Origin of the sequence: Solwaraspora sp. WMMA2065, assembly GCF_030345075.1 — a bacterium.
Taxonomy (GTDB): Bacteria; Actinomycetota; Actinomycetes; order Mycobacteriales; family Micromonosporaceae; genus Micromonospora_E.
Genome location: NZ_CP128361.1, coordinates 2760882 through 2818552 on the forward strand (window position 1 = coordinate 2760882; position 57671 = coordinate 2818552).

The 57671-nt window shown below is 69.9% G+C and carries 47 protein-coding genes, 2 tRNA genes and 4 pseudogenes (1 of these 53 only partly in view); 19 read left to right on the forward strand and 34 right to left on the reverse strand.

Annotated features, from left to right (window positions below; genetic code table 11):
* Positions 1 to 12: 12 nt before the first annotated feature.
* Positions 13 to 3942, forward strand: coding sequence for a patatin-like protein (locus O7610_RS12440; RefSeq protein ID WP_289213336.1), 3930 nt, complete (start codon positions 13 to 15; stop codon positions 3940 to 3942).
* Here the strand turns inward: O7610_RS12440 and O7610_RS12445 are convergent.
* A complete protein-coding gene (locus tag O7610_RS12445; protein ID WP_289213337.1) occupies positions 3907 to 6006 on the reverse strand; it encodes a prolyl oligopeptidase family serine peptidase in 2100 nt (699 codons plus the stop codon). The two genes, O7610_RS12440 and O7610_RS12445, sit on opposite strands and share 36 nt — an antisense overlap.
* A gap of 274 nt (positions 6007 to 6280) precedes the next feature.
* Here O7610_RS12445 and O7610_RS12450 point away from each other — a divergent pair, with 274 nt between their 5' ends.
* Positions 6281 to 7873, forward strand: a complete 1593-nt coding sequence (locus O7610_RS12450; RefSeq protein WP_289213338.1) for a restriction endonuclease — start codon at positions 6281 to 6283, stop codon at positions 7871 to 7873.
* A 32-nt stretch (positions 7874 to 7905) separates the two neighbouring features.
* On the opposite strand, the gene O7610_RS12455 is transcribed toward O7610_RS12450, so the two are convergent.
* On the reverse strand, positions 7906 to 9162 hold the full coding sequence (locus tag O7610_RS12455) for an FAD-binding protein (RefSeq protein WP_281550915.1): 1257 nt from the start codon (positions 9160 to 9162) through the stop codon (positions 7906 to 7908).
* Between the two features lie 79 nt (positions 9163 to 9241).
* Here O7610_RS12455 and O7610_RS12460 point away from each other — a divergent pair, with 79 nt between their 5' ends.
* Positions 9242 to 10246, forward strand: coding sequence for a 2-hydroxyacid dehydrogenase (locus O7610_RS12460; protein ID WP_289213339.1), 1005 nt, complete (start codon positions 9242 to 9244; stop codon positions 10244 to 10246).
* A 254-nt stretch (positions 10247 to 10500) separates the two neighbouring features.
* Positions 10501 to 11322: an alpha/beta fold hydrolase gene (locus tag O7610_RS12465; RefSeq protein WP_281550917.1), complete on the forward strand. Its 822-nt coding sequence runs from the start codon at positions 10501 to 10503 to the stop codon at positions 11320 to 11322.
* Between the two features lie 244 nt (positions 11323 to 11566).
* Here the strand turns inward: O7610_RS12465 and O7610_RS12470 are convergent.
* Positions 11567 to 12456, reverse strand: a pseudogene (locus tag O7610_RS12470) (IS3 family transposase).
* Positions 12457 to 12690: 234 nt separating this feature from the next.
* Here O7610_RS12470 and O7610_RS12475 point away from each other — a divergent pair.
* The 3 genes from O7610_RS12475 to O7610_RS12485 all read left to right on the forward strand — a co-directional run bounded on the left by O7610_RS12475 (position 12691) and on the right by O7610_RS12485 (position 15215).
* Positions 12691 to 14043 carry an ISL3 family transposase gene (locus O7610_RS12475; protein ID WP_281550707.1) on the forward strand — a complete coding sequence of 451 codons (1353 nt, stop codon included), beginning with the start codon at positions 12691 to 12693 and terminating at the stop codon, positions 14041 to 14043.
* Positions 14044 to 14167: 124 nt separating this feature from the next.
* A complete protein-coding gene (locus tag O7610_RS12480; protein WP_289213340.1) occupies positions 14168 to 15148 on the forward strand; it encodes a zinc ribbon domain-containing protein in 981 nt (326 codons plus the stop codon).
* Positions 15139 to 15215, forward strand: a tRNA-Ile gene (locus O7610_RS12485). Before O7610_RS12480 ends, O7610_RS12485 begins: the two co-directional genes overlap by 10 nt.
* Positions 15216 to 15784: 569 nt before the next feature.
* Here O7610_RS12485 and O7610_RS12490 read toward each other — a convergent pair.
* Positions 15785 to 16465: a TetR/AcrR family transcriptional regulator gene (locus O7610_RS12490; protein ID WP_281550919.1), complete on the reverse strand. Its 681-nt coding sequence runs from the start codon at positions 16463 to 16465 to the stop codon at positions 15785 to 15787.
* A 111-nt stretch (positions 16466 to 16576) separates the two neighbouring features.
* Between O7610_RS12490 and O7610_RS12495 the strand changes: the two genes are divergently transcribed.
* On the forward strand, positions 16577 to 17311 hold the full coding sequence (locus tag O7610_RS12495) for an NAD(P)-dependent oxidoreductase (RefSeq protein ID WP_281550920.1): 735 nt from the start codon (positions 16577 to 16579) through the stop codon (positions 17309 to 17311).
* Positions 17312 to 17460: 149 nt separating this feature from the next.
* Here the strand turns inward: O7610_RS12495 and O7610_RS12500 are convergent, their stop codons facing one another.
* A complete protein-coding gene (locus O7610_RS12500) occupies positions 17461 to 17655 on the reverse strand; it encodes a CHAT domain-containing protein (RefSeq protein ID WP_281550921.1) in 195 nt (64 codons plus the stop codon).
* Positions 17656 to 17756: 101 nt separating this feature from the next.
* Here O7610_RS12500 and O7610_RS30855 point away from each other — a divergent pair.
* Positions 17757 to 18169: pseudogene (locus O7610_RS30855) on the forward strand (poly(ethylene terephthalate) hydrolase family protein); the annotation flags it as partial.
* A gap of 63 nt (positions 18170 to 18232) precedes the next feature.
* Positions 18233 to 18496, forward strand: coding sequence for a poly(ethylene terephthalate) hydrolase family protein (locus O7610_RS30860; RefSeq protein ID WP_502959108.1), 264 nt, complete (start codon positions 18233 to 18235; stop codon positions 18494 to 18496).
* Here the strand turns inward: O7610_RS30860 and O7610_RS12510 are convergent.
* Positions 18390 to 18761: a QsdR family transcriptional regulator gene (locus tag O7610_RS12510; protein WP_281567295.1), complete on the reverse strand. Its 372-nt coding sequence runs from the start codon at positions 18759 to 18761 to the stop codon at positions 18390 to 18392. The genes O7610_RS30860 and O7610_RS12510 overlap by 107 nt on opposite strands.
* A 422-nt stretch (positions 18762 to 19183) precedes the next feature.
* Here O7610_RS12510 and O7610_RS12515 point away from each other — a divergent pair, with 422 nt between their 5' ends.
* A complete protein-coding gene (locus O7610_RS12515; protein WP_281555658.1) occupies positions 19184 to 20089 on the forward strand; it encodes a bile acid:sodium symporter family protein in 906 nt (301 codons plus the stop codon).
* A gap of 498 nt (positions 20090 to 20587) precedes the next feature.
* On the opposite strand, the gene O7610_RS12520 is transcribed toward O7610_RS12515, so the two are convergent.
* Positions 20588 to 20660 (reverse strand) — tRNA-Asn (locus tag O7610_RS12520).
* Between the two features lie 324 nt (positions 20661 to 20984).
* Between O7610_RS12520 and O7610_RS12525 the strand changes: the two genes are divergently transcribed.
* Complete coding sequence (locus O7610_RS12525; protein ID WP_289213341.1) at positions 20985 to 21347, forward strand: hypothetical protein; 363 nt, start codon at positions 20985 to 20987, stop codon at positions 21345 to 21347.
* Positions 21348 to 21464: 117 nt separating this feature from the next.
* Here the strand turns inward: O7610_RS12525 and O7610_RS12530 are convergent, their stop codons facing one another.
* From O7610_RS12530 to O7610_RS12545, 4 genes are all read right to left on the reverse strand, one after another.
* The gene (locus tag O7610_RS12530; protein WP_281550923.1) at positions 21465 to 22475 is read right to left on the reverse strand and encodes a sugar phosphate isomerase/epimerase family protein; all 1011 of its coding nucleotides are present in this window, start codon (positions 22473 to 22475) and stop codon (positions 21465 to 21467) included.
* A gap of 354 nt (positions 22476 to 22829) precedes the next feature.
* The gene (locus O7610_RS12535; protein WP_281550924.1) at positions 22830 to 23735 is read right to left on the reverse strand and encodes a sulfotransferase family protein; all 906 of its coding nucleotides are present in this window, start codon (positions 23733 to 23735) and stop codon (positions 22830 to 22832) included.
* 4 nt (positions 23736 to 23739) lie between these two features.
* Positions 23740 to 24861: a sulfotransferase family protein gene (locus O7610_RS12540; RefSeq protein ID WP_281550925.1), complete on the reverse strand. Its 1122-nt coding sequence runs from the start codon at positions 24859 to 24861 to the stop codon at positions 23740 to 23742.
* The gene (locus O7610_RS12545; protein ID WP_281550926.1) at positions 24858 to 26093 is read right to left on the reverse strand and encodes a glycosyltransferase; all 1236 of its coding nucleotides are present in this window, start codon (positions 26091 to 26093) and stop codon (positions 24858 to 24860) included. Before O7610_RS12545 ends, O7610_RS12540 begins: the two co-directional genes overlap by 4 nt.
* Positions 26094 to 26368: 275 nt before the next feature.
* On the opposite strand from O7610_RS12545, the gene O7610_RS12550 reads away from it, so the two are divergent.
* Genes O7610_RS12550 through O7610_RS12560 form a run of 3 tightly spaced genes read left to right on the forward strand, consistent with a single transcriptional unit; the run spans position 26369 to position 29650 of the window.
* Positions 26369 to 27358, forward strand: a complete 990-nt coding sequence (locus O7610_RS12550; protein ID WP_281550927.1) for a sulfotransferase family protein — start codon at positions 26369 to 26371, stop codon at positions 27356 to 27358.
* A complete protein-coding gene (locus tag O7610_RS12555; RefSeq protein WP_281550928.1) occupies positions 27351 to 28157 on the forward strand; it encodes a sulfotransferase family protein in 807 nt (268 codons plus the stop codon). The genes O7610_RS12550 and O7610_RS12555 overlap by 8 nt, the downstream gene beginning before the upstream one ends.
* Positions 28154 to 29650, forward strand: a complete 1497-nt coding sequence (locus O7610_RS12560; protein ID WP_289213342.1) for a hypothetical protein — start codon at positions 28154 to 28156, stop codon at positions 29648 to 29650. Before O7610_RS12555 ends, O7610_RS12560 begins: the two co-directional genes overlap by 4 nt.
* 81 nt (positions 29651 to 29731) lie before the next feature.
* Here the strand turns inward: O7610_RS12560 and O7610_RS12565 are convergent.
* The 3 genes and pseudogenes from O7610_RS12565 to O7610_RS12575 form a co-directional block, all read right to left on the reverse strand.
* Positions 29732 to 29926 (reverse strand): annotated as a pseudogene (locus O7610_RS12565) (putative endonuclease domain-containing protein); the annotation flags it as partial.
* Positions 29832 to 30482, reverse strand: a complete 651-nt coding sequence (locus tag O7610_RS12570; RefSeq protein ID WP_289213343.1) for a hypothetical protein — start codon at positions 30480 to 30482, stop codon at positions 29832 to 29834. The gene O7610_RS12570 and the pseudogene O7610_RS12565, both read right to left, overlap by 95 nt.
* Before the next feature lie 214 nt (positions 30483 to 30696).
* On the reverse strand, positions 30697 to 31506 hold the full coding sequence (locus tag O7610_RS12575; protein ID WP_281550931.1) for a helix-turn-helix domain-containing protein: 810 nt from the start codon (positions 31504 to 31506) through the stop codon (positions 30697 to 30699).
* 154 nt (positions 31507 to 31660) lie between these two features.
* On the opposite strand from O7610_RS12575, the gene O7610_RS12580 reads away from it, so the two are divergent.
* Positions 31661 to 31852, forward strand: coding sequence for a hypothetical protein (locus O7610_RS12580; RefSeq protein ID WP_281550932.1), 192 nt, complete (start codon positions 31661 to 31663; stop codon positions 31850 to 31852).
* Between the two features lie 38 nt (positions 31853 to 31890).
* Here the strand turns inward: O7610_RS12580 and O7610_RS12585 are convergent, their stop codons facing one another.
* The gene (locus O7610_RS12585) at positions 31891 to 32334 is read right to left on the reverse strand and encodes a nitroreductase family deazaflavin-dependent oxidoreductase (protein ID WP_281550933.1); all 444 of its coding nucleotides are present in this window, start codon (positions 32332 to 32334) and stop codon (positions 31891 to 31893) included.
* Positions 32331 to 33155, reverse strand: coding sequence for an SDR family NAD(P)-dependent oxidoreductase (locus tag O7610_RS12590; protein WP_289213344.1), 825 nt, complete (start codon positions 33153 to 33155; stop codon positions 32331 to 32333). The genes O7610_RS12585 and O7610_RS12590 overlap by 4 nt, the downstream gene beginning before the upstream one ends.
* A 55-nt stretch (positions 33156 to 33210) precedes the next feature.
* Here O7610_RS12590 and O7610_RS12595 point away from each other — a divergent pair, with 55 nt between their 5' ends.
* Entirely contained in the window at positions 33211 to 33804 is a 594-nt protein-coding gene (locus O7610_RS12595; RefSeq protein WP_281550935.1) for a TetR/AcrR family transcriptional regulator, read from the forward strand.
* A gap of 98 nt (positions 33805 to 33902) precedes the next feature.
* Here O7610_RS12595 and O7610_RS12600 read toward each other — a convergent pair.
* A pseudogene (locus O7610_RS12600) lies at positions 33903 to 34250 on the reverse strand (XRE family transcriptional regulator); the annotation flags it as partial.
* 155 nt (positions 34251 to 34405) lie between these two features.
* Here O7610_RS12600 and O7610_RS12605 point away from each other — a divergent pair.
* Together O7610_RS12605 and O7610_RS12610 are read left to right on the forward strand one after the other, a co-directional pair.
* Positions 34406 to 35164 (forward strand): GntR family transcriptional regulator, encoded by a 759-nt coding sequence (locus O7610_RS12605; RefSeq protein ID WP_281550936.1) that lies wholly within the window; start codon positions 34406 to 34408, stop codon positions 35162 to 35164.
* A gap of 126 nt (positions 35165 to 35290) precedes the next feature.
* The gene (locus tag O7610_RS12610; RefSeq protein WP_281550937.1) at positions 35291 to 35482 is read left to right on the forward strand and encodes a hypothetical protein; all 192 of its coding nucleotides are present in this window, start codon (positions 35291 to 35293) and stop codon (positions 35480 to 35482) included.
* Between the two features lie 25 nt (positions 35483 to 35507).
* Here O7610_RS12610 and O7610_RS12615 read toward each other — a convergent pair whose 3' ends face one another.
* From O7610_RS12615 to O7610_RS12695, 17 genes are all read right to left on the reverse strand, one after another.
* Positions 35508 to 36359, reverse strand: coding sequence for a sulfotransferase (locus O7610_RS12615; RefSeq protein WP_281550938.1), 852 nt, complete (start codon positions 36357 to 36359; stop codon positions 35508 to 35510).
* Positions 36356 to 37873, reverse strand: coding sequence for an oligosaccharide flippase family protein (locus tag O7610_RS12620; RefSeq protein WP_281550939.1), 1518 nt, complete (start codon positions 37871 to 37873; stop codon positions 36356 to 36358). The genes O7610_RS12615 and O7610_RS12620 overlap by 4 nt, the downstream gene beginning before the upstream one ends.
* A gap of 139 nt (positions 37874 to 38012) precedes the next feature.
* Positions 38013 to 39134: a Wzz/FepE/Etk N-terminal domain-containing protein gene (locus O7610_RS12625; protein ID WP_281550940.1), complete on the reverse strand. Its 1122-nt coding sequence runs from the start codon at positions 39132 to 39134 to the stop codon at positions 38013 to 38015.
* An 11-nt stretch (positions 39135 to 39145) separates the two neighbouring features.
* Positions 39146 to 40663, reverse strand: a complete 1518-nt coding sequence (locus O7610_RS12630; RefSeq protein WP_281550941.1) for an O-antigen ligase family protein — start codon at positions 40661 to 40663, stop codon at positions 39146 to 39148.
* A gap of 231 nt (positions 40664 to 40894) precedes the next feature.
* Positions 40895 to 42148, reverse strand: a complete 1254-nt coding sequence (locus O7610_RS12635; RefSeq protein ID WP_281550942.1) for a glycosyltransferase family 4 protein — start codon at positions 42146 to 42148, stop codon at positions 40895 to 40897.
* A 24-nt stretch (positions 42149 to 42172) separates the two neighbouring features.
* Positions 42173 to 43216 carry a polyprenyl synthetase family protein gene (locus O7610_RS12640; protein WP_475052381.1) on the reverse strand — a complete coding sequence of 348 codons (1044 nt, stop codon included), beginning with the start codon at positions 43214 to 43216 and terminating at the stop codon, positions 42173 to 42175.
* 92 nt (positions 43217 to 43308) lie between these two features.
* Positions 43309 to 44730, reverse strand: coding sequence for an alkaline phosphatase family protein (locus tag O7610_RS12645; protein WP_281550944.1), 1422 nt, complete (start codon positions 44728 to 44730; stop codon positions 43309 to 43311).
* A complete protein-coding gene (eboE, locus tag O7610_RS12650) occupies positions 44727 to 45893 on the reverse strand; it encodes a metabolite traffic protein EboE (RefSeq protein ID WP_281550945.1) in 1167 nt (388 codons plus the stop codon). The genes O7610_RS12645 and eboE overlap by 4 nt, the downstream gene beginning before the upstream one ends.
* Complete coding sequence (locus tag O7610_RS12655) at positions 45893 to 46744, reverse strand: TatD family hydrolase (protein WP_281550946.1); 852 nt, start codon at positions 46742 to 46744, stop codon at positions 45893 to 45895. Before O7610_RS12655 ends, eboE begins: the two co-directional genes overlap by 1 nt.
* Positions 46745 to 47416, reverse strand: coding sequence for an EboA domain-containing protein (locus tag O7610_RS12660; protein ID WP_289213345.1), 672 nt, complete (start codon positions 47414 to 47416; stop codon positions 46745 to 46747).
* Positions 47413 to 48384, reverse strand: coding sequence for a sugar phosphate isomerase/epimerase family protein (locus O7610_RS12665; protein WP_289213346.1), 972 nt, complete (start codon positions 48382 to 48384; stop codon positions 47413 to 47415). Before O7610_RS12665 ends, O7610_RS12660 begins: the two co-directional genes overlap by 4 nt.
* Positions 48381 to 49349 carry an SCO3242 family prenyltransferase gene (locus tag O7610_RS12670; protein WP_281550949.1) on the reverse strand — a complete coding sequence of 323 codons (969 nt, stop codon included), beginning with the start codon at positions 49347 to 49349 and terminating at the stop codon, positions 48381 to 48383. The genes O7610_RS12665 and O7610_RS12670 overlap by 4 nt, the downstream gene beginning before the upstream one ends.
* Entirely contained in the window at positions 49346 to 50518 is a 1173-nt protein-coding gene (locus O7610_RS12675) for an inositol-3-phosphate synthase (RefSeq protein ID WP_289213347.1), read from the reverse strand. The genes O7610_RS12670 and O7610_RS12675 overlap by 4 nt, the downstream gene beginning before the upstream one ends.
* A 358-nt stretch (positions 50519 to 50876) precedes the next feature.
* Positions 50877 to 54131, reverse strand: a complete 3255-nt coding sequence (locus O7610_RS12680; protein ID WP_281550951.1) for a ThuA domain-containing protein — start codon at positions 54129 to 54131, stop codon at positions 50877 to 50879.
* Between the two features lie 294 nt (positions 54132 to 54425).
* Positions 54426 to 55613, reverse strand: coding sequence for a Gfo/Idh/MocA family protein (locus tag O7610_RS12685; RefSeq protein WP_475054651.1), 1188 nt, complete (start codon positions 55611 to 55613; stop codon positions 54426 to 54428).
* 54 nt (positions 55614 to 55667) lie between these two features.
* A complete protein-coding gene (locus O7610_RS12690) occupies positions 55668 to 56759 on the reverse strand; it encodes a substrate-binding domain-containing protein (protein ID WP_281550953.1) in 1092 nt (363 codons plus the stop codon).
* A 107-nt stretch (positions 56760 to 56866) separates the two neighbouring features.
* Positions 56867 to 57671 carry the 3' portion of an ABC transporter permease gene (locus O7610_RS12695; RefSeq protein WP_123602930.1) on the reverse strand. Its footprint extends 275 nt past the window's final position, so only the last 805 of its 1080 coding nucleotides appear in the window; its start codon lies off the right edge, out of view — the gene reads right to left on this strand; its stop codon occupies positions 56867 to 56869.

Here is a 57671-nt window from a genome sequence, read left to right on the forward strand (position 1 = left end):
GCGGAGGTGACCATGCCGGAGGATCGACGTCCCACACCGGAGGAGAACGCCCTACCCAACCGCCGTGAGCTGCGGATCGCCCTCGCCATGCGCGGCGGCGTCAGCCTGGCGGTCTGGATCGGTGGGGCCGTCGCGGAGCTGGACGTGCTGCGTCGGACCACACCCGACCCGCGGGGCACCGCGACCCTGCAGCGGGGGAAGTCCCCGGAACGTCCCGCCCAGCAGCAGCGGGCCGAGATCTATGCCAGCATGCTCCGGCTCGCCCGCTACGACGAGGTCAAGATCGACGTACTCGCCGGCGCCAGTGCCGGCGGTCTCAACGCCGTCGTGTACGGCGTGGCTCAGTGCGTCGGCTCGACCGTCGACGCGGTCCGCAACCTCTGGCTCGACGACGCCGATCTGTGGCGGATGATGCGGCAGCCTCGCCCGGTCGGTCGGGTGCCGTCGCTGCTGGCCGGCGACAGGTATCTCTACCACCGCATCTGCCGGGCGCTCTACCGGCTGCGCGACCAGGGCCACTGCGGGCTCGCCACCGACGACATGACCGTCGACCTGTCCGCCACCCTGCTGGCCCAGGATCAGAACCAGGAACGCAGCCTGGCCGAGGGGCAGGCCCAGTTCCACTTCACCCGCCGCGACGCTCCGCTCGACACCGGGATCACCGACTTTCCCGGACCCGCCGACCGACCGGACGCCACCGATCATCCGTGCGACGATCCGCCGCACCCGGTCAAGTACCGGCTGGACCGGCTCGCCCTTGCCGCCCGCGCCACCTCGTCGTTTCCCGGGGCGTTCGAACCCGCGTCGATCCATGCCGTCGCCGGTCACCACAACAAGCTGGAGTACGGCAGCGGCACGGACCGGACCTCGGTGCCGGAGATGTCGATGGTCTTCTCCGGACTACGGCCGCGGGGAACCAGCCTGCACATCGGGTCCGAACCGTACTACGTGGTCGATGGGGGAATCTTCGACAACATCCCGATCCGACGGGCGCTGCTGGCGATCTGCCGGACCGCAGCCGTCTCCCCCACCGATCGACGGTTGATATACCTGGATCCGGATCCGTCGCCGTCGGCTCGTAGCTCCCCGACTCAGCCGGACAGCAAGGGCGCCCTGCACTGGCTCCGGGTGCTGCTGCGGGCGATCGCGTTGAAGCAACGCACCGAGACCGAGGAGGGCGAACTCGGGCACGTCCGAAGCACCAACGACATCGGCCTCGCCGCCCAGATCCGGCAGCACCTCATCACCCAGCAGATCACGCTCACCAGAGCGCGTCGCCGGCCGCTGGGCAGCTGGCGACCGCCGGCCTGTGAGTGCCGGACCTGCCGCCGGACCATGATCAGCGACCGCGTCGTCAAACGTGACGGCGATCCACCGCCACCGCTGCCGGATCATTACCGCGACTATCGACACTCCGTCGACGCTCAAAAGATCGCCGAGATTCTCACGAAGCCGGCGGAGTACTCCATCGGCCGACCCGCACTGTCCGGACCGTATCAGGTTCTCGGCGAGTACGAGGCGCTGAACATCCAGGCACAACTCGACGACATCTACCACCAGGGGACAGTAGACGAGGAGGAATTTCAGGACATTGAGGCGGCCTACAGCGCGACTACCATGCTGATCTCCTGGATCCGTGCACTCGAGGAGAAGAATCGCAATTCCGATTACCGCGACGACCGGGCAGCGGGCGACGAGGCCGTCAAATGCCTACGCGAGGTCAAGCACAAAGTCTACCGGCTGCTGGAGCTGGCCGACCACATCCGTGACCTGGCCGGCGCGGAACTGCTCCGGGACTTCCAGGGACCGGGCGGCGCGCTGGAGAACCCGGATCTGCTGGCCGCCACCCGGCGGGCGCGCGCCCTGCAAAAAAGCCTGCCGGGTCTCCCCGACAAACTCCGCCGGGCGATAGTTGACGGGCAATGCGACAGCCAACAGTTCAACCGCATGCTGTTCGAACAGTACCCGGCGAAGTACATGGCCCGGGAAGTCGACATGTCAAGCCCCGGGACGACCGCGCTGGAAGAAATCTGGACGCTGGCCGAGGACCTGAAAGGAGAGTTGCTGGAGATCGGCCAACCGATCGCCAGGCGGAAACTGCGCAGCGACGACGAACTGTGCCCGAAGGACCGGCGGGCCTGGTGCGACTCGGCATTCAAGGACGTCCACGATTCATCGCTACGCAAATTGAGCATCAAGAAGCTGCACACCATCTTCGCGGTTGCCGGCGGCGTGCCGGGAGTGCAACCCGTCGTCCATTACCACAAGATCACCGGTAACCAGGAGAGCCCACTGCAGCAGAAGTTCCGCAACATCGACTGCAGCGAACGCCGCAAGCGCCTGACCGAGCGGCTGCGCACCGGCCGACTCGACCCAGCCGATCCGGTGATCAACTCCCGTGCCAAGCTGGCCGGTACCACACTGCACAACTTCGGAGCCTTCCTCCGCCGGTCGTGGCGGGCCAACGACTGGGCCTGGGGCCGGCTGGACGCCGCCGCCGGCATCACCGACATGATCATCGACAAGCTCTGCGGCTGCTGCGACGACAACGAGCTCAACCGCGTCTGGCAGCGATGGGTCCAGGAGCCCGTCCCCGGCGTGTCGGGGCGGGAGTGGCGGCGGATTCTCACCGGCAGCAACGGTGACCTGCCGCCCGTGCCCACCAGGATGAGCCGCCTGCAGCCCGACCAGCGGGAGTGTCTCAAGCGTGCGCTGAAGAGCTGGCTGCAGTACCAGATCCTGTTGGAGGAGGACCAGGAGGCCAGGGAGACGGGCCGGTCCGACGACCCCGACCAACCCCGGCAGCCAGCGGCGATGGACCACTGGGAGCAACTCACCAACCGGGTGTCCCGCGGCAACGAAGGCGTCCGCGACCTTCCGGTCGCCTACCGCTACGGTCTGTCCAGCCGGGCGGTCCACCTCACCTACCGGGCCCTCTGGCCGGCCGGTAAGGGCTGGCCGACGAGGGTCGGGCGCGCCCTGCTGCTGCTGATCCGGCCGCTGATCGTGTTGCTACCACTGGCTGCTGACCCGGCCCGCGCCGCCGCCACCACCCTGCTGGTCCTGCTCGGCTACGCGTCGATCGCCGACGCGTCCCGCGCCGACGAGAACCGGCCCGGCTGGGCCGCTGGCGTCGCCGCGCTGCTCGCGGCTGCCGCTATCGTCGTCGGCTGGATCCGAAGCACCCGAGACTGGGCGCGGCTCGACCGCGAGACCGAATCGTGGAGCGAGGAGTGGCACCGGATCGGCCATCAGATGTGGTGCACCGCCCGACGTTGGCGGGCCCTGGGCCTGGTACTGGCGGCCGTCTTCACCGCCGGCGGGGTCGGGTTGCTCTGGTTGCTGCCGAGCGGCAGCCTGCTCGGCAACCGCCCGGAAACGCTGACGATCGTCGGCACCGTCACCGCCGCCACCCTGTGGTGGCTCGCCCATCGGCACGACCCGGCCCGGATCCCGCTACCCCGCCTGCGACGGCACAAGCAGCCGTACGACGCGGCGTGGAGCGCGGCGAACCACCGTCGTCACGTCCCCGTCCAGCGGGCCGTCTTCGTCTGCGCCACGCTGCTCCTGCTCCTGCCGCTGGTCGTCTGGAAACAACCCCGCCGGCTGCTGGAAGGACTCACGCTCGAGCCGCTGCGGCTGGTGCCACCCCGCGCCGAGGTCACCGTGCAGGGCGTTCCCGAAGCGCACTTCCCCGCGATCGGGATCGGACTGCTCGCCGTAGCGCTGAGCGCGGTCCTGCTCTGGGGCTGGACGAGACCGTGGCCGGCTCTCACCGCGATCATCGGCACCGGCATGGTGGTCGAAACCACCGCGCACCTGCTGTATCCCGGCCGGATAGCCAGCGGTCAGCTGACCGTGCTGCTCGTCGTCTGGGCGTCCTGCATGGCGGTGGTCACCGTCTTCCTACCTGTTACCGAGCAGTCCCCCGACCGGGTCTGACGCCGCGCGACGCTCACCGGTCAGGGTCCGCCGGACGAACTCCAGCAGCAGTGCCCACTTGAACGCCTGCTGTGCGTTGTCCGCTGCTGCGGAATGCCCACCCTCGACGTTCTCGTGATAGGTGACGTCGTGGCCGTACTCGCGCAGCCGGGCGACCATCTTGCGGGCATGACCGGGATGCACCCGGTCGTCGCGGGTCGAGGTAAGAAAGAGCGACGGCGGGTACGCCGTACCCCGTCGGATGTTCTGGTACGGCGAGTACTCCCGCAGAAACGCCCAGTCCGCCGGATCGTCGGGGTCGCCATACTCGGCCATCCAGGAGGCTCCGGCGAGCAGCTTGTGGTAGCGGCGCATGTCCAGCAGCGGCACCTGCCCGACGACCGCGCCGAACAGTTCCGGGCAGCGGGTCAGCATCACGCCCATCAGCAGCCCGCCGTTGCTGCCGCCGTAGACGCCGAGCCGGTCCGGTCTGGTCAGGCCACGGGCGACCAGGTCGGTGGCGACGGCGGCGAAGTCCTCGTACGCGCGGAGCCGGTTCTCCCGTAGTGCGGCAGTGTGCCAGCGCGGTCCGTACTCGCCGCCGCCCCGGATGTTGGCGACCACGAAGCTGCCGCCCCGGGCCAGCCAGCCGGCGCCGACGACGCCGTTGTAGGTCGGGGTCCAGGCGACCTCGAAACCGCCGTACCCGGTCATCAGGGTGAGCCCGGCCGCCGGTCCGGGCGGGCTGGCATCACCCGGTGTGACCAGGAAGTACGGCACCTCGGTGCCGTCGGCGGAGCCGGCGAAGAACTGCCGGACGGTCATCTGGTCGGCGTCGAAGAAGGCCGGACCGGTCTTGACCGGTCGCGTCGGGCCGTCGACGGTGCCGTGCAGCAGCGTCGGTGGCCGGATGAACCCGGCGGTGTGCAGCAGAAACTCGTCGCCCCGGTCCGGCTCGGTGTCGGCCACGTCGGTGTGGTCGAATCCGCCGGCGTCGGGCAGCGTGCGCCGCCGCCAGCCGTCGTCGCCGGGAGTCAGGATAGTGATCTCGCTACGGACGTCGGTGAGGGTGACCAGCAGCAGATGGTTGCGGGTCCATGCGTGGTAGCTGTAGGCGGAGCGCTCGGTCGGCTCGAAGACCGTGGTCAGCTCCCGTTTGCCGGCCAGGAACTCGTCGACCGGGGTGACCAGCACCGCGCCGGCAGGGTAGGTGATGTCACCGGTCTGCCAGTCGCTGCGCAGCTCGATCAGCAGCCACTGCCGGTGCAGGTCGATCTCGGCGTCCGAGGGCACGTCGACCAGGCCCCAACCGCCGTCGGGCCGCAGCAGGTAGGTCCGGTTGCGGAAGAACTCGGTGCGCCGTACCGCCAGGTCGCGCTCATAGCCGGCGGTCGGGTCGTGCACCACGGAGACGGTGACGTCGTCGACCTCGCCGGCGAACGCCAGCGGGGCGTCGGCCAGCGCGGTGCCGCGCTGCCAGCGCCGGATGGTCCGCGGGTAGCCGGAGTTGGTGACGGTGCCGGGCCCGAAGTCGGTGCCCACGTAGATGTGGTCGCGGTCGATCCAGCAGACGGTGCTCTTCGCCTCCTCGACGATGAAACCATCGGTCACGAAGTCTCGGGTGGTCAGGTCGAACTCGCGGACCACCGCGGCGTCCGATCCGCCCCGGGACAGCACGACCAGGCACCGGTCGTACCCGGGCCGCAGCACGTGGGCACCCTTCCAGACCCAGTTCTCCCCTTCGACCCGGGCGAGTGCGTCGAGGTCGAGCAGGATCTCCCAGCTCGGCTGCGGCCGACGGAACTCGTCGAGGGTGGCCCGCCGCCACACCCCGCGGGGATGTCCGGCGTCCTGCCAGAAGTTGTAGAGGTGATCCCCGCGCCAGGTCGGGTCGGGAATCTTGTCGGCGGAATCGAGCACCTGCTTGATCCGGTCCCGCAGCTGGGTGAACCCCGGCTCGGCGGTCCAGCCGGCGGTGGTCTCCGCGTTGCGGTCGCGGACCCAGTCGAGGGCGGCGGCACCGAGCACCTCCTCCAACCAGAGGTACGGATCGCCGCCGTGCGACACCCGGCCGTCCTTCGCCATCCGTCAATCCCTCCCCGCCCCCCGCCCCCCGGCCCGCTCCGCGAGGGTACGCACCAGGATAGGCAGGCTCGTCGTACCGCACCGCCCAGCAGAGGGTGCCGCCCCAAGGCCGGCTGCGAACGTCGCCGCCGGAAGCTGGACACTGGACGCTACCGTGACGGTCGGACAAGATTGACGCACGTCCAACGTGCAGACGTGCGACCAATGATCCGTCCGGGCCGGGTGGCGCGGACGGTCGGGGCGGGAGTGGACCGGCGACGATCGGGGCTGACAGATGAGCAGCATGCAGGAGGCGCAGCGGGCACACGCCCAGCAGGTGCACGCCCAGCACCGGGCCCAAGCCTTCGCGCACCGTCAGCATCAGCAGATGGTCTGGGAGGCGGAGAACGCCCGGCAGGCCGCCGAGCAGGCGGCCGCCGAGGACGAACGCCAACGCAAGCGTCTCTACATCGAGGCCCGGGCGGCGAAGATCGCGGCCGCCAACGCGAACCTGCGCTCGCGGGTGGCCGAGCTGGAGGAGCTGCTCGCCGACACCCTGGCCGTCGACGACCACATCGACCTCGATCGGCTCAAGCGCAGCAGCACCCCGCCGCCGTTCGATCCGGGTAACCTCGCCGTACCGCTGGCCGCACCGCAGTGGTCCGACTTCGCCCCACCGGAGCCGGCCGGCCTGGGCCGGATGTTCGGCGGTGAGGTCCGCCATCAGCAGCAGGTCGCCGAGGCGCGAGAGATGTTCGAGCAGGCCACCGCGAAACACGAGGCGGCGGAGGCTCAGCGGCACCGCCGGCTGGCCGCAGCCGAGGAGAAGTACCGTCAGCAGTGCGAGAAGCTGGCCGCCAAGGTCGCCGCGCACAACGCCGCGATCGACCGGTTCTCCGCCGTCTTCGCCGCCGCCGATCCGAAAGCCGTCGTCGAGTACTTCGGGCTGGTGCTCGGAAACTCCGTCTACCCGGACGACTTTCCGCAGCGCTACCGGCTCGCCTACCTGCCCGAGTCCCGTCAGCTGGTGGTCGAGTACCACCTGCCGGCGGTGGAGGTCGTCCCCCGGATCCGGGAGTACCGGTACCAGCCGGCCAACGACGAGGTGACGGCGGTCGGCCGGCCAGCGACCGAGATCGCCGAACGGTACGCCGACCTCATCACTCAGATCACCCTGCGTACGGTGCACGAGCTGTACGAGGCTGACCGCACCCGACTGCTGGAGACCGTCTGCCTCAACGGCATCGTCGAACGGATCGACCCGGCCACCGGTCGACCGGCCCGGCCCTGCCTGGTCAGTCTGCGTACCAACCGGGACGAGTTCGTCGCGATCAACCTGGCCAACGTCGACCCGGCCGCCTGCCTGCGCCGACTCGAAGCGCGGATCTCCGCCCATCCGGTGGATCTGGCACCGGTGCCCGCCGTGGTCGATTTCGACAAGGTCGACAAGCGGTTCGCCGACGAGATCGACGTCCTCGCCGACCTGGACCAGCGACCGGACCTGCTGACCATGCCGGCCGACCAGTTCGAGCAGTTGATCGCCGACCTGTTCACCAAGCTCGGGCTGCAGATGCGCCAGGTGCGCACGACAGCCGACGGTACGGTGGAGTGCATGGCGCACGATCCCCGCCCGTTGTTCGGCGGCACGGTCGTCGTGCTGGCCCGGCGCGGCGGCGGCACCGTGGACGTGTCGGCGGTCCGTGATCTGTTCGGCGTCGTCCAGGCGGAGAACGCCTCGAACGGCATCCTGGTGACCACCGCCGGCTACACCTCGGCGGCCTTCGACTTCGCTTCCGGCAAGCCGCTGGAGCTGATCGACGGCTCGGCGCTGCTGCACATGCTCGCCGAGGACGGTGGGGTGAAGGCCCGCATCGACCGCCGGGCCTGAGCCGTCGCGGATCAGCGGGGCACCGTCCGGGGTCAGCGGGGAAAGTAGCGGTCCAGGAAGTCGTTGTGGAACACGCCGGCCGGGTCGTAGTGGACCAGCAGGTCGGCGAAGTCGTTCCACCGCGAGTACCTGCCGACGAGTTCGTCCCGGCCGATGCCGAACAGCTTGCCCCAGTGCGGTCGGGGGGCGTACGGCACCAGTGCCTGCTCGACCGCGGTGATCACCGGCATCACCGCCGTCGCATCCGCGACCCAGGTGAAGTGGATCGCGACGCTGTCCCGCGAATGGTTCATGCTCAGCCACAGTTCGTCGGCGGCGACGGTACGGATCTCGCAAACCTGCAGCACGGGCGCGACCCGGTCGCGGATCTGGGCCACCGCGTCGAGGGCGTCGACCACGTCGCCGGCCGCTATCAGGTATTCCGACTGTAGTTCGGCACCACTGCTCGGGGTAAAGTCGAGCCGGAAGTGCGGCAGCCTGGTGTGCCACGGACCGGCTACCCCCAGCTGGCTGGTGCAGTTCTCCACCGGCATCCCGGGTACCGGATGGCGAGGGCCGTCGGCGGCGGCGAGCCCCAACCTGGCGGCGTCGACCGGCGGATGGTCGTGGTTGGTGCGCCGTTTCACCCACACCTGGTCGATACCGGTCCCGGTCCAGTCGGTGAACATGCTGACGCTGTAGCCGCTGTCCTGGAGCTGCTCCCATCCGGCGGTGAGCGCGTCGCGGGACAGCCCGTGATAGACGTACTGGGCCACGTCGAAGGTCGACTCGATCGCCAGGGTGACGCTGGTGACCACACCCAGCCCGCCGAGCCCGACCACCGCGCCGGTGAAGTCGGGATGGGACTGGTCCAGCCGGACCAGGTCTCCGTTGGCGGTCACCAGCTCCATCGCGCGTACGGCGGTGGCGAGGTTGCCGTTGCCCTGCCCGGAGCCGTGGGTGGCGGTCGCGCAGGCACCGGCGACCGAGATGTGCGGCAGCGAGGCCAGGTTGTGCAGCGCGTACCCGTGGGCGTGCAGGTGTTCGGCCAGCTCGCCGTAGCGGACGCCGCCGCCGGCGGTGACCGTCGACGCCTCGGAGTCGACCGTCACCTCGGCGGGCAGGCCGGCGAGCGAGACGAGGTCTCCGTCGGTGTCGGCAATCCGGTTGAACGAATGCCCGGTGCCGAGCACCCGCAGCCGGGCCGATCTGCCCACGATCTGTCGCAGTTCGTCGACGGTGGTCGGGCGGTGCACGTGACGCGCGGCGAAGGTGACGTTACGCGCCCAGTTGGTGACCGCAGCGGTCATCAGCCCGATCTCCTCTCGCCGACCCGCCTCACCGTACCCTGGACCGGCTCAAGCTACGGCCACGCCGGAGGAGGTCCCCATGCGGGTAGCGGTGTTCAGCACCAAGCCGTACGACAAGCGGTTCCTGGCCGCCGCGAACGCCGAGGCCGGTCACGACCTGGTGTTTCTGGAGCCGAGGTTGTCGGCGGACACCGCGCCGTTGGCCGACGGTTGCGACGCGGTCTGCGCGTTCGTCAACGACGACCTCAGCGCACCGGTGCTGGAGATGCTGGCTAGCGGCGGGGTCCGGCTGGTCGCGCTGCGCTCGGCCGGGTTCAACCATGTCGATCTGGCCACCGCGCGCCGGCTCGGGCTGACCGTCACCCGGGTGCCGGGCTACTCGCCGTACGCGGTCGCGGAGCACTGTGCCGGGCTGATCCTGGCGCTCAACCGCAAGATCCATCGGGCCTACAACCGGGTCCGGGAGCACAACTTCGCCCTCAACGGGCTGCTCGGCTTCGACCTGCACGGTCGGACCGTCGGCGTCGTCGGCACCGGCAAGATCGGTGTCCGGTTCATTCGGATCATGGCCGGGTTCGGCTGCCGGGTGCTCGCCGCCGACCCGTACCCGTCGGACGAGGCCGTCGCCGCTGGCGCGAGTTACGTCGCGCTGCCGACGCTGCTCGCCGAGTCGGACATCGTCACCCTGCACTGTCCGCTCACCCCCGACACCCACCACCTGATCGACGAGGAACGGATCGCGCAGATGCGCGACGGTGTGATGCTGATCAACACCAGCCGGGGCGCGCTGGTCGACACCGCCGCCGTGATCCGTGGTCTGAAGAGCGGCAAGATCGCCCATCTGGGCCTCGACGTGTACGAGGAGGAGGCCAGTCTGTTCTTCGAGGACCTGTCCGACCAGATGCTGCGCGACGACCTGTTCTCCCGGCTGGTCACCTTCCCCAACGTGCTGATCACCGGCCATCAGGCGTTCTTCACCGAGGAGGCGTTGCACAACATCGCCACCACCACCGTCGGCAGCCTGACCGCGTACGAGCGGGAGGGCACGCCGACGGACATCCAGCCCGACGCCCTGGTGCGCTGACCGACGACCCACGTGCACGGCGTCCGACGCGACGGGGCCCGGTACGAGGCCCGTCAGCGCCGGAACACCCAGCCACGCAGGCACCGTCGCGACGCCGGCCGGTTCCCCGTTTTCGCCGGTTCACGCCGGTTATCTTTCCGCGTCTGCGGAGACTCTTCACCTTGACGGATGCTCAACGCCCGGGCCGGCCCGGCAGCGCAGCCCAGCCGACCAACGGCAGAAGCAGGAGCGCACCGAGAGTCAGGAGTGACGCCATGGGGTACCTCACCACGCAGGACGGCACCCAGCTCTACTACAAGGACTGGGGTTCCGGCCCCGCCGTCGTCTTCTCGCACGGCTGGCCGCTCAACGCCGACGCATGGGACGGCCAACTGCTCTTCCTCGCCCAGCAGGGCTTCCGGGTCATCGCGCACGACCGGCGTGGGCACGGTCGGTCCAGCCAGTCGCCCGAGGGCAACGACATGAACGGCTACGCCGATGACCTCGCCGCGGTGATCGAGGCGCTCGACCTGACCCACGCCACGCTGATCGGGCACTCCACTGGTGGCGGTGAGGTCGCCCGGTACATCGGCCGGTACGGCACCGGTCGGGTGGCGAAGGCGGTGCTCATCTCCGCCGTACCGCCGATCATGGTGCAGACGCCGGACAACCCGGACGGGCTGCCGCTGGCCGTGTTCGACGAGATGCGGGCCAGCCTTGCCCACGACCGGGCGCAGTTCTACCAGGACCTGGCGATCAAGTTCTACGGCGTGAACCGGCCAGGTGCAGAGGTGTCCGACGGCATCCTGCACCAGTTCTGGTCGTGGAGCATGCAGGCCGGGCTGTGGAACGCGTACCAGAGCGTGTCGGCGTTCTCGGAGACCGACTTCCGCGACGACCTCGCCGCCTTCGACGTCCCCACACTGGTGATGCAGGGCGACGACGACCAGATCGTGCCGATCAAGAACGCTTCGATGAAGACCGCACAACTGGTGTCCGGCGCACAAGAGGTCTACTATCCGGGCGCCCCGCACGGCATCACCGCGACCCACCAGGACCAGGTCAACCAGGATCTGCTCACGTTCTTGAAGAGCTGAGCCCGGGTACCGGCCACGTTCGTCGGCCTGCGGGTGAGGTCGTTGCATTGACATCCTCGCCGCCCTAAACCTCGATCCGTGGATTGGTCGGTCCGCTGCGACCGGTAACGGCGTGGAGATATGACGAGAGTGCCCTCTGAGCTGGGATGATCGGGTTTGTCGAAGACCTGATCAGACCGGCTTGGAAGGGCACTCTCGGTGTGAGGGGCCTCGCGTTTTCCGGACAGTGGTTCGGCCGGTTCTTTCACGCCGCGATTTGAAGGTTCTCGAACTCTGCGTGGACTTCCCGGGGAGGTTGGTAGCCCACCGCTGAATGCAGACGCTGACGATTGTACCAGAATTCGATGTAGGCAGTAGCGTCCCGGCGTGCCGCCTCACGAGTGGGATACTTCACACGCGACACGCGTTCGTTCTCCAGTGCACCGAAAAACGATTCCGCCATCGCATTGTCGAAACAAATTCCGGTCCGGCCAGCAGATCGCCGCAACCTCAGATCCCGAAGCGTTCTGCCGTAGTCGTCCGACATGTAGTTGCTGCCCCGGTCCGAATGAAAGATGGCGTTCTTCCTGAGTTCGCGATTCCGGGCGGCGTTACGGATGGCGCGGGACATCAACGGCGTCTGATAGTGGTCGTCCATCGCGTATCCGATGACCTCCTTCGTGCAGCAGTCGATGACGGTCGCCAGATACAGCCTCCCCTCGCCGGTCGGGATGTACGTGATGTCGCCGACGAGCTTCTCGCCAGGCGCGTCGGCGGTGAACTCCCGGCCGACGAGGTCAGGCACCGTGCCGGACGACGACTGGGTGAGACCCCACCGCCTCGGGTGGGGCTGGCACGGCACGAGCCCGAGCTCGCGCATCAGCTGGCGGACGAGTTTTTCAGGAAGCTGTTCTCCATCTCGAGTTCCCGGTTGCGACGTTCGAGTTCCTTCAGTCGAGCGCGCTCGTCGACGCCGATCGGTGGGCTGTCCTGGGCGCCGCTGTTTTCCCGCCGGTACTGGCGGACCCAGGAACGCAGCGTCTCCGGGTGAACGTCGATCTCCCGGGCAACCTGCGACACTGGCTTGTTCGACTGTAGAACGAGTTGCACTGCTTCTTCACGGAACTCTGGGGTGTATGAGCTTATGCGTGCCATCGCGCTTCTTCCCTCGACTTTCCTTGCAGGGTAACCGGGTCTACGCATTTGATCGGGGTGAGGTGGTCGCTTGACCGCGTTGCGTGACGGCAACTGGTTGCAGACAGTGAGGCTCGGTCTGGCCGGGTCGGGCGTGTCGTAACGCAGGCGTACCCGCGACATCCAAGATCATGGTTCTTGTCTAGGGAATCATGATGAGTGGAAGGTCGCGGGTACGTGGTTCAGGATACTGCCGTGGACGCCCTGTTCGGGTTGACGGGTGTGCGGGTCGTCGAGGTCGACACCGAACCCGACGACAGCGTGACGGTGTATGTCCAGACGGCGGTGACCGTGGTGTGTCCCGGCTGCGCGACACCGGCGAAGCGGATCAAGGAACGCGTCACCGGCCGGATATGCGATGTGCCCTACGGTGGCCGCCGGGTCCGGGTGGTGTGGTGGAAACAGCGCTGGTCATGCCTGAACGAAGACTGTCCACGAAGAAGTTTCACCGAGTCCGTGACGGATCTGCCGACGCGTTCGCGGGTGACGCCCCGACTGCGGCAGTCCTGCGCACGGTCGATCAGTGACTCCGGGCGCACCGTCGCCGAGGTCGCCGCCAGTCACGGGGTGTCCTGGCACACCGCGCACGACGCGTTCACCGCCACCGTCGATCCGGTACTGGCCGGCGAACCGGAACCGGTCACCGACCTCGGGATCGACGAGGTCCGCCGGGGCCGTCCCCGGCTGGCCGCCGACCCGGACACCGGCCGGACACGGCAGATCGCCGACCGGTGGCACACCGGCTTCACCGACCTGTCCGGACCACAGGGACTACTCGGCCAGGTCGAAGGCCGCCGCACCGCCGACGTCACCGCCTGGCTCGAACAGCGGGACCCGGCCTGGCTGGCCGGAATCCGCACGGTGTCGATCGACATGTGCCCCGCGTTCCGCGCCGCCGTCCGCAAGACACTGCCCCACGCCCTGCTGTGCGTGGACCCGTTCCACCTGGTCCAACTCGCCAACAGGATGCTCACCACCGTCCGGTGGCGCATCGTCAGGAACAAGTACGGCCGTCGGGGCCGTAAGACCGACCCCGAGTACGGCATCAAACGACTCCTGACCCGCAACCGGGAGGACCTGTCCCCGACACAACTCGCGAAGCTGTGGAACACCATGGCCGACGACCCGACGCTGACCGATCTGCACCTGGCCTGGATCACGAAGGAACACCTCCGCGACCTGCTCGCCCTACGGATAACCCGCAGCCACACCACTCCCGCGCCCAGCCTCGTGCGCGACCGCTGGGCCAGCCTGTTGACCTGGTGCGCCGACCACGCCCACGTCGACGAGATCGCCGCGTTCGCCCGTACCCTCGACATGTGGCGCGACGAGATCGTCAACGCCGTCCTCACCGGCGCGTCCAACGCCGGCAGCGAAGGCATCAACCGGATCCAGAAACTCGACGCCCGCGCCGCGTTCGGCTACCGCAACCCCGACAACCAACGCCGCCGCGCCCGAACAGCGACCCGACGACCCCGCAAACGATCACCCAACGCAATCAGCCGCAATCGACTCTGGGTAACCGGACCACAACACCACCCCGGCTAAATGCGAAGACCCGGGTAACCTTATTGGCTCCCTGTCCGGAATCCTCGGGGCACCTCAGATCTACAACCTGCTCAGACCCGTTCCAGCAGTATGAGCCCTTGACAAACATAGGGGCATCCAAGCGGTGTACGTCGAGGACCTGTGCGTTGTTGGTCTCGGCCGGACTCGGCTGGCGAAGTCCGTGCAGGATGCGGGCTGGGCCGCCTTCACCGGCATGCTGGAGACACGGCGGAGCGGGTGCGCCACGAGGCGCGCGTTCGCCCGGGTGGACCGGTGGCTCCCGTCCACCCGGATGTGCTGCGACTGCGGCCGGATCAACGAGAAGATCGCGTTGAACGTCCGGGAGTGGGACTGCCCGTGCGGCCGTCACCACGACCGGGACATCAACGCCGCCATCAACATCAAGGCCGCCGGACAGGCGGACTTCAACGACCGTCGAGCGCACGTAAGACCGGGACTCGTCCCGGCGGCGCGCAGTGAAGCGGTAACCCACCCGGGCGCCGCGTGTTCCACGCGCAGCGTGGAGGGAATATCCGTCCTTCAGCTTCAGGGCGGAGAGGATGTCAACGGTGAACTGGCTGTCCACCCCTGTGCTGCCGACGGTGGTGGGCGACCGCCTGCTGTCGACCAAACCGGTCAGCAGTACCCGGGCGGTCTCGACGAGAGCGAACACGGTTGCCGCCGGCGCGGTGAACCGGGCGACCTGCAACTGCCATGGCAGGTCGGCCCGGTCCGCGAGCTGGTCAGCGTCGAGGACGAAGAGCTGCAACGTGTAGTAGAGAACATCGACCGGCGCGGTCGTGCCGCCGGGCTCGCCCACGAGCAGCTCGGCGCAACCGACGAATCCCAGGATCGCCGACACCCCCGCCAGCAGCACGAAAGCAACGCGGAGCAGGGTGATCCTCGTTCTGTTCCGGTCCTGGTCCAGGGAACCTCCCCACCGTACGGCCTGACGGTCGATGCAACAAGCATCACCCATAGGCGCCAGTTGGCTACCCAGCGCTTGACCATCACATTTCATGGTGAAGTGGGAAAATTCGCCTTGTTGCCACTGGTCCGTCACCGCGCACACCGACCGGATAAGATTCCATCGCCGGGGCGGTAGCTCAGCCGGTCAGAGCAGGGGACTCATAATCCCTCGGTCGCGGGTTCGAGCCCCGCCCGCCCCACCAGGTGCAGCGTTTCGCGAACCAGATCCAATTCTCGGTGTTGCCAGGGACGGGGACGCAGCAGGAGCACCACCGCGTCTGCGCGGGGCCGGACCGCGAGCGACCAGGCACGGTGACAGGAAGGTTGCCAGCGAATCAGCGGCAAGGACATCCAGGTAGCGGCCTTCGATGAAGGCAGGAAAGGCAACATCGGCAAGAACTGAGCCGTACGCGGTGGAACGATCTCCTTGCGCGGACGGCGCACCCGGCGGCGAGGCTTGCCGGCGGCCAGAGCAAGACCCCCACCGAACGTGACGCCTGGGATTTCGCGGCCGCCGAGGAAACACCGGCTTGGAACTGGTCACCCTGTGTCCGGTCGCCGTGCTCGGCCCAGTGATCGGCTAGGAGATCTCCGGCACCAACCACATCGTGCAGCGCAGCCTGGACGGCAGCTTGCCGGGTTAGCCGGAGCTGTACATCCATTCGTTGACGTGCGCAACGTCGCCGCCGCCCACGTGCTAGCCATGACCACGCCCGGTGCCAGCGGCCAGCGGTTCCTGCTCTCCGGCGGCCCGGGCGATCCCGCATACGGGTCACCGCCAGTTTTCCCGGCTCCGCTGCAGACCGTCGAGGATCAGGTCGAGTCCGACGTCGAACTCGGCCGCATAGGAATAGCCGGGAGCCAGCGCCCGGTGGACAATCATCTCGGCGAGATGCGGCAACTCGTCGCGGGGCAGTTGCTCCAGGATCGCGCCCGCCACCTGCGTGACTTCGGCGGACGAGGTGAACGGCAGGCTGAGTTCCTGCAGAGTGAACCCGTAGACGTAGCTGTCCAGCAAGGAGAGCGCGTGCGCCGCGCCAGCGACGGAGAATCCGCTGGCGCGCAGGCAGCCGAGCACTGCGTCGTGGTGACGAAGGGTAGCCGGGCCGGGGTTGGTCCGGGAGTCCATCAGACCGATCGCCCACTGGTGTCGGATCAGCGCCGCCCGCATCGATGCCGCTCGGTCCCGCATCGCGGTGCACCAGTCGTTTCCGTCCGCCGGTAGCTCGATCTCATCGAAGACGAGATCGACCATGCCGTCGAGGATCAGGTCCTTGTTGCGGAAGTGGTGATACAGCGACATCGCCTCGACGCCGAGCCGCTGCGCGAGCCGGCGCATGCTCGGCACGCCCGAACCGGCCTCGTCCGCCAGCGCGACCGCTTCGCGCAGCACCAACTCCTTGCTGAGCGCGGTACGCCGGTTCGCGGGCGGGTCGGCTGGCTCCGTGACCACGTGATCCTCCTGCTGTCACCTCTCGGACTACTTGACAACCTTACACCGCAAGGCTGTACCTTACAGCGTAAGCCGAACGCGATTCGGGGAGCGACAGACGGGAGCAGGACCATGGAACCAGTCGACACCGACGGGGTCGGCCAGCCAGGTGCCGGCCGGCGGATCTGCGTCGTCGGGGCGTCCGGGAAACTCGGGCGATACATGGTGCGGCACGCGTTGGAGCGTGGGTACGAGGTCGTCGCCGTGTGCCGGGAAAAGAGCATGCCCAAGCTGGCCGAGTTCGACGGACGGATCACCGTGGTCCCCGGGCCAACCAACTCCCATACGGTCATCGCCCAGGCGGTGCGCGGCTGCGACGCCGTGCTCACGGTGCTGGTGCCGTGGGGTGTGCAGAACTACGCCTCGGGCACCGCCCAGGCGGTGCTCGACCATGCCGAGCCCGGTGCCCGGCTGATCTTCTCCTGCGGTTGGCACATCAGCAACGACGGTCAGGACGTCTACCCCCGAGGGTTCAAGCTCTACACGGCGGTCTTCGGCTGGCTGGCGAAGCTGCTGCGGGTGGTGGATGTCAACGACCAGGTACGGGCCTGCCGACGGGTCTTCGCCAGCGGTGCCGACTGGACCGTCGTACGCGGCAGCGACCTCGAAGAAGGCGACAGCCAGGGCCTGCCGGTGTGGAGCCGGCACGTGGGCGACCCGGTGTTGGCCAGCAACCTGACCCGGCGAATCGACTTTGCCCGGTTCATGGTGGAGGCCGTGGACGACGACACCCTCGTCCGGGAGGCCCCGGCCATCGTCGGTCGGCTCACCCCGTCCGCCCTCGCCCACGCCGGTCGGCTGCAGTGACCGACGCGGTCGACGCGGCCCAGCCGGCACCGGCCACCGCGAACGACGCCCTGTGGCGCAACGGTGATCCGTCGTCGCGCGATTGCCGTATCGCCCGCCGCATCGCCTCCCCCACCGGCACCCGGTACGGAGTATCCCGGGCAGCGCGATCATGAGGTTGGCGGCACCGGTAGGCCGGTCAACTCGGCGACGAGCGTGACGGAGGGCATCACGGTGACCGGCCACCGGTCGACGAGGGACTCACCCGGACCGGACCGCAGGGCGGCGAACGGCACTCGGTGGAGCTCGCCGTCGGGCATCACCACCAGCAGTTCGGCTGCCTCATCGCGCGCGCAGGTATCCATCGTCACCGACGGTCGTCGCGACCGCCCCTTTGTCCGGCGACGCGAACCGGACGGCGCCCCGGTGACCGCGCGGTGACTCCCGTATCCCAGTGGGAGGACAGATGCATCCGTCGTTCTCTGAGTCCGAAGACCCGGCGCCCGCAGCCCGGCAATCCGCACATTCGCTCAGCCGTGATCGCGCGTATCCGCCCGCCCGGCGCTCCACACACCGGTCGGCTCGGCCGGACCGCAGCCGGCGTCGGGTTCGGGGCGTGCTCGCTGCGGCGACGGCCGCATTGCTGGCGGTCGCCGGGCTCACGTTGATCCCGAACGCGAGCGCCGCCAAGAACCCGTTCGAACGGGGTCCGGCACCGAAAGCGTCCAGTCTCGCCGCTGCCCGGGGCCCGTTCGAGACGTCCCAGGTGACGGTGTCGTCGCGCGATGCCAGCGGGTTCGGCGGCGGCACGATCTACTTCCCGACCAGTGGCGACGAAGGCACCTTCGGTGGAGTGGCGGCGCCCCCGGCTTCACCGCGTCTCGGTCGAGCATGGCCTGGTTGGGACCCCGGCTGGCATCACAAGGGTTCATTGTATTCAATATGGTGATCGGCACCGAACGAGACACGATCGCCTCGGTACGATTCCATTCCGAACCATTCTTCGAAAGCCTTCCATCCGATTTGGACAAGGCATATCTGGAGCTCAACAACGCTAGCCATTTCGCACCGAACATTCCGAACACTACCATCTCGTCGTTCAGCGTGGCCTGGCTGAAGCGCTTCGTCGACGACGACACCCGCTACGAGCAATTTCTCTGCCCGCCGCCCCGCCCCGCAGGTCGAGGTCCGGCTGCCGGCCGGTGAGCAACTCCGCGTAGATGGCGGGCTCGACGATCCGGATGTAGAGGTACGCCAGCGACTCCGGTGCGGCGTGGTTGGCCAGATCAGGGCCGAGCACGTCGACGAAGATGTCCACCTGGGCACGGATGAATCGCCGGTGCACCCTGCCCGGCTCGGCGAACAGCACCCGGGCCGCCGTCCCGGGTTCGTCGGCGAGGAACTGCCGGAACGGCGCGGACCGACGCACCGCGACGGCGTAGCGCGTGGTCACCTCGATCACGCCGTCCACGTCGGTGCGTTGACGCGCGCCACGTGCTTCGGCCAGTTGAGGAAGTACCGGCCGCCACCGCGAATGACCGTTTCCTCGCTCACCACCCGACGGGGTGCCGGATTCTGGGCGACCGGCGTCTGCGCAGTCCTGCCGTTGCCGTGTCGCATGCTGCTGGCCGGGCGGACCCGATAGGCCATTGACCCATACTCTGGGCACGTTCCGTGATCGCCAATGGTTCAAGACACCGCCAGAATCGGCCCGGCCAGCGAATATTTCGCCAACCATTGGTGACTCACCGCAATCTACCCGACTCGGCGACCGGAGGAACCATGCCGGTCAGGATGGCGGCCTCCAGGGATCCAGCAACCAGGAAGAAGCAGCCGACCGATCGGCAATGTAAAGATCCATGCACTTCATTCCAATCGGAAAGCAGGCTTACCATGAGCAACGATACGGTGGTTCTCCTATTTCCCATCGCCGTGGCGATCATCATGCTCGGACTTGGGCTCACCCTGACAATGGAGGACTTCCGCCGGGTTCTGCGATACCCGCGGGCCATGGTGGTCTGCCTGGTCAGCCAGATGCTGGTGCTGCCGGCGCTCTGCCTCGGTCTGGTCTTCGTCCTCGGCCTACGCCCCGAACTGGCGGTCGGCATGATGCTGCTCGCCGCCTCACCGGGCGGCAGTACGGCGAGCCTGTACAGCCACCTGTTCAAAGGTGACCTGGCGCTGAACATCTCGCTCACCGCAGTCAACTCGGTGCTGGCGCTGTTCACCCTGCCGGTGATCGTCAACCTGTCCGTCGCCGGGTTCATGGGGTCGGACAATTCGATCGGGCTCCAGTTCGACAAGGTGATTCAGGTGTTCGCCCTCGTGCTGATCCCGATCTCCATCGGCATGGCGGTCCGGCGGCGGTTCACCGGCCTCGCGATCCGGTTGGAGCGCGCGGTCAAGGTGCTGTCCGTCCTCGTGCTGCTGATGATGATCGCCAGCGTGATCGCCGGTCTCGGCGAAGAGGTGTTCGACGTCCTTGGCGAGATCATCCTCGCCGTCGTGCTGTTCAACCTGCTCAGCATGACGATCGGCTACTTCGGCCCCCGGCTGTTCCGGGTCGGCGAACGCGAGTCGATCGCCTCCGCCTTCGAGATCGGCCTGCACAACGCCAGCCTGTCGATCACCATCGCGATGACCCCCTCGCTCCTCGGCAACACGGAGATGGCGATGCCCTCGGTCACGTACGGCTTCGTCATGTTCTTCACCGCCGCTGTCTTCGGCTTCATCGTCGCCCGGCGGGTTCCAGCGGCCAGCGCGTCCGCCGAGCGGGCGACGCCGGCCAGCCGGGTCTGACCCGCTGACCCCGATGTGACCCCAGGGCCCGAAGGTCAGCGCCGGCACCGTAGCGAGAGCCCGGGTGCCGGCGCCGACCTCTGGTCCGAAACCAGGGCTGTCGTCTGGTCCGAAACCGGCCTCGACCTCTGGTCAGGACCGACGGCGATGCAACGCCGCGTCGCCAGCCGCAGCTGGGCGGGTGGCAAGAGGCCGGCGACGGCACGGGGCAGGTCGGCCGTTCCGGCGGCCGGCACCCCGATCTGACCCCGGGCGAAGGATCGCAGAATCATCGCGACGACATGATTCGACGTTTCCAGGTCGGGCGGAGAGTCCGGCTCGCCGCAACTCGTCCACAGCGCTGGTCTCCGCCGCAACGGGTGCGCCGGCCGTACCGTGTCATCGGCTCGCCGGACCAGCACAACAGGAGTGAAGAAGCGCAGGTCGAGGCGGTGATGTCGGTGGCTACCCGGCCACCGATCCGATCGGCCTGTTCGATGAGACGGCCATCCGTAGAAGCTCCCCCGTTTGGACTCGAACCAAAAACCTGCCGGTTAACAGCCGGCTGCTCTGCCAATTGAGCTACGGGGGACCGCTGTGTAGCCGGCAGCGGATCTCTCCGGACGCCTGGCGACGGGACAAGAGTACAGGACGCCACCGCCGGATGGGCGACCGGGTTCGCCGTCCCGGACCGACCGGGTCCACGGCCCCGGACCGGCCGGTCGACCTCCGATCAGGAGCGTACTGAAACGGACAAAAGACCGAGTTGCCTGTGCTGACGCGTGAGAAGGGAGCAGGATGGGTAGACAGCACCGGACAGATGACGAAGGCACGACCGGGTCGCTCATCGGCCAGCCGGCACCGAACCGGACTGACGGCCGACGGGTACACCGGGTCAGGTACGGAAGGAGCCGCCATGCGCGGAAAACTTTGGTTCATCGGCGGGGTCGCCGTGGGTTTCGTCCTGGGCGCCCGCGCCGGCCGGGAGAAGTACGACGAGTTGGTATTCAACGCACGCAAGGTGATGAACCACCCGACGGTGCAGGAGGCCGCCGGGGTGGCGCAGGCTCAGGCCAACCGGATCTACGCGGAGGGCCGGGAGCGGCTCAGCCACACCCGGCTGGGCGAACGCCTCAACGGCCACGATCACCTCACCACCCCCGACAGCAGTCTCGCCGACGCTGGAATGGGCACGGCCTCCTCGCCCGGATCCACTGGTGCGACGACGGCCGGGAACAAGCCCGGCAAGGGCACCGGATCCGGCGGCAGCGCCAACTGACGCCGGCACTCACCGTCGAGAACGCGGCGTACGCGTGGGCCGGTCACCCCGTCAACGGGGTGACCGGCCCACAGTCGTCCCGGTGTGTTCGCCGCCGCTGGTCCGGCGGCGGCCAGGTCAGTCCCGGCTGCTGGAGAACGCGGCGTCGAACGCCGCCGTCGGGGCGTCGAACGCCTGCTGACGGACGAACCGCAATGCCTCGGGGGCGCCGACCAACCGGTCCATCCCGGCGTCCTCCCACTCGACCGAGATCGGTCCGTCGTAGCCGATCGCGTTGAGTGCCCGGAAACAGTCCTCCCACGGCACGTCGCCGTGCCCGGTGGAGACGAAATCCCAGCCCCGCCGCAGATCCGCCCAGGGCAGGTGGGAGGCGAGCCGGCCGCGCCGACCGTCGCCGGTACGGACCTTCGCGTCCTTGCAGTCGACGTGGTAGATCCGGTCGGCGAACTCGAGGATGAAGTTGACCGGGTCCAGTTCCTGCCAGACGAAGTGCGACGGGTCCCAGTTGAGGCCAAACGCCGGGCGGTTGCCGATCGCCTCCAGGGTGCGGCGGGTCGTCCAGTAGTCGTAGGCGATCTCGCTTGGGTGCACCTCATGGGCGAACCTGACCCCGACCTCGTCGAACACGTCGAGGATCGGGTTGAACCGGTCCGCGAAGTCCTGGTAGCCGCGTTCGATCATCTCCGGCGGCACCGGTGGGAACATGGCCAGGGTGTGCCAGATCGACGAGCCGGTGAAGCCGATGACGGTGGAGACGCCGAGCTTCGCGGCGGCCCGGGCGGTGTCCTTGATCTCCTCGGCGGCGCGCTGACGGACGCCTTCGGGTTCCCCGTCGCCCCAGATCCGGGCGGGCAGGATCCCCTGGTGCCGCTCGTCGATCGGGTGGTCGCAGACCGCCTGGCCGACCAGGTGGTTGGAGATCGCGTACACCTTGAGGTTGTACTTGGCCAAGGTTTGCAGCTTGCGTTCGACGTAGTCGTCCTCGGCCAGCGCCCGGTCCACCTCGAAGTGGTCGCCCCAGCAGGCGATCTCCAGGCCGTCGTAGCCCCACTCCGAGGTCAGCCGACACACTTCCTCGAACGGCAGGTCGGCCCACTGGCCGGTGAAGAGCGTGATGGGTCGCGCCATGGTCCTTCTCCCGTTGTCGTCACTGGGATTCCATCCCGCGCCGCAGGTGCGGCGCCTGGTTGGACCGGTGCGAGGTGACGGCCCGATGAGCTATCGGCGTGGAACTACCTGGTCGTGGTACATCGACCGGTGGGGCGGGCAGCGGACACCGGCCGGCTGGTCACGACGGCATCCGGCACGCTCGCCGTGCCGGCGCGACGCTTCCCGACCGGGCGGGTTGCGCCTCCCGCCCGGACACCGGCCCGGGGGACGGGCCTGCCCGCACCACTCTAGGCCGGTTGCGGGCCGCCGCGATAGAGGCAGCCGAGGTACGGGCCGACAGGGTACGACGCCAGCGAGTCACGAGCCTGGCGGTCAGTAACCCCACTCGGCAAGCGGCTTCTCCAGCACCCGGTCCACCGCAGCCAACTGCTCCTGGCTGAGTTCCCGGTGGTACGCCGCCCCTCGACCGCTGTGGAACTCGTACCGGCGGAAGCCACGGTCGAACGAGGGCGACCAGTCGAGGCCGAGAAAGTCCAGCATCCGGGCTACTTCGTCGCTTGGTGCGACCAGCAGATCCTCGTACCGTACGTCCAGCCATTGGCCGGCCGGGTGGCTGGCCCGAGCCTCGGCGAACGCGGCCATCAGCATCTTCCAGCCGAGCGCGGCCAGCACCGGAAACGACCGGTCGGCTTCTTCCCACTCGGCCCGCAGATCGGCCGGCAGCGGGCCGAGGAACCAGTTGTCCGGCCCACGCCAGCCGTCCCACCAGCCCATCTGCAGCCACGAGTTGGCTACCGCACGTCCGTCGCGGACCACGTTGACCACCCGCAACTCCGGGTACGCGGCATGCAGCCAACCGGTGCGGGGCCAGCCCGTGACGTGTTGCAGCAGCACCTGGCAGCCCTGCCGCTTGACCCGGCGGTCGAAAAAGGCACGCAGCCGCTGGCCCACGTACGGGGTGAGGTCGTCAGCCCGCAGGTCCCGGCACGGCCTGGAGTAGCCGGCCATCACCTGCCGGTCAATCAGCCGATACGCCTCGGACGGCGCCACCCGCAGCCGGCCGCGTTCCAGCAGGCGACGGCTGTGCCCGAGCGAGGTCATGCCGGCCGGCCGGGGCGTCGAGCGGCGGTACAGCCGGCCGTTGCGACGACCGGCCAGGTTGAGCCGGGGCAGCTTGTCGTCCAGCCCGGACACGAAACCGACAGCCGGGTGCCGGGCCAGGATCTCCTGGACAAGGGTCGATCCGCACCGTCCGGTGCCCACGACGACGGACAGCATCGAGTCAGCCTTCCTTGCTCGGTGTCGTGGCCGGGACCGGCTCACCGACCGGCCCACCCTGGGCTCCGACCGGGGGCACCGCCCGGGCCGGGGGCGCTGCGGGTCGCCGTACCGGATAGCCGAAGCGGCGCAGCAGCGGCAGCGTCACTGCGGTGACCACCGCGAAGGACCGGCCGGGCAGCGCCCGGACCCATTCGGCGTCGTCGCTGACCGGGACCGCTCCGGTACGGTGCCGCGCCGGGTTGCCCGCCACCGAGTGGGTGGCGGCCAGGGTGAGCCGGCCTTCGGCGTCGATCGGCAGCCCGGCCGGATCCAGTCCGGCGAACAGCGCGATCCGGCGCAGCTGACCGGCCGGGTCGACAACCACGTCCTCGTAGCGGACCCGCAGGTAGCGGTCGGGTCCGGCGGCTTCGAAGAACCGCGCGGTGGCGGCGTTCCACACCCGCCACAGCAGAGCCGCCTTCCACACCGGCGGGCGGCTCATCAGGTTGCGGTCCGCCGCGCCGTCCAGTCCGCGCCGACGGCGCCAGGAGAAGGCGGTGCCGCGCGGGTCCCGGACCAGGTGCAGCACCCGCAGGTCGATACCGGGCAGGTCACGCAGCAACGCACCGTACGGTGGCAGCTTCGACGAGTCGACCACCACCACAGGTCCGTCGCCGCCGCGGCTCACCTGGCGGGCGACCGCCGGATAGACCGCGGCGATCGCGGCGTCGTCGGCGTGGTGCGGCACGGCCCGCCGTCCGGCACCGGCTCGCCTCAGCATGGCTGGCAGGTCCCGCATCCGCAGCCTGGCCCGCAGTCGTCGGGCGATGCCGGCCGCGTCCGGGCCAGTGGCCGAGGCCGGACCAGCAACAGCTGCCAGTTCGGCGGTGACCGCCCGCCAGACCGGACAGGCGTCGAACGGCGCGCCGCAGCCGCAGGGACGGTTGTCGACCATCCCGCGCTGCCAGAGGTAGCGCAACTCGCCGGCGGCGAAACAGCCGTCCAGCTGCCCCAGGACGGTGGTGATCAGGGTGCTGCCGCTGCGACCGCTGCCGGCCAGGTAGAGCACCCGGACCGGAGGACTCGACGGGCCGGGTGTACCTGCGGCAGAGGATGTGCCTGCGGCGGAGGGCGTGCCGGTCATCGTCGGGTTCCCGCCGGGGCGGTCAACGCCGCAGCCAGGTAGGCGTCGCGGAGCCGGTTCAGGTGCAGGTCGGGCGCGAAGTCACGGTCGATCTTGTCCCGGGCGGCCCGGCCCATCGCGTACGCCCGGTCGGGGTCGGCGACCAGCCTGCTCAGCGCGTCGCCGAGCGCCACCGGGTCGTCGGCCGGGACGGTCTCCCCGTCGAGACCGGGACTGATCAGCTCCGGCAGCCCACCGAGGTCGGTGCCGACCACCGGCACGCCGCACGCGAACGCCTCGAGCACCGCCATTGGCTGGTTCTCATGCCACCGGGACGGCACCGCGACCGCCGCTGAGGACCTGATCAGGTCGTGCAGCCGGGACTTGTCCAGCCGGCCGTGGAACCGCACCCGACCGGGTGCCACCCGGTCGGCGAGGGCACGGACCGCAGGCAGGGCGGGGCCGTCGCCGGCCACGTGGACGGGCACCTGCCGGGGCAGTCGGGCGACCGCCTCGACCAGCGTGTCCACTCCCTTCTCGACGGAGATCCGGCCGGCGAAGACCACTCCCCCGCCCGGCGAGTCCTTGACCGCCACGGCGGCCGCGTCGACGAAGTGGTTGATCACCCGTAGCCGGTCCGGGTAGACGCCGGCCCGGCGCATCACGTCGGCGAGAAACCGGCTGGGACTGACGAACACCCCCACCGAACCATAGGCCCGTGACTGTCTGTGTATCCACGACTCCACAGCGAGTAGCGTACTGGCGGATGCCGATCCGTCCTTGCACCTGCGCCGCGCGGCGTGTAGCGGACCTCCATCGACGCACGCCGCACAGATCTTCCCCCGGTCCAGCATCTGGTAGCTGGGGCAGGCGAGCTTGTAGTCGTGCATGGTCAGCACGCACGGCACCCCGGCGTCGCGGGCGGCAGCGAGCACCGACGGAGACAGCTGGTGGTAGATGTTGTGCAGGTGGATCACGTCCGGCCCGAAGTCCTCGATCACCCGGGTCAGGCCGCGGCGGCTCGCCGGCGACCAGATCATCCGACCGGCGGCGGCCAGCCGGGGGCGCAGTCCGCGCGGCGCCGGCTCCAGCTCGACGTGCGGCGGGAAGTGCCGGGCGTACGGCAACGGCCCGTCGTTGTCCGGGTGGGTCATCCCGAAGTACGCCACCTCGTCCCCGGCCGCGCGCTGCAGATCGGCGAGGTCGATCAGATACCCCTCGGCGCCACCGCGACGGTACAGAAACTTGTTCACATGGAGGACACGCATCAGTCCGGCCCGCTCGCTCGATACCGGGGTGTGGCCACCCGGTTATGGTGGCGCAGGGCTCCCGCCCTGGCTGCTGCCTCACGCTATGCACCCACGCCGGGTTAGTCCAGTACCGAATCGCCAACTAGCTGATCGGGTGATCTTGTGTGGCTGACCAGCCTGCGTCCTGGCGTTTCGCCCCGATCCATGGGTAGCCTGACCGCGGCCCGACCTCGCCCCAGCCTGGCCATCGCGGCTGGTGACGTGCCCGAGGAGGACCGGTGAACGACGACGAGCCTTCCACCCTGGCCTGGACCGCGCGGCGGATCGCCCGGCACGCCCGGTGGATCCGCACCGAAGGGCTCCGCCGCCTCGTCGAAGAGGACCGACTCAACCCGGTCGACCGGGCCACCACCGCCTGGGCCAAACTGCGCTGGCGGCATCGGCACGGCGTACCCCGTGGTCAAGCCGTTCCCGTCTACCTGGTCGGCCTGCAGCGGTCCGGCACCAACATGCTGGTCCGCGGGCTGGAGAACGCCGGCGAGGTCGAGGTCCGCAACGAAAGCGACCGGCGGGTCTTCCATCGTTTTCAACTCCGCGACGACGCGGTGCTGACCGCCGTGGTCAACCGCAGCCGACACGCGTACGTGCTGGTCAAACCGCTGTGTGACAGCCACCGGGTGGACGAACTGCTCGCCCTGCCCGGGATGGCGCCGGGACGGGCGGTCTGGGCGTGGCGCGACGTCGACGACCGGGCCCGCTCCGAGGTGGCCAAGTTCGGCGACGCCAACCTGCGGGCGCTCGCCGCCATCGCCGACGGCACCATCGGCCGCCGCTGGCAGGGCCAGCGCCTCGACGCGGACACCTACGAGCTGATTCACGGCTTCGACTACCGGCGGATGGACCGGCACACCGCCGCCGCCCTTTTCTGGTACGTCCGGAACACCCTCTACTTCCGGCTCGGCCTGGACCGCCGCGACGACGTGCTGCTCAGCTCGTACGACGCGTTGATCACCGACCCGGCCGGGCAGATCAGCCGGCTGTGCGACTTCCTCGGGATCGCCTACCGCCCCGACCTGTCCGCGCACATCGCCCCCCGCACCCCCGCCCGCCAGCCGCTGCCGATCGACCCGGCGGTCCGTACGCTCTGCGACGAACTCACCGCCCGACTGACCGCCAGCGGCCGCCCACAGTCCCCCACCACCCCACCTCAACAAGCCGACACCGACCGGCGTGCTCCGGTGAGCGTGGAAAGGACCGACCATGGCTGAAGCCCCCGCGCCGGCCACCGCCGAAGTGGCGCAGTTGCCGACGGCGCCCATCTTCCTGGTGGGCTGCCAGCGCTCCGGCACCACCTTCCTGCGGCTGGTGCTCGACTCGCACTCCCGGATCTCCTGCGGACCGGAGACCCGGTTCCTGCCGGACCTGCGACGCATCGTCGGCTCCGACTGGGAGCGGCTGGCCCGCTTCGGCTTCACCCGGGAGGACTGGCTGCGCCGCATCGCCGACTTCTTCGGCGGCGTGCACGCCGACTACGCCGCCGGCCGGGGCAAGGCTCGGTGGGCCGACAAGACCCCGCTGTACGCGATCTCGCTCGACTTCGTCACCGAGGTCTTCCCGGACGCGCAGATCGTGCACGTCATCCGGGACGGCCGCGACGTGGTGGTCTCGCACCGCAAGCGGTTCGGGTACTGGTCGGCGGTGAAATGCGTGGTCAAGTGGCCGCGCTACATTCGTACCGCCCGCGCGATGGGCGCCACCCTGCCAGCTGACCGCTACCACGAACTGCGCTACGAGGACGCGGTACGGGAGCCGGAGAAGTCGATGCGCGCGCTGTTCGAGTTCCTCGGCGAACCGTGGGAGGAAGGCGTGCTCGACTACGTCGACAAACCGCATGACGTGGCCGGAAAGTACACCAGTGAGGCGGACCGACGCCGCGCCTCCGCCGGCACCGACTCGGCCATCTACCGGTCCCGCGTCGGCAGCTACCGCCGGGAGCTGGACCCGTTCCTGCGGCTGCTCGTCGCGGCCTTCTCCGGTCGGATGCTGCGCGAGCTGGGTTACCGATGAACACTGCGACCCGGCCCGCCACTGCGACCCGGCCGGCCACTGCGGCCCGCCGCTGCGTGGCGGCGGCGCTCGGCGGGCTGCTGCTGCTGGCCGGCTGCACCAGCGCCGACGAGGACACCACCCCGCCACCGGTGCCGCCGACCGGCGCGCCGCTGCCGAGCCTGCCGCCGTACCCCGAGGACACCCACCCGTTCGGCGCGCACTGGGACTGGAACCGGTACGACGAGTTCCTCCCGTACCTGCGCAAACTGTCCGGGTCTGCCACCTACCACGAGATCAGCTGGTGCAGCATCGAGCCGACCCAGGGTCAGCAGGACTGGTCGGCACTGGACCAGATCGCCCAGCGCAGCCGGGAACTCGGCATCGTGCTGAACATCAAGATCCGGACCGAGATGTGCTGGGCCACCGGTGGGACCCCGGAGCACGTCCGCGGCCAGGCCAACAAGACCGAGTCGACGATGCCGCTGGACATGGCCGCCTACCGGCAGTTCGTCGGTGACGTGGTCCGCCGTTACACGCCGTACGGCGTCCGTCAGTACGCGATCGAGAACGAGGTTAACGCTCCGCAGTACTGGCGCGGCACCCCCGAGGAGTACGTCGAGCTGGTCACCGTCGCCGCCGAGGCGGTGCACGCCGCGAACCCGGAGGCGGTGGTCGTCGACTCCGGCATCAGCAGTGTCGCGTACGGCTTCGGGGTGGTCGACCGGCTGGTCCAAGCCGGCCGCGACGACGAGGCGATCGCCGCCTACAACGCGTACTTCAAGCGGCGGATCGGCACCCGGGGCCGCAAGATCCCCGAGGTGGACACGATCGAGACGCTACGGACCGCGCTCGACAACGAGACCAACGTACGCAACGTCGCCTTCCTGGCCGCCACCGAGCAACTGATTGACGACGGCGTGGTGCAGCTGCGTCAGGTGCACTACTACGAACACTTCGACGGCGTACCGGCGCTGCTGGACTACCTGGCGGCGGAGAATCCGGCCGACGTGCCGATCGAAGCGTGGGAGGTCGGGCAGTTCTGGCGCGACGGTGACGGTGACGACGTCAGCCGGGCCGAGGAGGTCGTCAAGGTCTCCACCATGCTGCTGGCCGGCGGTATCCGGCAGGTGATGTGGCTGCCGCTGGGCTACAACCCGAACAACCGGGCCGGCAGCGAGGTCCGCTACGGCCTGCTCGACCCGGACGGTACGGAACGTGAGGCCGGCCGGATGTTCGAGAGCCTGGCGGTGGCGGCGCGTGGCGCCATGGTCACCCCGGTCCGCCGGGACGGCCTGATCGGGGTGGCGTTCCAGCAGGGCGAGGAGAGCACCCTGGTCGTCTGGTCCGGCGAGATCAACGACGCGGTACGGGTGTCCGCGGTGCCCAGCCTGCACGCCGGGCCGGCCGGTGCCTCGCCGGCCAAGACGGCGGCCGAGGTGACCGTCACCGACCGGCCGGTGCTGTTGCGCGCCACCGGCACCCCGGAGTCGATCCTCGCCGACGTCGACTGATCGGCCGTACCTCCGGTGGTGGAGGATGGTCAGGATCTCGCGGCGGACCTGCTGCGGCTCAGTCACCAGCCGGCGGTGTGCGAACCGCACCACCTGGATGCCGACAGTGGCCAGCAACGCGTCACGCCGTAGATCGATCTCACGCTGGGCAGGGCTGCCGTGCGAGGCGGCTCCATCGAGCTCAAAGTCGATCCGTTCGGCCTGAAGGCCGGAGCGCTGGCCCGCATTCCGGTAGCGTCCGCATCGCGGCCCGGTCGGTGAGCCGCGGCAGCTCATCGAGAGTTGCGGAGACCCGGTCCGCGTTCGTCCACCTGTCGTTGACAGCCCGGATCAGCGGAGCCGGCCGGTCGGCGGCCGACAGCAGCGGCCAGGACTCGACAAGACTCGCTTCCAGCCGCGTCACCGGCGCCTCGCCGCGTACCACCACCTGCGGCGGACCGACGGCGAACGCCGTTCGGTGGTGCACGGTCAGGCCGGCCTGGCTACGAAATCCCACGCCGATCGGCACCGTCAGGTGCAGTGCCTCGTCAGTGGGTTGCTGGCGCAGCCCCCAGAGATTGAGTGCGGTGGTGTGGCTGAACGCGACCCGACCGTCGGCGTGGGCCAGCACCGCACGCCGACGCAGCTGCGGTGCGAGCGACTGGATCGACGACATTCCGCTATGGTTGTCGTCGATCAACTCGGCGGTGACGTAGACGCCCGGCAGAACGCGCCGCAGTCGACCGGCGCGTACCGCGTCGTCCAGCACCCAGCGCGGCACCATCTGAAGGGCCTGGCGACGGGTCACCACACCGCCGCTGCGCCGGCACAGCTCCTCGATCACCTCGTTCATGCCCGGCTACGATGCCGCGACCTCAGCCATCAGACGACCCAGGTAGAGCCACGCTGTGGACAACTGCTCGACTGTGGATCGGGTGGCGGGTTCCTCGGCGACGCGCTACCGGACCATGATCACTTGATGCTCTGCTGGGCGCTCACCGGCGTGTCGGCCGAATTTCCGTCATCTGATCATGAGGGGCAGCTACTGATCATGAGGCAGCGGGCTGCTACTCGGGATCGGGCCGGCGGTCGTAGGCGGCCAGAGTCGCCTTGTTCGTGCTGGCATCCTGGAATACCAGCTCCCACGGGCCGGTGTTGACGTCCATCTCCTTACCGAACCCGATCCACTTTCCGGTCAGCCGACGCCCGGTAGGCTCGGCCAGCAGTTGGATCGCGCCATGGTACCGGGCGCCGCGGTAGTAGCCCTGCGGCGCGGTCTGCTCGATCCAGGTCCCGGTGACCACATTGCCGTCGACGGTCAGGTCCATGGTGAGGGGCGCATCGGAGGAACCAGGCAGACTTCGCACGGTGAGCCGGTCACCGTGCTGCAGCAGCACGACATAGTGCCGACCGGTGAACGTGGCACCACGACCCGAGCTGTGGTACTCGTACCGGGACAGCCACACCCCGGAGTAGTTGCCGGTCGGCGCGGTCCATGGGGCAGGGCCACCGCGCGGCACCGGGGTGGACGCCTGCCCGGTCGCCGACATCTGAGCACCCCGAGCTTCGTCACCGCCCTCGCCACCCCGGCCGCCGGCTCCATCCTCGCCGGCGTCGGCGCTGCGGGCATGCGGGACCGCCACAGTGAAGCCGAGCGAGCTGATCGGCAGGCCGGTGACCGATTCCAGGGCACGCGCGTACGCCGGACGGGGCGAGGTGATCGCCCCAGCCTCCCAGCGTTGCACGAGGCGCTTGTTCGCATCGTTGGGCATTCCGGCGCGATCCCCTGCCTGCCGCAGCGCGCGGGCGAAGTCGTCCTGACTCATCAGCAGGCCCATCCGCACAGCCCGCAACGTCGCGTTCGGAGTGGTCGTCATGCGAGTGATCGTAGCCCTTGTGTCGCCGGAATGTCGCCCTGCAGGTCGCCGGAACGTCGTCATGGAAGCCGTCGCGCGGGGCGACAATTCGGCGACATCCTTGTTTTCGTGGCAGCCGGCGCGACCGCCGGCGCGAGCAGGCAGGAGACATGCGATGGCAGAGGTTCAGATCCTGGTGATCGGGCCACGGCAGCTACCCGCCAGCGGTACGGTCGAGGTGTGGGCCGACGCAGGCAGCGGCGCAACTGGACAGCGAATCAAGGTACCGGTGACCGACCTGCAGACAGCCGAACTGGACAGTGGATCAGGCAGTTCGGCTGTCTACGTACTCCGCCACCGTGGCTGATGCGACAGGGCACGGGGGCTCGCCAGCGAGTGATCGGGTCAGCCGGGCGGCTGGAGAAGGAAGACCGGGTGGCGGTCCGCTTCGGTGCAAAACCCGGACGGACCGTCGCCGGGGGTGGCGTCGAATGCCTGCCGGACGAACGGGATGAACCCGAACGCGCGGCGGTAGCGATGCAGGACGTCCAGTTTGGTCTCGCCGTCGACCTCGACGAGGCCGACGGTGCGGAACCGCTGTCCGCGACCGAGTTCGGCGCGGCCGTTGGCGCGGATGTTGCGCACCCACTGTGTGACACCGAACGGTGAGACGAGCCAGTCGAGGTCGGCGTGCCGCAGCGTGACGACCGGCACGGTACGCGGCAGGCCGGTGCGCCGGCCCTGGGTACGCAGCAGGGTCAGCGGCCCCATCGGCACCCCCCAGCTGAGCAACCGGTACGGGATCCGGCTGACCCGCTCCACCCCGGCGGGCAGGGCAGCGGCGTTCACGACGGGGCCACCGTGGTGGTGGCTTCCCGGGCGGCGAGGCGGCGGGCGGCCTGGCCGAGCATCTGGCCGTTGAGGCGGATCGACCGGGTCCGGGGCAGCAGCCGGGTCATGATCCGCATCGACCGACCCGGGATGTGGGTGGGCCGGCCGCGCAGGAACGCGGCCACGCTTTCCCGTACGGCGGTCTGGACCGGCTGGGGCCGGATCGGCATCGCCGCACGGTCGATGCCGTAGGCGTCGATGGTCGGGGTGTCAACGTTGCCCGGTAGTAGCACGGTGACGTCGACGCCGCCGGCGGCGAGCTCGTGATGCAGGGCCTCGCCGAGGTTGAGCACGTAGGCCTTGGCCGCGCTCTCGTGGGCCATGTTCGGCAGCCCGTGCACCGCGCCCAGTGCCGACACGAGGATGATGCCGCCCCGGCCACGGGTGACGAACCGCCGCCCGAAGGCGTGGGCCAGATCCAGGTGCGTGGTGGCGTTGATGGTGAACCGCCGGTGCAGGTCGGCGAGGTCCTGGTCGAGGAGCGGGCCGGGGCGGCCGGTGCCGGCGTTGGAGATCAGCAGGCCGACGTCGAGATCCTCGGTTGCGTCGACGAGCTCGGCGGCGGCCTCGGTCCTGCCGAGGTCGACGGTGACCACCCGGCAGCTGATGCCGTGGGCGCGGGTCAGCGTGGCGGCGAGGGTTTCGAGCCGGTCGGTGGATCGGGCCGCCAGGACAAGGTGGAGCCCGGCAGCGGCTAGGTACTCGGCGAAGGCCTGGCCGATGCCGGACGAGGCGCCGGTGACCACCGCCCACGGACCATAGGATCTGATTTCAACCATGATTTAGACTGTAATCTGGATTCTGGTCCAGGACAAGCGGATAGGCTGTGCCAACGTGAAGAACCCTCCGGCCGACCTTGCGCGACGCCTGCTCGACGTCAGCGAGCAGGTGCTCCACGGCGACCCTGCGCCCCGTCTGGAAGACATCGCCGGCATGGTCGGGGCATCGCGAGCGACGTTGTACTACTACTTCGCCGGCCGCGACGACCTGCTCACGTACCTCCTGACCGCGCACGCCCACGACGGAGCCCAGGCGGTGCAGGCCTCGATCGACCCCACCGACCCACCCGCGCAGCGACTACGGGCGATGGTGACGGCTCTCGCCGCCTACTTGTCACAGCACCCTGGGATCTGCGCCGGCCTGCTCAGCGCCCTCGGCTCCACCGGCCGGATGACCGACGTCATGGCCGCCAACGACAGATGGATCGCCGGCCCGCTCCGGGAACTCCTCGCCGAGGCCGGCACTGTCGGTGCGGTCACCGTCGACGACACCGCCGACGCAGCCAACGCCATCCTCGGCGCGTTGCTGCTCGCCGTGCTCGGCCGATCCGTCGCCGGGGCCGACCCCACCGACGCCCGGTTCCGCGACCAACTCACCGACCAGGTACTGCACGGCGTACTCACCCGTGCACCAGTCGACGGATCCTGAGCCATGACCTTGCCGCCGGATCATGATCACTTGATGCTCTACTGGGGGCCGGTCGGCGTGTCGGCCGAATTTTCGGCATGTGATCATGAGGAGGTGGGCTCCCACGGGCCGGTGTTGACCTCCATCTCCTTACCGAACCCGATCCACTTTCCGGTCAGCCGACGCCCGGTAGGCTCGGCCGGCAACTGGATCGCACCCTGGTACCGGGCGCCGCGGTAGTAGCCCTGCGGCGCGGTCTGCTCGATCCAGGTCCCGGTGACCACATTGCCGTCGACGGTCAGGTCCATGGTGAGCGGCGCATCGGAGGAACCAGGCAGACTGCGCACGGTGAGCCGGTCACCGTGCTGCAGCAGCACGACATAGTGCCGACCGGTGAACGTGGCACCACGACCCGAGCTGTGATACTCGTACCGGGACAGCCGAACCTCGGAGTAGTTGCCGGTCGGCGCGGTACGCGTGGGCAGAGCCACCGCGCGGCACCGGCGAGATCGTGCTCGAAGTCCACATCTCGCCCTGCGCTGCACAAGCATATGAAGTAGCGGTATGCATCCGCTGTACTCTCCGGCATGTGAAACTTTCAGGAGATACTTGGCGGTGAACCATGACAGAAACTGGTGAAACAGCCGAAACCGTCGCTACTCACCTCCGTGAGGAGATCCGGACCGGCGAACTCGCCGAGGGCGACAAGGTACCCACCACCAGCGCCGTGATGAACAGGTTCGGCGTCGGCAGAGGAGCAGCGCAGCAGGCGCTGAACGTGCTGCGGGCGGAAGGACTTGTCACCTCGCGACGCGGTGCCCCCGGCATCGTCAAGGGCTGGTTCGCCCGGCTCGAACGGGTCATGCCAGATCGCCTGGGCCACTCGAAACAGCCGGGACGGACCATCCAGCAGCATGACGCAGGCGATCGTCCGATACGCACCGACGTCGAGGTCGATGAGCTTCCGGCACCCGACTTCGTAGCCGTAGCCTTCGGCATCGACGAGGGCGATCCGGTGGTGCGCCGCAAGCGAGTGCACTGGGTGGAAGGTCGACGCGTCCAGATATCGGCGTCCTACTTCCCCGTCGAGCTCGCACGAGGCACGGCGATCGTCTACAAGAACTCCGGACCCGGCGGGGTGTACGGCCGGCTTGAAGATCAAGGGTGGAAGCCGACAAGGTTCGAAGAGCGGGTCGTCGCCCGGCCACCGCATCCGGACGAGATCGATGGCCTGGACATCGCACGCAACAAGGCGACGGTGTTGCAGATCACCCGGTACGCGAGGTCCGGTGACAGATGTGTCGAGGTCAACCGGATGGTGCTGGACGCAGGCGTCTACGAGCTGGTGAATCACTTCGATCTGAAAGCGGACACAATCTAACATCCGCAACACTCAACCTGCATATGCATGTCCGGTATCTTAGGTCTCGTCCGACAGGAGTCCCCTCAGCCAGTGACGTCGTTACTGAAATTCCTGGTATGGGGCCGAGACGCAGGGAGACACGCGATGGCAGGAGTTCAGATCTTGGTGGTCGGTCCACGGCAGCTACCCACCACCGGGACGGTCGAGGTGTGGGCCGACGCCGGCAGCGGCGGGTCCGGGCAACGGATCAACGTACCGGTCACCGATCTGCAGGTGGCCGAGATGGACAACGGCGCTGGTACGTACGCGATCTATCTTCTCCGCTCCCGTCACTGAGCTGACGGACGCGGGACGTGTCCTGTCAACTCCGGGGCGACCAGGTGTGCGGCCAGCCGAGCAGGTCGGCGAGGTCGGCGTTGTGCGGGGCGAAGTAGCTGCCGAGCTGGGCGCGCACTTCGTCGGTCAGCTCCCCCGGCCCCTGGTCGGTGCGCCGGGTGTGCTGGGCGAACCCCGCCGGGGTGAACGGATCCAGGTCAAGGAAGCGCAGCACCCGGTCGTAGACGCCGGCCGGGTCGACGTACATGTCCTCGCTGCGCAGCACCAGCAGCCGATCCGCCGGTAGGACGGCGTACCAGCGTTGCAACTGCTCGGCGTAACGGCCCCGGGCCAGGTACGAGTGGTTGCGCAGCGCGGTGTGCGCGGCCGGACTGCCCGGCCCGTCGCGCAGCGCGTCGGCCAGCCGCCGCTCCTCGGCGGCGACCGCGTCGGCGAACGACAGTGGTTCGGCGCCGTACGAGCGGGTGTGCAGGTAGTGCGAGTAGGCCCGCTCGACCGGGTCGCGTAGCAGGGCGATGCAGCGGGCCTGCGGCAGGTCGGTGGCGACCCGGGCCGGCACGCTCGGGTGAAACAGGTAGTACGGACTGGCCTCGAAGCTGCGGACCCCGGCCGGGCGGGCCGGGAAGTGCGCCTGATACCAGCGTTCCCCGCGTCCGTGGTGGATGCTGAAGTACTGCAGTTCCTTGCCGGTGGCCGGGCGCACCTGCGGATGGGCGGCGAGATAGTGGTGCAACGAGGTGGTGCCGCAACGTTGTCCACCGATGATCAGGAAGTCCGGCAGGGCACCCAGCTGGCCGGGCACCATCGTGCGCGCCCAGGCCCGCGCCCCGCGTACCGTACGGCGCAGCCGGTCGGTGGTCCCCCGGTTGCCGGTCATCGTGCCGCCTCCTCCAGGTTCGCCACCGGTGCACCGGGCCGGTCCTGGCCGTCCGCCCCGCCGCGCCGGCCGCCCCGGCGCAGGGTACGCAGCACCATGACGTCCTCCCGGCTCAGCCCGAGCGCCAGCACCACGCCCACGTAGACGGTCACCACCACCGGCAGCCCGACCAGCAACTGCTCCGGCCAGCCGGGCAGCAGCAGCCGGACCACCAGCCCGGCGGCCAGCGCGACCAGCCCGGCGGCGAGCCCTTTGAGCATGCCAACGGTCACCGGCACCGCGTGGATCAGGGCCCGCACCTGCAGCACCCGGGCGACGTTGACCACCGCCAGGGAGATCGCCCAGGCGACCGCCGCGCCGATGATCCCGTACGCCGGGATCAGCCACAGGTTGAGCAGGATGTTCAGCAGCAGCGCGGCGATGTTGTCGTACATGTTGACCGCCACCCGGCCGGACATGTTCAACACCGTGCCGCACGGCCCGGTGGCCGCGTTGACCAACTGCCCGACCGCGAGGACCAGGGTGACCGCAGCGCCGGCGGCGAACCCGCCGCCGAAGACCGTCAGCAGACTCTCCGGGAAGACCAGCAGCGCCACGAACGCCGGCAGCGACAGCCGCACCACCCAGCCGGTGGCGGCGCCGTAAATTCGCCGTACCTCGTCGGCCCGCCCCTGGTGGTGCAGGTACGCCAGGTACGGCCCGAACGCGGCGTTGATCGGGGCCAGCACGAAGATCGCCACGGTGACCAGCCGGGTGGCGACGTTGTAGACACCGATCTCGTCGTTGGCGAAGAAGCCGAGCATCAGGGTGTCGACCCAGATCAGGCCGGTCGACGACAGCGACGACACCCAGCTGACCGTGGAGAAGCTGAACAGTTGCCGGGGCCGGTAGACGACCGGGCCCGGCGCGACCCGGCGCATCAGCCGGGCCAGCGCGCCGAGGGCCAGCAACGCGGCCGACCAGCCGGCGATGACCAGCGCCCAGTAGCTGCCGGTGACGCCGGCGCCGAGGATCAGGGCCAGCGCGGTCAGTACGAACCGGGTACCCGGTTCGTAGATCTGCCCGATCAGGGTGAACGGCCGCTGGGTGCGCCAGCCCCGGGTGGCGGCGAGCGCCGCCTCGCAGACGGTCAGCGCCGGCAGGGTCAACGCCACCAGGCGCAGCCCGGTGACCAGGCCGGGGTCGTGCAGCGCGGCGGCCAACGCGGGGGCGGCCACGGCCAGCGCGACCGCGATCGCGGTCGCCGAGCCGGCGGAGATGGCCAGGCCGAGCCGGATGGTGCCACGGATCGCGGCCGGGTCGTCGTCGGCGAGGTGTACGGCGACGAACCGGGTCAGCCCGGCCCGGAACCCGGACAGCGACAGCAGGCTGAGCAGGGCCAGTACGGCGTAGCACTGGGCGTACTGGCCGACTTCGCTGATCCCGAGGAACCGGGCCAGCAGCAGCATGACCAGGAAGACCGCGCCCTGGTTGAGGATCGCCCCGACCAGGTTGAGTCCGCCGCCGCGGGCCATGCCGCGGATGTGCTGGTCGCCGGAGTCAGGGCCCGACGGGGTACCGGACGGGGTGCCAGGGGCGGGGCCCGACGGGGTACCAGGGGCGGGGCCCGACGGGGTGCCGGCGGCGGGGGCCGGGGGCGGCTCGGCCGTCACGTCACCGCCCCGGGTGCGGTTCGAGCGAGCCGCCCGCGCCGTAGACCCGACCGGCGGTACGGGACACCTGCCCGACCGGGGTGGCCCGGCCGACCCGGGCGGCCGGGATCTCCCGGGTCTCGTCGCCGCCGGTCGGACCGGGCCCGGAGGGCGGGGTGGGGTCGCCGCTGGGCGACGCCGGCGGTTCACCGGCCCGGTTGCGGGCGAGCAGTTCCAGCATGGCGACCAGGACCACGGCGAGCAGCAGCCCGGCGCCGGCGACCGGCACCGTGGTGTTGACCAGGCTCCTGGTGCGGGACACGGCCCGGACCGCGCCGACGCTGGTCACCTCGGTCGGGTCGGCCGCCTGGGCCTGCGCCCTGGCCGCCTGTAGGCCCTGCCGGGCCGAGGAGAGGGCGCTGGTCGCGGCGTCCCGCTGGGCGAGCAACGCCTCGTAGTCGGGCAGTTTCGGACCGATGGTGTCGAGCCGGCGCTGCCCGGCCTCGATCGCCTCGGTGGCGGCGTCGACGCCCCGGCCGTTGCCGACCGCCTGCATCTGCAGTCGCTGCTGGCGCAGGCTGGCCAGCTCGTTCAGCGTCGCCTGGTAGATCTTGTCCGGCTGGGTGACCTCGTTCTCGTCCTCCCAGGCAGTGATCGCGGCGGTCGCCTCGGCGACATCGGTGCTGGCCGCGGTGACCTGCTCGGTGGCGATCGCGACCTGGGAGGAGAAAAGGAAGGCGAGGGCCCGTTCGGCGGTCGCGGCGAGCACCGGGTTCACCATCGACCGGTCCGCCGACGCGAAGGTGATCTCCATCTGGCTGCTCGCCCCGACCTGGCTGACCACCAGCCCGGACCGCAGCCGGTTGGCGGCGACGCCGGTTTCGGCGGTCACCTCGTCCACGACCCGGGGTGAGGTGGCCGCAGCGCTGAACGCGGCGGCGAACTGGTTCGCCGCCTGGTTGCCGGTGTACTGCTGAGCGGCTGCCCCGCCGACCAGTGCCGGTGCCGCCACGTACGCGGTCGCGGTGTACTGCTGCGGGGCGATCAGCACCAGGGTCGCGGCCGCCCCTGCGGCCAGCACCGGCACACCGGCCAGTAGCCACAGCCGTCGGCGCGCGATGCGCAGGTAGTCGACGATCTCCACGCTATGGGCTCCTACTCGTACCGAAATTGTGGTGCCGGGGTGGTCACCGACCCGGTGCCGGCCCGGCCGTGGGTGATGGCGTCCGCGACTCGGCCGTGGGTCGTCGCGCTGGTCGTGCGACCGTGCGCGATGGCGCCGGTCGTCCGGCCATGGGCGATGGCGCTGGCCGCGGCGGCAAACGCGACGAAGTACCACAGCGTCACCACGTTGGAGATGACGTTGGAGCCGAGGCTGACCGCGATGAACACCACCACACAGCCGGCGAAGCCGACCGCGACGCCGCGTTCCAGGCTGTCCGGCGGGGCGCGGCGCAACGCCGTACGGGCGGTGTACAGCAGCAGCACCAGCATCGCCAGGTAGGCCAGCAGCCCGGCCAGACCGGTCTCCACGTACGCCCGCAGCAGGTCGTTGTGCGGCTTCTTCGCCTCTGAGGTCTCGTGCTGGGTCATGTTCGGCCCGATCCCGGTGACCGGGTTGCGGTTGGCCAGGGTGACGATCTCCGCCCAGTAGTCGACCCGCCATTGCAGAGTGTTACCGGTCGGCCCGCCGCCGGTGGGCCGGACCTCGGCGAGCTGGGCGAACCTGTCCCCGACCGAGGGCAGCAGGCTGACCCCGACGACCGCGACGACCAGCAGGGTGGCGAGCATCCGACCGCTGCGGTGCAGCACCGCGACGACGATCAGCCCGAGCGCCGCACCGAGGATCGCCGAACGGGTGTTGGTCAGCATCAGGAACACCAGGGAAAGCCCGAGCAGTACGGCGAGGACCAACTGGGCGCGCCGGGCCAGGAACCGGTAGATCGCGAACCCGAAGACGATCATGAACATCAGGTACCGGCCGAAGGTGGTCGACTGGCTGAACGGGCCGCTGACCCTGATGAACTGGCCTTTGACCTCGGACGGCACCTGCCCGAAGGCACTGGCCAGCACGGTGTAGAGCAGCGCCAGAGCCAGCGAGCCGTAGCAGGCGATCAGGATCCGCCGGACCGCCGCCCGGTCGGGCATCAGCTGTTCGAGTACCACGAACATGACCACCACGGTCAGAATCCGCATCGCCTCGAGCAGGCTCGGCGTCGGCCGGTTCGCGCCGAACGCGCTGACCAGCGCGGTCGCGCCGACCAGCAGCATCGCGAAGCCCAGCGGGGTGCCACGCAGCCGGCCGCTGCGGCGCAACTGGGCGGCGAGCCAGAGCCCGGCGGCGAGCAGGAAGAGCACCGCGACCATGGTCGACGGGTCGCTCAGCCGGGACGCCTGGTCGGTGTCTGCCCGGCCGGCGGTCGGTCCGCTCAGCTTGACCACGTCCAGCAGCGGACGCACGGCGAGCATCAGGATCACGTACCCGGAGAACCGGGTGATGGCCAGCACTCCGACGGCGGCTCCGGCGACGAGGGCGATCGGCAGCACCACGCCGCGCCGGTCACCGGCGGCGAGCGCCAGGCCTGCGGCGACGGCGACGGCCGCAGCGGCGACCGCAGCGAGCACGCTGAGCAGCCGGCCCACTGGCCGGGGTTCCCGCTGTCGTCTGGTCACCGCACGCCGATCCGCTGTCCCGCTTCGCCCGTTGTCCCGCTGCGCCCGCTGTAGCGTCGAGCTGCGCCGCAGCCGCACACCCGGACCACCGTCCGCCCCTGCCGAGGCGGACGGAGGTCAATCTGCCGCCCCGGTGGGCCGGCCCCGGCCCACCGTTGTTCGCCGGTGGGCCGGCCTAATCTAGCTGGATCCTCGACGAGCCAGTATGGGCCGACACGCCGGGGCCGGCCATCAGCCGTCCGGTTCCGTACGGGTCCGGCGGCGGGGCCGGATCAGCTGCGGTCCACGGGGGGCGAGCAGCTCCAGGTACAGCGCTTCCAGCTCGGCGGTGGCCGCGTCCCAGGTGTACTCGGCACAGACCCGGTCACGCAGGGCTTTCGCTCCGGTGCGCTCCGCGTCCGGATCGGCGGCGACCTGGCGCAGCGCCCGGATCAGATCGTCGACATCGCCGTCGCGGAAGATCCGTTGCCCGGGGCCGTCGGCGGCGAGCACCTCGACGTGCGGGGTGATGTCGCTGGCCACCACCGGCAGGCCGTAGGAGGCCGCTTCCAGCAGGGTCAGCGGCAGCCCTTCCAGCCGGGACGGCTGGACGAATCCGGCGGCGTGCGAGTAGAGCTCGGCCAGCAGATCGCCGTACGCGAACCCGGTGAAGACGACCCGGGGGTCGTCGACGGCCTCGGCGCGCACCCGGGCGACGAAGTCGTCGCTGAACGACGATCCGCCGACGATGGCCAACCGCAGGTCGGTGTCCACCTGACGGAAGGCGCGGACCAGCAGGTCCGCCGACTTCTCCGGGACGAGACGGCCGACCATCAGCAGGTACCGGCCGGGGGTGAGGCCGAAGCGGGGGCCGATCTGTCGGGCCGGGACCTGGCGTGGGATACCGACCCCGTTGGGGATGTAGCTGGCCGTACTGCCGAACCTGGTCTGGTAGTGGTCGGCCAGGCCGCGGGATACGGCGACCCGGGCGTCGGGCACGTACCCGCTGAGCCAGTGGGCGGTGCCGAGCACCGTCTGGGCGAGCCTGCTCCACTTGGCCCGTTGCTGGTCGAGGCCGTGTACGGTGAGCACCACCTTGCTACGGGCCAGGTAGCGGGGCAGCGGCGCGACCAGCCCCGGACCGAGACCGTGGTAGTGCACGATGTCCGGCCGGTCACGCATGGCGGCCAGGGTCGAGGTGGTGGAGTGCACGATGGCGTCGAGGTGCTTGCTGGCCACGGTCCGTACCTGGCGCAGCCGTACGCCGCGGTACCGGTCCATCGGCACCGATCCGTAGCTGGGCCGGCAGTAGACGGTGACGTCATGGCCCCGACCGGCGAGCCGGCTGGCCAGCTCCTCGACGTGGCGCTCGATCCCGCCGTACGTCGCGGGCATCCCCTTTTGTCCGATCATGGCTATCCGCAGCCGCCGGTGCTCCGGTCCCGGTTCGACACCATGCTGGTCGACCGGAAACGAACCGCCGGTCACCTGATGGGGTACGGCCACGATGCCTCCTTGGGGTCCTGCGGGTCAGCTCTGCCGCTCGGCCACCGATTCAGCCAGGGCGGTCAATTCCGTGCGCGTCTCGGGGGTCAACGACGCATCGACGAGAATGGTCACCGCTTCCTGGGTACGAATCCGGATCATCTGCTCGATCGCCTCGAGAGCTCCCGTGTCGACGATGATGCTGCGCAGCTCGTCGGCCCCGGTCGGGTCCAGCTCCGGATTGCCGAACAGCTCTCGCAACCGGGCTGCCTGGCTGCGGTCCGCCAGGTTGCGGGCCTGCGCCATCATCACCGTCGACTTGCCCTCTCGCAGATCATCGAGCACCGACTTGCCGGTGACCGCCGGGTCGCCGAACACCCCGAGTACGTCGTCGCGGAGCTGAAACGCGTCACCCAGTGGATCACCGAAGGCAGCGTACGCGTCCAGCAGTTCCGGCTCGGCCCCGGCAAGGGCGGCACCGATCTGCAATGGTCGGGTAACTGTGTATCTGGCGGCTTTCATCCTGATTACCGTCAGCGCACTGGCCACCGAACCATCGCCGACGCCGGACACCAGATCCAGGTACTGCCCGGCGATCACCTCGGTCCGCATTCCGGCGAAGACCGCGTAGCCGCGCCGGATCTGCTCGGCGTCGAGCCCGCACTCGTGGAACATCTGGTCCGCCCAGGCGGCGCAGAGGTCCCCGCAGAGCAGCGCGGCGTTGTGACCATACCGGCCGGAGTCGCCCCGCCAGGACGAGCGAGTGTGCAGGTCGGCGAAGATCCGGTGCACCGACGGCTCACCCCGGCGGCGGTCGCTACCGTCCATGATGTCGTCGTGAATCAGCGCGAACGCGTGGAAGATCTCCAGCGCGGCGGCGGCCGCGACGATCTCCTGGCAGTCCGCTCCCCCGGCGCCGCGCCACCCCCAGTAGCAGAAGACCGGGCGCAGCCGCTTGCCGCCGACCAGGACGAACCGACGCAGTGTGTCGTACACCCCGCGCGGTGCCCCGTCCGGCCAGTGCGGATCCTGCCGGTCAAGGAACGCCGTCAGTTCGACGTCGCACCGCTCCCGCAGCGACCAACCCACCGAACCGGCACCGGCCGGGGCGTCCGGACCCGAACCGGCACCGGCCGGGGCGTCCCGACCCGAACCGTCGCCGGGGCGGGCCGGCGCCACGGTCACCGGGACACCTCGGGCGACGGCGACGGTGCCGGTGCACCGGCGTCGAGCCCGGCCAACTCCAGCAGCAGCGACTTGACCTCGGTGGCGGCGAACCGGTCCCGGGCCGGCGCCGGGTCCGAGCAGAGCAGTACCGGGCCGTCGGCGGGGTCGTCCGGCAGCCGGCCGTGTGAGCCACGGACCGCCCGCGCGCCGGCGTCCAGCCCGACCACGTTCATCGTGTACCGCAGCCCGATCTTCTTGCGGGCCAGGGCGATCGCCGCCCGCGCCTTGGCTGCACCCGGGTTGGCCGGGTCGAACAGCAGCTCCGCCGGGTCGTAGCCGGGCTTGCGGTGAATCTCCACCAACCGGGCGAAGTCCGGCGCTGCTGTGTCGTCGCGCCAGTAGTAGTAGGTGAACCAGGCCTGCGGCTCGGCCACCAGCACCAGCTCACCGGAGCGCGGATGGTCCAGGCCGGCAGCAGCCTTCCCGTCGGCGTCGAGGACCTGCGCCACGCCCGGCAGGCCGGCACAGAGCTTGGCCACCGACGCGACATCGGCCGGATCCCGGACGTACACGTGGGCGATCTGGTGGTCGGCGACGGCGAACGCCCGCGACGTCCACGGATCCAGGTACTCCATCCCGGCCTGGGAGTAGACCCGCAGCAGCCCTTCGGCGCGCAGCAGCCGGTTGACGTGCACCGGCTGTGACACATCGGTGATGCCGTACTCGGACAGCGCCACCACGGTCGCGCCGCGTGCCGCCGCCGCGTCCAGCAGCGGGGCGAGCACCGCGTCGAGTTCGGCGGCCGCCCGCTGCGCGTGCGGCCCGCCGCCGCCATAGCGCTGCAGGTCGTAGTCGAGATGCGGCAGGTACGCCAGGGTCAGGTCCGGCGAGTGGTCGGCCATGATCTGCCGGGTCGCCTTCGCGATCCACTCCGACGACACCAGCCCGGCACCCGCCCCCCAGTAGTTGAACAGCGGAAACGTGCCGAGCCGGCCGGTCAGCTCGTCGTGCAGCTGCGGCGGATCGGTGTAGCAGTCCGGATCCTTGCGCCCGTCGGCGTGGTAGATCGGCCGGGGGGTGACGGTCCAGTTGACGTCCGCACCCATGGCGTACCACCAGCAGATGTTCGCCACCGTGTAGTCGGGGCGGAACCGGCGCGCGGCCTGCCACAGTTTCTCCCCGCCGACCAGGGCGTTGTGCTGCCGCCAGAGGAACACCTCGCCGAGGTCGCGGAAGTACCAGCCGTTGCCGACGATACCGTGGCCGGACGGCGGCTCGCCGGTCAGGAAGGTGGACTGCACCGAGCAGGTGACCGCCGGCAGCACGGTGCCGAGCTCGGCCTGGAAGCCGGTGTCGGCGACCGCCGCCAGCCGGGGCATGTGGCGCAGCAGCCGGGGGGTCAGGCCGACCACGTCGAGCACGAGCAGCGGGTTCATGCGGCCTCCGATCCGGTGGCGGTACGGGTGCAGGCGGTCAGGCCGAGCCCGACCAGTTCCTCGCGGGCCTGGGCCAGCTCGGCGGCGATTCCGGCGGCGAGCTGGTCGGGCCCGGTAGGACGTTGCCCTTCCGGCAGCACCCCCCAGGTGTAGGTCTCCACGTCGAAGTGGTCGCAGTCGGTGCCGTCGACGACCGCGGCCAGACCGGCTCGCAGCTGCGGCATCGTTGCGGCCAGTGGCGCGACCGGCGCGGCGTGCAGCGGCACGTGGTAGTGCACCCGCCACGGGCCGGGCAGCCCGGCGTCGAGTGCGGCATCGAGATCGTCGGCCGCCCCGGCAACACCCGACCGGGTCTGGTGCAGGAACCGTGGTTCGACGTACCCGGCGATCGCGGACCGGTCCCGGACCGGATCGGAGACCTCCAACGCGGCCGACACCTGGACCTTGACCACCGGTAGCCCGGCGGACCGCAGCCGACCGACCGCGGCGACCGGCTCCTCCCAGGCACAGGCGAGATGGGCCAGGTCGACGCAGACGCCGAGCCGTTCGGTGTCCACCCGGGCCAGCTGTTCGGCGGCCTGAGCGGTGGTCTCCACGACGCAGCCCGGTTCAGGTTCGAAGCCGACCCGGACGGTACGGCCGGTGTCCCGTTCGACGTCGGCCAGGCCGGCGGCCAGCCGGTCCAGCATCCGGGCGCAGGCATCGGCCCGCTCGGTGTCCCACGGCTCCCGCCAGGCCAGCGGCAACGTGGAGATCGAGCCGCGCTCGACGTCGTCGGGCAGCAGGTCGGCCAGGATCCGGGCCAGTGCCAGGGTGTAGTCCAACCGGCGCGGATCGGCCCAGTCCGGGTGGTACACGGCGTGCTTGACCACCGGCGCCTGAAACGCCTCGTACGGGAAACCGTTGAGGGTGACCACTTCCAAGCCGCGCTCGGTGAGTGCGGCCCGTAGCCGGCGCCGGGCGGCCGGGTCGGCGTCCAGCGCAGCGGCAGCCGGTGCGGCCAACCACAGACCCAGGCCGAGCGGGTCGGCGGCGAGCCGGTCCCGGACCGGCACCGCGTACGTGCCGAGCTGGCTGAGCACTCCGTCGAGGTCCTCGGCCGGGTGCACGTTGGTGCAGTAGCTGAGGTGGACGGTGCGCCGCCGCCGGTCGTGCAGGCGCATCAGCCACCGCCCCGCATGATCGAGCTGCCTTCGAAGGTCGGTGCGGTGGCGGCGACGTCGCTCAGGTCGAGCCGGCCGGACTGGCCGTAGAACTCCACCGGATTGCGCCACAGCACCCGGTCTACGTCGTCGGCGCTGAATCCGGCGGCCAGCATCGCCTCGCCGGTGGTCCGGGTCAGCAACGGATCCGACCGGCCCCAGTCGGCGGCCGAGTTGACCAGGATTTGCTCCGGGCCGTACTGCTTGAGGATCTCCACCATCCGCGGCGGCGACATCTTGGTTTCCGGGTAGATGGAGAAGCCCATCCAGCAGCCGGACTCCTTGACCACCCCGACCGTCACCTCGTTGAGGTGGTCGACCACCACCCGGCCGGCGTCGATGCCGGACTCGGCGACCACCGCCAGGGTCCGTTCGGTGCCCCGGGCCTTGTCCCGGTGCGGGGTGTGCACCAGGGCCGGCAGCTCGTGCGCGCGGGCCAGCGCCAGCTGGGCGGCGAACGCCTCGTCCTCGGCCGGGGTCATCGAGTCGTAGCCGATCTCGCCGACCGCCACCACCCCGTCCTTGACCAGGTAGCGGGGCAGTACGTCGAGCACGCCGGCGCAGCGGGGGTCGTTGGCCTCCTTCGGGTTCAGCGCGATCGTGGCGTGGTGCCGGATGCCGAACTGGCTGGCCCGGAACGGCTCCCAGCCGAGCAGTGAGTCGAAGTAGTCGACGAACGAGCCGACGTTGGTGCGCGGCTGGCCGAGCCAGAACGCCGGTTCGACCAGGGCCCGGACCCCGGCGTCGGCCATCGCCCGGTAGTCGTCGGTGGTCCGTGAGGTCATGTGGATGTGCGGGTCGAAGATGCGCATTCACCCCTCCTGTCGGGTGGTGGTGTCTGCCACGGCGCGCAGCCGCCGCAGCAGGGCGAGCGCGTCGTCCGGCAGGTTCCGGCCGGCGGCGACCCGCTCGTCGTGCAGTCCGGCGAGCATGATCAGCAACTCGGCGTCGGCGCGGGCGTCGAGGTCGTGCACCGCGGCCAGCGACACGCCGGTGAAGACGCACTTGAGCACCGCCTGACGCCACGCCTGCTGGTCGAGGTGGCGGGCGTAGCGGCCGAGCGCGGCGGCCAGCAGCCGGGTGTCGTTGGTCCGGATCGCGTCGTCGAGCAGCGGCACCGCCCGGTCACCGACCGGCAGCAGCGGCAGCGCCTTGAGCACCGCCCGACGCTCGGCGGCGTCACCGTGGTGGTAGCAGTCGGCGACCGCGGCGGCCAGCTCCGCTTCAGTCGTGACGGTGGCCAGGTCGACGAGGAGCAGTACCCGGGCGGCCTCGTCGGCCGACCATCCCGGTACGGCAGCCAGCTCGGCCCGGCCGCAGCGGCGGCCTGCGCTGGCGAACAGCATCGGCAGGCTGGCCCGGTCGGTGACGATCCGGTTCCGCGCCTGCGCGAGCCAGTCCGGATCGGGTACGCCGGACAGCGCGTCGGCGAGTCGGCCGGCGACGTCGGCGGGTTCGTCGTCGGGCTGGGCGGGTCGGTTCACGGCTGGCCTCCTTCAGCGGCGGTACGGGCCGATCCTGTGCCGGCTGATGCCGTACGGGCCGATCCCGAGTGAGCGTGGAGTTCGGCTGACCGGAGGAACTCGATGGACCGGGCGGCGACCGCCGGGGCGGCATGCGAATGCCGGGGCAGCTCGACGGCGACCAGACCCCGGTAACCGGCGGCGTCGAGGGCGGCCAGCACCGGCGGGAAGTCGATCTCCCCGGTGCCGAACTCGAGGTGCTCGTGCACGCCCCGGCGCATGTCGTCGATCTGAACGTTGACCAGGTGTGCGGCCACGTCAGTGACACACTGCGGCACCGGCACCGGTTCCAGACACCGGCAGTGTCCGATGTCGAGGGTTATGCCGAACCGGGCCGGACGGCCCAGGGCGTCGCGCAGCCGCCGCCAGTCGGCGATGTCGGCCACCAGCATCCCGGGCTCGGGTTCGAAGCCGAGGGTGACATCGGCGGCGTCGGCTGCCTCGACGACCGTCGCGCAGCCGGCGACCAGCCGGTCCCAGGCGGTGGCGTCGTCGACGGCGGCCGGGCGCACCCCGGACCAGAAGGAGACCGCCTCCGCACCCAGGTCGGCGCCGATCGCGACCGCCCGGCGCAGGAAGTCGATCCGGCGGGACGCGGTGTCGTGCAGCAAGGTCGGGGCGTGTTTGTGCCACGGGTCGAGCAGGTACCGCGCGCCGGTCTCGACCACGACCGCGAGGTCGAGTTCCCGCAACTGCTCGGCGACCCGGGCCACCTTGCGGGGCAGACCGGCGGCGTACGGGTCGAGGTGGTCGTGGTCGAGAGTGAGCGCGACACCCTGGTAGCCGAGGTCGGCGAGCAGCGCCAGCGCGTCGCCCAGCCGATGGTTGGCGAAGCCGTTGGTGCCGTACCCGAACCGCAGTCCGGCTGCCGCGTCCGGACCGGGCCCGCTGGTCGCCGGTGAGGGCTCCCCAGCCTGGTCGGTGCTCATGTCGGGGATACCCTGCGGGCCAGCCGCCGGCCGAGTGGCGCGGCGACGGAGACGGCAAGTCCGACGGCGGTGGCCAGGCCGGTTCCGGTGGCCGCGGCCCGGGCCGTGAGCGCGCCCTGCAGGGCGGGCAGACCGACGATGCCGGCGCCGACCGCCGCACGTACCTGCTCGGGCCGGGGGTCGCGGGCGACCGCGGCCTGCGCGGCGCCGTATCGGGCGGCGTACCAGCCGGCGAGTCCGGCGGTGACCCCGGCCCGCCACCAGCGGGCGGAGGTGGCCCGGCCGGCCACCGACGCGCGGGCCGCCGAAGCCCGGCCGGCCGCCGGCGCTCGGACCGACACGGCCCGGCCGGTCGCCGACGCGGCGCTTGCCAGCGCGATGGCGGCGGTCCCGGCCAGAGTGGCCGCCGGCAGCCGGGGATCGGCACCGCTGACCTCACTGCGGGACAGCTCGGTCACGGTGTAGGTGTGTGCGGCGACGGCCAGCGCGGCGGGCAGCGCGGCCCGGGTCCGGCCGGTGCCGGCCGAGCCGAGCAGGACGTCGAGCCCTCGGCAGGCGGCCATCACCGCCGGGCCGGCCGGGGTGTTCTTGGCCCACAGGTCGTACGCCCATACGGCGGCGGTCAGCGGCACGCCGACGGCGAGCGCTCGACGGCCGCCGGTGACGGCGGTGAGCGCCAGACCGGCGGTGGTGAGCCCGGCGGCGACGGCGAGCGCGGCACCGGGGGTGACCCGGCCGGACGGGATGGGCCGCTGCGGCCGCTCGACCGCGTCGAGCTCCCGGTCGGCCCAGTCGTTGGCCGCCATCCCGGCCCAGTACAGGCAGACCGATGCGCCGGCCAGCCCGACGGTCCGCGGGCCGAGCCCACCGGCGGCCGCCGCCCCGGCCACCACGTCACCCGGTACGGACAGCGCTGCCGGTGCCCGGACCAGCTCGGCCAGGTCCGACCACCGGGGCGGCGTCATGCGACCCCGCCCGGCTCGCCGGTCCGCCCGTGCAGGTCCGCGGCGAAGTCGACCAGGGTTCGCCACTGGTCGCCGAGGGCGTGCGGACCCGACCCGATCGGGTCCTTGAAGAAGAACGCCAGCTCCGGCAGGGGTCCGACGCGTCCGGCGCGGGCGGCGGCAGCGGTCAGCCGGGCCAGGTCCAGCACCAACGGGGCGGCCAGTGCCGAGTCGCACCCGTGCCAGGTGAACTCCATCCGCATCCCGGTGCCGAGGAATCCGGAGAAGGTGATCAGATCCCAGGCGGTCTTGAAGTCGCCGATGTCGTCGACGTACTCGATCCGGGTGTGCCCCTGCGGCTGGTAGCCGAGAATCTCGCCGAGCACCCGCTGTTTGCTGGCCGCTTTGGCCGCGTTGGCTGCCGGCTCGGCCAGGTTGGCCCCGTCGCCGCCACCCAGCAGGTTGCTGCCGGACCAGCTGCGCACCTGCAGGTTACGCAGCGCGAACATGGGGGCCAGCACCGCTTTCACCAGGGTCTCGCCGGTCTTGCCGTCGTGCCCGGCGTACGGTGCCCCCCGCTGTCGGGCGAGCTCGTCGAGGGCCGGCAACCGGGCCCCCACCGACGGGGTGAAGTCGACGTAACCGCAGCCGGCGCCGAGCGCGGCGTACGCCACCAACGCGCTCGGCGGCAGCACCGGCGCGCCGCTGGGCGCCTCGGTGAGCGCGGCTGCGAGGGCGGCGAGGTCGTGGTGCGCCGGGTGCGGCTGCGGCGCCGGTTCGGTGGTCGAGACGTTGACCACCACCACCTGGTCGAGGTCGTGCCGGCGGCGGAAGGCGACCAGGTCCGTCGCGATCGCCGCTGCGGTCTCGGCCTGGGTGGTCCCGGTCGGGAGCGGACGCAGCTGCGGTTCCAGGCCGGTCAGCTCGGTGTGCAACGCGGCGACCAGCAGCCCCGGGACCACGCCGGCGCTGGCCAACGCGTCGGCCTTCTTCACCAGCGGCGTCGCGGCGATGTCGTGGCCACCGAAGACGAGATCGGCGAAGCCGGGCAGGGCCGGGCCACGCAGCGCCGGCAGTTCGGTGACGCAGCCGGTGGTGTCGGCCAGGCCGGCGCGCACCGCCAGCGCGCCGACGATGCTGGTGACCGCGACCGAGCCACGGGCCCCGATCAACCAGACTCCGGTACGCATTCCTGCCTCCAAACGCCCGCCCCTGGCGGTACTCGTACTGCTGCCGGTTGTCTGCCTTGCCGGGCTGGCAAGGCCCCGTCCGTCCGGGCGCGCCAGGGTGGCACCACCGTCGACGGCGCCGAGGTCGGCGTCAACGACGCCGTCGTTGGGCCCGGTCGACCGGACGGACGGGGCTGTGGCAGGCAGGGACGTTCGGCGTTCGGCCCTGCCTCCCCCGATTCGGTTGTCCCCGGCCGGGTTACCCCGGCCGCGGTCCTGCTGGTCGGTCCCCGCCGGGGCGGGCGGTACGCCCGCCCCGGCGGTCACCGGTCGTCATCCCCGGGCTGGTGGCCGACCGGCCACCAGCCCGGGGACCGGGTCAGCTCGCCGGGTTGAACTGCACCCAGTTGAGGTAGACCAGGTTGCTGTCGGGACCACCGTCCACCGTCCGGAACACCAGGTAGAGCTGGTGTGTCCCGGCCGGGTGGTCGATCGCGACGTCGTGACTGGTCCAGTCACGCGATCCGGAGGTGGCGTTCAGCGTGGTGCTGGCCACCAACGGTCCGTCCGGCGCGTCGACCCGCACCTCGACGATCGCCCGAGGGTCACCCACGGTCGACGAGGAGCCTCGGCTGTGCCGCAGGGTCAGCGACTCGATCCCGTCGAGGTTGATCGGATCGAAGGCGATGTAGTCGTCGCCGTCGATGCTGGACACGTGCAGGCCGCCGCCGGTGTCGGTGGTGTTGGAGGTTTCGACGCCCTGCTTGATCTGGGCGTACTCGGCCTGCTGCTGGTAGACCTGGATAGTGGCCTGGCCGACTGTGGTCAGCGCCGGCTGGCCGCCGCCGCCCAGGTCGGTGTAGCGGGCGCTGATGCCGCCGAACAGGTAGCTACCAGCGTGGTCGGCACCGTCGGCCGGGGTCGGCAAGGTACCGGTGCAGCCGGTGGTGCTGGTCTGCGGGTGACCGTGCTCGTCGTGGCCGAGGACGAAGGTGACCTCCACCCGGTCACAGTCGATGGTGCCGTCCTCGGGGTCGGTGACGGTCACCGCGTACGGCACCGTGTCGCCCCAGTTGAAGAAGGAACCGGACACCGGGAGGGTGACCTCGACCGTCGGAGCGGTGTTACCGACCGTGATGGTACGGCTGAGCGTCGCCTGCTTACCCGTGGAGTCGGTCACCGTCAGCTGGGCGTAGTAGACGCCGTTGCTGGTGTAGGTGAACGACGGGTTGGCCTCGGTGGAGTCGGTGGTGCCGTCTCCGTCGAAGTCCCAGGCGATGCTGATCGTCTCGCCGACCTCGGGGCTGAACGAACCCTCACTGGAGAACTGCACGTTCAGCGGCGCCTGCCCGGACGTCGGGCTGACGTCGAGCTCGGCGACCGGACCGCGGGTGCCCTTGACGTACCGGATCTGGTACAGCGAGGCATCCGGGTTGGCCCGGAAGAAGCCGTCACCGTAGTCCAGCACGTACAGGGTGCCGTCCGGGCCGATCTCCATGTCCATCGGGTTGTCGAAGGTGAAGCCGGGTAGGAACGCCTCGACACCGAAGAACTTGCCGCTGCCGTTGGTCCGCATGTTGAACATCCGGTCCCGGCTGAACTCGCCGAAGAACACCGTGTCGTGGTAGTACGCCGGCAGCTTGTACTCCGACTCCAGCGAATCGTCGTACTTGTAGATCGGGCCGCCCATCGGACCGACGCCACCGGTGCCGATCACCGGCCACTGGAAGTCGCAGGTGCCGGCCGGGTCGACCAGGTAGGCGTCCCGGCAGGTGGTGGTGGCGTTGAAGGTGTACCAGAACTGCGGCTGCTCCACCGGTGGCAGCAGACTCAGACCGGTGTTGCGCGGCGAGTCGTTGATCGGTGCGGCGCAGTTGAACGGCTCGCCTGAGGTCTCCGTCTCGAAGTCGTAGTCGACGTACGGCAGGGTCGGCGAGTAGCAGTACGGCCAGCCGTAGTTACCTGCGGTCTTGGTCGCGAACCACCGGCCGGTGCCCTCCGGGCCCCGCTGCGGGTCCGGGTTGCGCGAGTCCGGCGAGTAGTCACCGATGTAAACGAAGCCACGGTCGTCGACGTCGAACCGGAAGGGGTTGCGCAGGCCCATCAGGAAGATCTCCGGACGGGTCTTGTCATCGACGTCCTGCGACTCCCGGAACAGGTTGCCGGCCGGGATGCTGTAGCTACCGTCGTCCTTGACGCGGATCCGCAGCACCTTGCCCCGCAGATCGTTGGTGTTGGCCGAGGAGCGCGCGGCATCATAGGCCGGACCCCGAGTGGCCGACCGGTTGATCGGGGTGTAGCCGTCCGAGCCACTGGCGTTGGTGTCGTCGCCGGTGACGAGGTAGAGCAGGCCCCGACCGTCGAACTTGACCTCGCCGGCCACGTGGCAGCACGCCCCGCGGTCGACGTCAACCTTGATGATTTCCTGCTCGGTCGACATGTCCAGGTGCGGGGTCGGCTCTTCGACGAACTTGACCCGGGAGAGCAGGTTGTAGCCCTTGAACGGCTCCCAGACGCTCGGGTCGTCACTGTTGGCCGGTGCGTCGCCCTCGTTGACCCCCGGGGTGGCCGGGTCGTCCACCGGAGTGTCCAGCGGTGGCGCGTAGTAGAGGTAGACCCACTTGTTCTCCGCGAAGTTGGGGTCCAGGGTCACCGACTGCAGGCCGTCCTCGTCGTGCTGGTAGACGTCGAGGTTGTTGATGACCGGGCTGGCCCCGGTCGCCGGGTCGTACAGGCGGATCTCCCCGGCGCGGGTGTTGTGCAGCACCCGCCCGTCGGGCAGCACCGCGAGTGTCATCGGCTCACCGGGCTGGTCGTTGAGCACGACCCGCTCGTAGTTCGACTCGACGGTCGCGCCACAGTCGCCCTCGGCGATGCCCGCAGCCCATTCGATGCCACCGAGCAGGTGCTTGCGGACCGCCCCGATGGTGAAGGTGTCCGCCGACGCGCCGAGACCGGTGTACCAGGACCGGCCGCCCTGGTAGTCCTGGCACCAGGAGATCGGGTGGTCGGCACCCATGCTGCTGCCGTCCAGCGACGTCGGGTCGACGCTGGCCAGCACGTGCTGCACACCCCGGACGTTGCCGGTGTAGTTGAGGTACTCGTCCTCGACGATCACTTCGCGGGGCATCTTCGCCGTGGACGGGTGGTAGCGGTCAGCGACGTCGATGACACCGGCACCGTTGGCGGTGGTGCCGGTCGAGGTGGTGCCTACCAGGCCACGGTAGAAGGCCCAGTCCGGCTCGGCGTCCACCGCGAGGTGCACGCCGAGGTACCCGCCACCGGCCTTGATGTAGTCCTCGAACGCTTCCTGCTGCGCGTCGTCGAGCACGTCACCGGTGTTGTTGATGAACACCACTGCCGCGTAGTTGGCGAGGTTCTCACTGGTGAAGCTGGTCCCGTTGCGGGACACGTCGATAGTGAAGCCGTTGTTCTTGCCGAGGGTACGGATGGCGTTGACACCCTTGGCGGTCGACGGCTGGGCCGCCTCCTCGCTGTGGGTGTAGACCAGCACCTGGTAGTCGTCGTGGTGCTCGTGGCCGTCGTGGGCTACCGCTGGCGCGGTGGTGATCATGGGTGCGGCGAGTGCCGCACCCGCGGCGACGGCAAGCCATCGCCGGGCGGATCTACTCATCAGTCGTTCCTCCGGGGGTTCGGGAGGCTCATGCCTCACCGTGGGCACTGATTCCGTTGTGGACGGACAGTGACGGTTGGTGCCTCACCCCTGGCGCGGTGCCACGTCCGCCAGAGTCTTCTGGTACGCCCTGCTGGCCGTCCGGCGTGACCGGGGAATCCCGATCCGGTCACGCCGGACGAGCCGTCCTCGTACCCGCGGATCACCCGGCGCGGGGCGCAACCGCGCCGGGCGACCCTCGCCCACGGGACGAGGAGTCTCGGTTTCCAGACCTCTCGACGAAGGTCGAGCCGATCAGGCCGGTGCCGTGGTATTCGCCGGATCCACGGTGACCCATTCGCCGAGCCCGGCCGACTCCTCCACCGCGGCCAGCGCCTGCTGGACCTGGAGTGCGTCGTCGAAGGACGGTGTCGGATCGTCTCCGGCCGCCAGCGCCGCGACGAAGTCACGGGCCTGGTGGGTGAAGGAGTGCTCGTACCCGATGCCGTGGCCGGGCGGCCACCAGGCAGACAGGTACGGGTGCTCCGGTTCGGTCACGATGATGCGGGTGAAGCCCTGCTCGGCCGCGGGCCGGGTGGCGTCGAAGAACTCCAGTTCGTTCATCCGCTCGAAGTCGAACGCGACCGACCCGAGCGAGCCGTTGATCTCGATCCGCAACCCGTTCTTGCGTCCGGCGGCGAAGCGGGTCGCCTCGTAGCTGGCCACCGCCCCGCCGTCGAGCCGGGCCATGAACAGCGCGGCGTCGTCGACGGTGACCTCGCCGGTGGCCGGTTCGGCGTCGTCTGCGGACCCGCCGCCGGCCGAAGCGGAAAGCCCGCTGGAACCGGCTGGCAGTGGCCGCCGCTTGACGAACGTCTCGGTCAGCCCGCTCACCCGGGCGATCCGTTGGCCCGTGACGAACTGGGTGGCGTCGATGATGTGCGCACCGATGTCACCCAGCGCCCCGGAACCCGCCTTGTCCTTCTGCAACCGCCAGACCAACGGAAAGTCCGGATCGAGGATCCAGTCCTGCAGGTACACCGCCCGCACGTGCCGGATCGTTCCGATCCGGCCGTCGGCGACGAGTTGACGCATCAACGTCACCGCCGGCACCCGCCGGTAGTTGAATCCGCACATCGACCGGACGCCGCCGGCCCGGGCGACCCGAGCCGCGTCGGCCATTTGCTGCGCCTCGGCCACCGTGTTGGCCAGTGGCTTCTCGCACAGCACGTGCTTGCCGGCGGCGAGTGCCGCGATGGCGATCTCGGCGTGGCTGTCACCCGGCGTACAGATGTCGACCACGTCGATGTCGTCCCGGGCGATCAGCGCCCGCCAGTCGGTGGTGTACGACTCCCAGCCGAGTTGGTCGGCGGCCTCGGCCACCTTGGACTCGTCCCGGCCGCACACTGCGGTCATCCGGACCCACGCCGGCAGGTCGTAGACCCGGTTCACGGTTCGCCAGGCCTGCGAGTGCGCGGCGCCCATGAACGCGTAGCCGATCATGCCGACCCGCAGTTCGTTGTGTTCAGCGGACAAGGTAAGCCTCCCCGTTGCAGGTCAGAACCCGAGCGGCAGGTACTCGCTCGCGTTCTCCTTGGTGATGGTCTCCGAGGCCAGGATGATCTCCTTGGGCACCTGCAGCTCGACCAGGTCGGACATGCCCCGGCCCTGTGCGATCAGGCGGGCGAGCGAGATCGCCGAGGAGGCCATCGACGGGCTGTAGGTGACGGTCGCCTTCAGCACGCTGTCGTCGGCCTGGATCGCCTCCATCGCCGCCCGCGAACCGGCACCGCCGACCATGATGAACTCCGACCGGTTGGCCTGGCTGATCGCAGCCAGTACCCCGATGCCCTGGTCGTCGTCGTGGTTCCAGATGGCGTCGATCTCCGGCAGGGCCTGCAGCAGGTTGGCCGCCTCGCGCTGGCCGGAGTCGGCGGTGAACTCGGCCGCCCGCCGGTTGGCGACGGTGAAGCCGTGCACCTCGAGGGCGTCCTTGAAACCGGCGGACCGCTCCTGGGTCAGCTCCAGCGCGTCGATCCCGGCGATCTCGGCGATCACCGGGTTGGCGATGCCCTTCTCCTGCATCTGGGCGGCAATGTAGTTGCCCGCCGACACGCCCATGCCGTAGTTGTCGCCCTTGATCTGGGTGCGGTAGGCGAGCGCCTGGGTGAACGCCCGGTCCAGGTTGACCACCGGGATGCCGGCCTCCATGGCCTGCAGGCCACTCGCGGTCAGCTCGGCTCCGTCGTGCGGCAGCATCACGATGACGTCCGGGCTCTGCGAGATCAGCGTGTCCAGCGCGGCCCGTTGAGCGGCGGCGTCGGCGCCCGCCTCGACGGTGAGGAACTCCACGTCCGAGTACGCCTCGGCCTGGGCCCGGGCGTTGTTGGTGATCGCCGCGAGCCAGCCGTGGTCGGCCGCCGGGGCGGAGAAGCCGATGGTGACGGTCTCACCGGGCTCGGAGTTGGGGTTGCCCTGGTTGGCGGCCTGCGTCTGGGTGTTGGTCGGGGCGGCCTCGTTGCTGGTGCACGCGCTCAGCAGTACACCGGCACCTACTGCGGCACCACCGGCGAGCAGCCGACGGCGGGACATGTCACTGGCGGCGGCGCCGCGCGCGCCGAACAGTGTCCGACGGGAGAAAGCGGTCATGACGACCTCCTGGATCGCAATGGCGGGGAGTTATCGGGGTGTGCGGGGCCTGGCGACCGTCGGAGTCGACGGCCACCGGGCGGTGGATGGGTGTGTCAGGTGGAGCCTCAGGCGGTTCTTCGGTTGAAGAGCTGACTGAGGGAGTTGAACCGGAACTGCTGGATGAGAACGGCCACCACGATGATCCCGCCCTTGATCATGTTCTGGGATTCGGTGGAGAGTCCGTTGATGGCGAACAGGTTGGTGATGGTGGAGAAGACCAGCACCCCGAACAGGGCGCCGATGATGGTGCCGCGGCCGCCGGTGAGCAGCGTGCCGCCGATGATCGCCGCAGCGATCGCGTCGAGCTCGTACAGGTTGGCCATGGCGGCCTGGGCCGAGTTGGCCTGCGCGGTCAGCATGATCGCGCCGATACCGCAGCACAGCCCGGACAGGCCGTAGATGAGTAGGGTGTGCCACCGGACGTTGATGCCGGCGAGCCGGGCCGCTTCGGCGTTGCCGCCGATCGCAACGGTGCGTCGGCCGAAGGTGGTGCGGTTGAGCAGCACCCAGCCGGCGGCGACCACCGCGGCGAGGATGATCACCAGCAGCGGGATTCCGAGGATCCGTTGGGTGGCCATCCCGTTGATCACCGACGAGGTGGAGACCTGGGTCTGCTTGCCGGAGATGAGCGCGGCCAGCCCTCGCGCGGCCACCATCATCGCCAGGGTGGCAATGAACGGCACCAGCCGGCCGTACGAGATCAGCACTCCGTTGACCAGTCCGACGCACATCCCGACCACGACAGCGGTGAAGATCATGCCGCCGGGGCCGAAACTCTGGGTCGCCACCGTGGTGGCCCATACCCCGGCCAGCGCCATGATCGCGCCGACCGACAGGTCGATGCCGCCGGCGATGATCACGAATGTCATG

Excerpts from the sequence above, each read along its gene's own strand:
- O7610_RS12440 (WP_289213336.1), top strand. The coding sequence starts at position 13 with ATGCCGGAGGATCGACGTCCCACACCGGAGGAGAACGCCCTACCCAAC.
- O7610_RS12445 (WP_289213337.1), bottom strand. The coding sequence starts at position 6,006 with ATGGCGAAGGACGGCCGGGTGTCGCACGGCGGCGATCCGTACCTCTGG.
- O7610_RS12450 (WP_289213338.1), top strand. The coding sequence starts at position 6,281 with ATGAGCAGCATGCAGGAGGCGCAGCGGGCACACGCCCAGCAGGTGCAC.
- O7610_RS12455 (WP_281550915.1), bottom strand. The coding sequence starts at position 9,162 with ATGACCGCTGCGGTCACCAACTGGGCGCGTAACGTCACCTTCGCCGCG.
- O7610_RS12460 (WP_289213339.1), top strand. The coding sequence starts at position 9,242 with ATGCGGGTAGCGGTGTTCAGCACCAAGCCGTACGACAAGCGGTTCCTG.
- O7610_RS12465 (WP_281550917.1), top strand. The coding sequence starts at position 10,501 with ATGGGGTACCTCACCACGCAGGACGGCACCCAGCTCTACTACAAGGAC.
- O7610_RS12495 (WP_281550920.1), top strand. The coding sequence starts at position 16,577 with ATGGAACCAGTCGACACCGACGGGGTCGGCCAGCCAGGTGCCGGCCGG.
- O7610_RS12500 (WP_281550921.1), bottom strand. The coding sequence starts at position 17,655 with ATGGATACCTGCGCGCGCGATGAGGCAGCCGAACTGCTGGTGGTGATG.
- O7610_RS30860 (WP_502959108.1), top strand. The coding sequence starts at position 18,233 with ATGGTGATCGGCACCGAACGAGACACGATCGCCTCGGTACGATTCCAT.
- O7610_RS12515 (WP_281555658.1), top strand. The coding sequence starts at position 19,184 with ATGAGCAACGATACGGTGGTTCTCCTATTTCCCATCGCCGTGGCGATC.
- O7610_RS12525 (WP_289213341.1), top strand. The coding sequence starts at position 20,985 with ATGCGCGGAAAACTTTGGTTCATCGGCGGGGTCGCCGTGGGTTTCGTC.
- O7610_RS12530 (WP_281550923.1), bottom strand. The coding sequence starts at position 22,475 with ATGGCGCGACCCATCACGCTCTTCACCGGCCAGTGGGCCGACCTGCCG.
- O7610_RS12535 (WP_281550924.1), bottom strand. The coding sequence starts at position 23,735 with ATGCTGTCCGTCGTCGTGGGCACCGGACGGTGCGGATCGACCCTTGTC.
- O7610_RS12540 (WP_281550925.1), bottom strand. The coding sequence starts at position 24,861 with ATGACCGGCACGCCCTCCGCCGCAGGCACATCCTCTGCCGCAGGTACA.
- O7610_RS12555 (WP_281550928.1), top strand. The coding sequence starts at position 27,351 with ATGGCTGAAGCCCCCGCGCCGGCCACCGCCGAAGTGGCGCAGTTGCCG.
- O7610_RS12560 (WP_289213342.1), top strand. The coding sequence starts at position 28,154 with ATGAACACTGCGACCCGGCCCGCCACTGCGACCCGGCCGGCCACTGCG.
- O7610_RS12570 (WP_289213343.1), bottom strand. The coding sequence starts at position 30,482 with ATGAACGAGGTGATCGAGGAGCTGTGCCGGCGCAGCGGCGGTGTGGTG.
- O7610_RS12575 (WP_281550931.1), bottom strand. The coding sequence starts at position 31,506 with ATGACGACCACTCCGAACGCGACGTTGCGGGCTGTGCGGATGGGCCTG.
- O7610_RS12580 (WP_281550932.1), top strand. The coding sequence starts at position 31,661 with ATGGCAGAGGTTCAGATCCTGGTGATCGGGCCACGGCAGCTACCCGCC.
- O7610_RS12590 (WP_289213344.1), bottom strand. The coding sequence starts at position 33,155 with ATGGTTGAAATCAGATCCTATGGTCCGTGGGCGGTGGTCACCGGCGCC.
- O7610_RS12605 (WP_281550936.1), top strand. The coding sequence starts at position 34,406 with ATGACAGAAACTGGTGAAACAGCCGAAACCGTCGCTACTCACCTCCGT.
- O7610_RS12610 (WP_281550937.1), top strand. The coding sequence starts at position 35,291 with ATGGCAGGAGTTCAGATCTTGGTGGTCGGTCCACGGCAGCTACCCACC.
- O7610_RS12615 (WP_281550938.1), bottom strand. The coding sequence starts at position 36,359 with ATGACCGGCAACCGGGGGACCACCGACCGGCTGCGCCGTACGGTACGC.
- O7610_RS12620 (WP_281550939.1), bottom strand. The coding sequence starts at position 37,873 with ATGGCCCGCGGCGGCGGACTCAACCTGGTCGGGGCGATCCTCAACCAG.
- O7610_RS12645 (WP_281550944.1), bottom strand. The coding sequence starts at position 44,730 with ATGAACCCGCTGCTCGTGCTCGACGTGGTCGGCCTGACCCCCCGGCTG.
- eboE (WP_281550945.1), bottom strand. The coding sequence starts at position 45,893 with ATGCGCCTGCACGACCGGCGGCGGCGCACCGTCCACCTCAGCTACTGC.
- O7610_RS12655 (WP_281550946.1), bottom strand. The coding sequence starts at position 46,744 with ATGCGCATCTTCGACCCGCACATCCACATGACCTCACGGACCACCGAC.
- O7610_RS12665 (WP_289213346.1), bottom strand. The coding sequence starts at position 48,384 with ATGAGCACCGACCAGGCTGGGGAGCCCTCACCGGCGACCAGCGGGCCC.
- O7610_RS12670 (WP_281550949.1), bottom strand. The coding sequence starts at position 49,349 with ATGACGCCGCCCCGGTGGTCGGACCTGGCCGAGCTGGTCCGGGCACCG.
- O7610_RS12675 (WP_289213347.1), bottom strand. The coding sequence starts at position 50,518 with ATGCGTACCGGAGTCTGGTTGATCGGGGCCCGTGGCTCGGTCGCGGTC.
- O7610_RS12680 (WP_281550951.1), bottom strand. The coding sequence starts at position 54,131 with ATGAGTAGATCCGCCCGGCGATGGCTTGCCGTCGCCGCGGGTGCGGCA.
- O7610_RS12685 (WP_475054651.1), bottom strand. The coding sequence starts at position 55,613 with ATGATCGGCTACGCGTTCATGGGCGCCGCGCACTCGCAGGCCTGGCGA.
- O7610_RS12690 (WP_281550953.1), bottom strand. The coding sequence starts at position 56,759 with ATGACCGCTTTCTCCCGTCGGACACTGTTCGGCGCGCGCGGCGCCGCC.